51 protein-coding genes (2 of these 51 cut by a window edge) are annotated in these 57,671 nt (G+C 59.5%); 21 read left to right on the forward strand and 30 right to left on the reverse strand.

Translation table 11 applies throughout. The features are described from left to right. Positions 1–871, forward strand: the 3' portion of a protein-coding gene (locus AC1DIG_RS08435; RefSeq protein ID WP_477766918.1) for a LysR family transcriptional regulator. The gene continues 95 nt to the left of window position 1, outside the view; only the last 871 of its 966 coding nucleotides appear in the window; its start codon lies off the left edge, out of view; its stop codon occupies positions 869–871. 298 nt (positions 872–1,169) lie between these two features. On the opposite strand, the gene AC1DIG_RS08440 is transcribed toward AC1DIG_RS08435, so the two are convergent. The 17 genes from AC1DIG_RS08440 to AC1DIG_RS08520 form a co-directional block, all read right to left on the reverse strand. Continuing rightward, a complete protein-coding gene (locus AC1DIG_RS08440) occupies positions 1,170–2,777 on the reverse strand; it encodes an ArnT family glycosyltransferase (protein WP_477766919.1) in 1,608 nt (535 codons plus the stop codon). 14 nt (positions 2,778–2,791) lie between these two features. Then, entirely contained in the window at positions 2,792–4,165 is a 1,374-nt protein-coding gene (locus AC1DIG_RS08445; protein ID WP_477766920.1) for a UDP-glucose dehydrogenase family protein, read from the reverse strand. Continuing rightward, a complete protein-coding gene (arnF, locus tag AC1DIG_RS08450) occupies positions 4,162–4,575 on the reverse strand; it encodes a 4-amino-4-deoxy-L-arabinose-phosphoundecaprenol flippase subunit ArnF (RefSeq protein WP_477766921.1) in 414 nt (137 codons plus the stop codon). Before arnF ends, AC1DIG_RS08445 begins: the two co-directional genes overlap by 4 nt. Next, on the reverse strand, positions 4,572–4,916 hold the full coding sequence (gene arnE / locus AC1DIG_RS08455) for a 4-amino-4-deoxy-L-arabinose-phosphoundecaprenol flippase subunit ArnE (RefSeq protein ID WP_019690505.1): 345 nt from the start codon (positions 4,914–4,916) through the stop codon (positions 4,572–4,574). The genes arnF and arnE overlap by 4 nt, the downstream gene beginning before the upstream one ends. Beyond that, complete coding sequence (gene arnT / locus AC1DIG_RS08460) at positions 4,913–6,562, reverse strand: lipid IV(A) 4-amino-4-deoxy-L-arabinosyltransferase (RefSeq protein ID WP_477766922.1); 1,650 nt, start codon at positions 6,560–6,562, stop codon at positions 4,913–4,915. The genes arnE and arnT (AC1DIG_RS08460) overlap by 4 nt, the downstream gene beginning before the upstream one ends. Next, the gene (arnD, locus tag AC1DIG_RS08465) at positions 6,559–7,443 is read right to left on the reverse strand and encodes a 4-deoxy-4-formamido-L-arabinose-phosphoundecaprenol deformylase (protein WP_054597466.1); all 885 of its coding nucleotides are present in this window, start codon (positions 7,441–7,443) and stop codon (positions 6,559–6,561) included. The genes arnT (AC1DIG_RS08460) and arnD overlap by 4 nt, the downstream gene beginning before the upstream one ends. Continuing rightward, positions 7,443–9,434, reverse strand: a complete 1,992-nt coding sequence (gene arnA, locus AC1DIG_RS08470) for a bifunctional UDP-4-amino-4-deoxy-L-arabinose formyltransferase/UDP-glucuronic acid oxidase ArnA (protein ID WP_477766923.1) — start codon at positions 9,432–9,434, stop codon at positions 7,443–7,445. The genes arnD and arnA overlap by 1 nt, the downstream gene beginning before the upstream one ends. Further along, the gene (gene arnC, locus AC1DIG_RS08475; RefSeq protein WP_477766924.1) at positions 9,431–10,450 is read right to left on the reverse strand and encodes an undecaprenyl-phosphate 4-deoxy-4-formamido-L-arabinose transferase; all 1,020 of its coding nucleotides are present in this window, start codon (positions 10,448–10,450) and stop codon (positions 9,431–9,433) included. The genes arnA and arnC overlap by 4 nt, the downstream gene beginning before the upstream one ends. A 5-nt stretch (positions 10,451–10,455) precedes the next feature. Then, a complete protein-coding gene (gene arnB / locus AC1DIG_RS08480) occupies positions 10,456–11,595 on the reverse strand; it encodes a UDP-4-amino-4-deoxy-L-arabinose aminotransferase (RefSeq protein WP_477766925.1) in 1,140 nt (379 codons plus the stop codon). 463 nt (positions 11,596–12,058) lie between these two features. After that, positions 12,059–13,165: an ABC transporter ATP-binding protein gene (locus AC1DIG_RS08485; protein WP_477766926.1), complete on the reverse strand. Its 1,107-nt coding sequence runs from the start codon at positions 13,163–13,165 to the stop codon at positions 12,059–12,061. Continuing rightward, positions 13,162–14,775, reverse strand: coding sequence for an ABC transporter permease (locus AC1DIG_RS08490; RefSeq protein ID WP_477766927.1), 1,614 nt, complete (start codon positions 14,773–14,775; stop codon positions 13,162–13,164). Before AC1DIG_RS08490 ends, AC1DIG_RS08485 begins: the two co-directional genes overlap by 4 nt. Positions 14,776–14,779: 4 nt before the next feature. Further along, positions 14,780–15,796 (reverse strand): iron ABC transporter substrate-binding protein, encoded by a 1,017-nt coding sequence (locus AC1DIG_RS08495; protein ID WP_477766928.1) that lies wholly within the window; start codon positions 15,794–15,796, stop codon positions 14,780–14,782. 316 nt (positions 15,797–16,112) lie between these two features. After that, positions 16,113–17,648, reverse strand: coding sequence for an ArnT family glycosyltransferase (locus AC1DIG_RS08500; protein WP_477766929.1), 1,536 nt, complete (start codon positions 17,646–17,648; stop codon positions 16,113–16,115). 155 nt (positions 17,649–17,803) lie between these two features. Then, positions 17,804–19,453, reverse strand: coding sequence for a lipid IV(A) 4-amino-4-deoxy-L-arabinosyltransferase (arnT, locus tag AC1DIG_RS08505; protein ID WP_477766930.1), 1,650 nt, complete (start codon positions 19,451–19,453; stop codon positions 17,804–17,806). 529 nt (positions 19,454–19,982) lie between these two features. Next, positions 19,983–20,663 carry a lipopolysaccharide core heptose(II)-phosphate phosphatase PmrG gene (gene pmrG, locus AC1DIG_RS08510; protein WP_477766931.1) on the reverse strand — a complete coding sequence of 227 codons (681 nt, stop codon included), beginning with the start codon at positions 20,661–20,663 and terminating at the stop codon, positions 19,983–19,985. Positions 20,664–20,959: 296 nt separating this feature from the next. Continuing rightward, positions 20,960–22,333 (reverse strand): sensor histidine kinase, encoded by a 1,374-nt coding sequence (locus AC1DIG_RS08515; RefSeq protein WP_477766932.1) that lies wholly within the window; start codon positions 22,331–22,333, stop codon positions 20,960–20,962. Continuing rightward, positions 22,311–23,003, reverse strand: coding sequence for a response regulator transcription factor (locus tag AC1DIG_RS08520; protein WP_477766933.1), 693 nt, complete (start codon positions 23,001–23,003; stop codon positions 22,311–22,313). The genes AC1DIG_RS08515 and AC1DIG_RS08520 overlap by 23 nt, the downstream gene beginning before the upstream one ends. Before the next feature lie 119 nt (positions 23,004–23,122). On the opposite strand from AC1DIG_RS08520, the gene AC1DIG_RS08525 reads away from it, so the two are divergent. From AC1DIG_RS08525 to AC1DIG_RS08550, 6 genes are all read left to right on the forward strand, one after another. Next, on the forward strand, positions 23,123–23,812 hold the full coding sequence (locus AC1DIG_RS08525) for a response regulator transcription factor (RefSeq protein WP_477766934.1): 690 nt from the start codon (positions 23,123–23,125) through the stop codon (positions 23,810–23,812). Positions 23,813–23,916: 104 nt separating this feature from the next. Then, the gene (locus AC1DIG_RS08530) at positions 23,917–25,317 is read left to right on the forward strand and encodes an efflux transporter outer membrane subunit (RefSeq protein WP_477766935.1); all 1,401 of its coding nucleotides are present in this window, start codon (positions 23,917–23,919) and stop codon (positions 25,315–25,317) included. Then, positions 25,314–26,507: an efflux RND transporter periplasmic adaptor subunit gene (locus AC1DIG_RS08535; protein WP_477766936.1), complete on the forward strand. Its 1,194-nt coding sequence runs from the start codon at positions 25,314–25,316 to the stop codon at positions 26,505–26,507. Before AC1DIG_RS08530 ends, AC1DIG_RS08535 begins: the two co-directional genes overlap by 4 nt. Next, the gene (locus AC1DIG_RS08540; RefSeq protein WP_477766937.1) at positions 26,504–29,581 is read left to right on the forward strand and encodes an efflux RND transporter permease subunit; all 3,078 of its coding nucleotides are present in this window, start codon (positions 26,504–26,506) and stop codon (positions 29,579–29,581) included. Before AC1DIG_RS08535 ends, AC1DIG_RS08540 begins: the two co-directional genes overlap by 4 nt. 27 nt (positions 29,582–29,608) lie before the next feature. Beyond that, positions 29,609–30,901, forward strand: coding sequence for a sensor histidine kinase (locus AC1DIG_RS08545; RefSeq protein WP_477766938.1), 1,293 nt, complete (start codon positions 29,609–29,611; stop codon positions 30,899–30,901). A gap of 301 nt (positions 30,902–31,202) precedes the next feature. Beyond that, positions 31,203–31,556 (forward strand): DUF1428 domain-containing protein, encoded by a 354-nt coding sequence (locus AC1DIG_RS08550; protein WP_019690486.1) that lies wholly within the window; start codon positions 31,203–31,205, stop codon positions 31,554–31,556. 70 nt (positions 31,557–31,626) lie between these two features. On the opposite strand, the gene AC1DIG_RS08555 is transcribed toward AC1DIG_RS08550, so the two are convergent. The 6 genes from AC1DIG_RS08555 to AC1DIG_RS08580 form a co-directional block, all read right to left on the reverse strand. Then, positions 31,627–31,818 (reverse strand): hypothetical protein, encoded by a 192-nt coding sequence (locus tag AC1DIG_RS08555; protein ID WP_123581643.1) that lies wholly within the window; start codon positions 31,816–31,818, stop codon positions 31,627–31,629. Positions 31,819–31,976: 158 nt separating this feature from the next. Further along, on the reverse strand, positions 31,977–33,431 hold the full coding sequence (locus tag AC1DIG_RS08560) for an amidase (RefSeq protein ID WP_477766939.1): 1,455 nt from the start codon (positions 33,429–33,431) through the stop codon (positions 31,977–31,979). Between the two features lie 61 nt (positions 33,432–33,492). Next, positions 33,493–34,539 (reverse strand): ABC transporter substrate-binding protein, encoded by a 1,047-nt coding sequence (locus AC1DIG_RS08565; protein WP_477766940.1) that lies wholly within the window; start codon positions 34,537–34,539, stop codon positions 33,493–33,495. Between the two features lie 27 nt (positions 34,540–34,566). Continuing rightward, on the reverse strand, positions 34,567–35,376 hold the full coding sequence (locus tag AC1DIG_RS08570; protein ID WP_477767291.1) for an ABC transporter permease: 810 nt from the start codon (positions 35,374–35,376) through the stop codon (positions 34,567–34,569). Further along, positions 35,373–36,293: an ABC transporter permease gene (locus tag AC1DIG_RS08575; protein WP_477766941.1), complete on the reverse strand. Its 921-nt coding sequence runs from the start codon at positions 36,291–36,293 to the stop codon at positions 35,373–35,375. Before AC1DIG_RS08575 ends, AC1DIG_RS08570 begins: the two co-directional genes overlap by 4 nt. Before the next feature lie 15 nt (positions 36,294–36,308). Next, on the reverse strand, positions 36,309–37,427 hold the full coding sequence (locus AC1DIG_RS08580) for an ABC transporter ATP-binding protein (protein WP_477766942.1): 1,119 nt from the start codon (positions 37,425–37,427) through the stop codon (positions 36,309–36,311). A 249-nt stretch (positions 37,428–37,676) separates the two neighbouring features. Here AC1DIG_RS08580 and AC1DIG_RS08585 point away from each other — a divergent pair, with 249 nt between their 5' ends. Then, the gene (locus AC1DIG_RS08585; protein WP_477766943.1) at positions 37,677–38,564 is read left to right on the forward strand and encodes a LysR substrate-binding domain-containing protein; all 888 of its coding nucleotides are present in this window, start codon (positions 37,677–37,679) and stop codon (positions 38,562–38,564) included. Between the two features lie 57 nt (positions 38,565–38,621). On the opposite strand, the gene AC1DIG_RS08590 is transcribed toward AC1DIG_RS08585, so the two are convergent. After that, complete coding sequence (locus tag AC1DIG_RS08590; protein ID WP_477766944.1) at positions 38,622–39,512, reverse strand: LysR family transcriptional regulator; 891 nt, start codon at positions 39,510–39,512, stop codon at positions 38,622–38,624. Between the two features lie 304 nt (positions 39,513–39,816). Here AC1DIG_RS08590 and moaB point away from each other — a divergent pair, with 304 nt between their 5' ends. Then, the gene (gene moaB / locus AC1DIG_RS08595; protein ID WP_477766945.1) at positions 39,817–40,356 is read left to right on the forward strand and encodes a molybdenum cofactor biosynthesis protein B; all 540 of its coding nucleotides are present in this window, start codon (positions 39,817–39,819) and stop codon (positions 40,354–40,356) included. Then, entirely contained in the window at positions 40,353–41,558 is a 1,206-nt protein-coding gene (locus tag AC1DIG_RS08600; RefSeq protein ID WP_477766946.1) for a molybdopterin molybdotransferase MoeA, read from the forward strand. The genes moaB and AC1DIG_RS08600 overlap by 4 nt, the downstream gene beginning before the upstream one ends. Before the next feature lie 43 nt (positions 41,559–41,601). On the opposite strand, the gene moaE is transcribed toward AC1DIG_RS08600, so the two are convergent. The 5 genes from moaE to moaA are packed head-to-tail and all read right to left on the reverse strand — an operon-like array spanning position 41,602 to position 44,813. Beyond that, on the reverse strand, positions 41,602–42,066 hold the full coding sequence (gene moaE / locus AC1DIG_RS08605; protein ID WP_477766947.1) for a molybdopterin synthase catalytic subunit MoaE: 465 nt from the start codon (positions 42,064–42,066) through the stop codon (positions 41,602–41,604). Positions 42,067–42,069: 3 nt separating this feature from the next. Next, positions 42,070–42,321, reverse strand: coding sequence for a MoaD/ThiS family protein (locus tag AC1DIG_RS08610; RefSeq protein ID WP_477766948.1), 252 nt, complete (start codon positions 42,319–42,321; stop codon positions 42,070–42,072). Next, complete coding sequence (gene moaC, locus AC1DIG_RS08615; RefSeq protein ID WP_477766949.1) at positions 42,318–42,824, reverse strand: cyclic pyranopterin monophosphate synthase MoaC; 507 nt, start codon at positions 42,822–42,824, stop codon at positions 42,318–42,320. Before moaC ends, AC1DIG_RS08610 begins: the two co-directional genes overlap by 4 nt. Positions 42,825–42,870: 46 nt before the next feature. Next, a complete protein-coding gene (locus tag AC1DIG_RS08620; protein WP_477766950.1) occupies positions 42,871–43,770 on the reverse strand; it encodes a bestrophin family protein in 900 nt (299 codons plus the stop codon). Positions 43,771–43,814: 44 nt separating this feature from the next. Further along, positions 43,815–44,813: a GTP 3',8-cyclase MoaA gene (moaA, locus tag AC1DIG_RS08625; protein WP_477766951.1), complete on the reverse strand. Its 999-nt coding sequence runs from the start codon at positions 44,811–44,813 to the stop codon at positions 43,815–43,817. Positions 44,814–45,250: 437 nt separating this feature from the next. Between moaA and AC1DIG_RS08630 the strand changes: the two genes are divergently transcribed. The 4 genes from AC1DIG_RS08630 (at position 45,251) to AC1DIG_RS08645 (ending at position 50,332) form a co-directional block, all read left to right on the forward strand. Then, positions 45,251–47,575, forward strand: coding sequence for an FdhF/YdeP family oxidoreductase (locus tag AC1DIG_RS08630; RefSeq protein WP_477766952.1), 2,325 nt, complete (start codon positions 45,251–45,253; stop codon positions 47,573–47,575). A gap of 131 nt (positions 47,576–47,706) precedes the next feature. Continuing rightward, positions 47,707–49,128 carry a cytochrome ubiquinol oxidase subunit I gene (locus AC1DIG_RS08635; protein ID WP_477766953.1) on the forward strand — a complete coding sequence of 474 codons (1,422 nt, stop codon included), beginning with the start codon at positions 47,707–47,709 and terminating at the stop codon, positions 49,126–49,128. A gap of 15 nt (positions 49,129–49,143) precedes the next feature. Further along, positions 49,144–50,160, forward strand: coding sequence for a cytochrome d ubiquinol oxidase subunit II (cydB, locus tag AC1DIG_RS08640; RefSeq protein WP_477766954.1), 1,017 nt, complete (start codon positions 49,144–49,146; stop codon positions 50,158–50,160). Then, entirely contained in the window at positions 50,147–50,332 is a 186-nt protein-coding gene (locus AC1DIG_RS08645; protein WP_477766955.1) for a DUF2474 domain-containing protein, read from the forward strand. Before cydB ends, AC1DIG_RS08645 begins: the two co-directional genes overlap by 14 nt. A gap of 177 nt (positions 50,333–50,509) precedes the next feature. On the opposite strand, the gene AC1DIG_RS08650 is transcribed toward AC1DIG_RS08645, so the two are convergent. Further along, the gene (locus AC1DIG_RS08650) at positions 50,510–51,457 is read right to left on the reverse strand and encodes a Dyp-type peroxidase (protein WP_477767292.1); all 948 of its coding nucleotides are present in this window, start codon (positions 51,455–51,457) and stop codon (positions 50,510–50,512) included. A gap of 239 nt (positions 51,458–51,696) precedes the next feature. On the opposite strand from AC1DIG_RS08650, the gene mdcA reads away from it, so the two are divergent. The 7 genes in view from mdcA to mdcH are tightly spaced (each overlapping or abutting the next) and all read left to right on the forward strand, a layout consistent with a single transcriptional unit that may run on beyond the window. Further along, positions 51,697–53,367 carry a malonate decarboxylase subunit alpha gene (gene mdcA / locus AC1DIG_RS08655; RefSeq protein ID WP_477766956.1) on the forward strand — a complete coding sequence of 557 codons (1,671 nt, stop codon included), beginning with the start codon at positions 51,697–51,699 and terminating at the stop codon, positions 53,365–53,367. After that, positions 53,367–54,242, forward strand: a complete 876-nt coding sequence (locus AC1DIG_RS08660; protein ID WP_477766957.1) for a triphosphoribosyl-dephospho-CoA synthase — start codon at positions 53,367–53,369, stop codon at positions 54,240–54,242. The genes mdcA and AC1DIG_RS08660 overlap by 1 nt, the downstream gene beginning before the upstream one ends. Continuing rightward, a complete protein-coding gene (locus AC1DIG_RS08665) occupies positions 54,242–54,541 on the forward strand; it encodes a malonate decarboxylase subunit delta (RefSeq protein ID WP_477766958.1) in 300 nt (99 codons plus the stop codon). The genes AC1DIG_RS08660 and AC1DIG_RS08665 overlap by 1 nt, the downstream gene beginning before the upstream one ends. Then, positions 54,534–55,385, forward strand: a complete 852-nt coding sequence (locus tag AC1DIG_RS08670; protein ID WP_477766959.1) for a biotin-independent malonate decarboxylase subunit beta — start codon at positions 54,534–54,536, stop codon at positions 55,383–55,385. The genes AC1DIG_RS08665 and AC1DIG_RS08670 overlap by 8 nt, the downstream gene beginning before the upstream one ends. Then, a complete protein-coding gene (gene mdcE / locus AC1DIG_RS08675) occupies positions 55,382–56,185 on the forward strand; it encodes a biotin-independent malonate decarboxylase subunit gamma (protein WP_477766960.1) in 804 nt (267 codons plus the stop codon). The genes AC1DIG_RS08670 and mdcE overlap by 4 nt, the downstream gene beginning before the upstream one ends. Next, entirely contained in the window at positions 56,179–56,799 is a 621-nt protein-coding gene (locus AC1DIG_RS08680; protein WP_477766961.1) for a malonate decarboxylase holo-ACP synthase, read from the forward strand. The genes mdcE and AC1DIG_RS08680 overlap by 7 nt, the downstream gene beginning before the upstream one ends. After that, positions 56,796–57,671 carry the 5' portion of a malonate decarboxylase subunit epsilon gene (mdcH, locus tag AC1DIG_RS08685; protein WP_477766962.1) on the forward strand. It continues 45 nt past the right edge of the window, so the window shows 876 of its 921 coding nt (coding positions 1–876); the start codon lies at positions 56,796–56,798; the stop codon falls past the right edge of the window. The genes AC1DIG_RS08680 and mdcH overlap by 4 nt, the downstream gene beginning before the upstream one ends.

Below are 57,671 nucleotides of genomic sequence, written 5' to 3' on the forward strand. Positions count from 1 at the left end.
AGTGTTCAAGGCAGTGGTCGAGGCCGGTGGTTTCAGTGCCGCTCAAAACGAGCTGAATGTGGGGCTTGCAGCCATCAGCAAACAGATCTCCGACCTCGAGATTCGCATTGGCATGCGCTTGTGTACCCGGGGGAGAGAGGGTTTTTGCCTGACCGAAGAGGGGCGTCTTGTGTACCAGGCGTCGATCGATTTATTTGCCTCGGTTGATAACTTTCGTGACCGGCTTAGTTGTGCGCAGAATGAATTGATCGGTGACTTGGGAGTAGGGGTGATCGATAATACGATTACCGATGAAAACTCCCCGTTAGTTGCAGCGCTCAAACGAATAAATGAAGAATCACCGAAGGTGCGATTTCAACTTCAGGCCTCGCAACTGGATGAGGTGGAAAGAGGCGTTGTAGAAGGTCGGCTAGTGGCTGGGATAGTTCCGGTTTATCAGAAAAGAGAAGAGTTCGATTACTTCGCGCTGTATGAAGAAAGGTCAGAAGCTTACTGCGCGGTGGGGCATCCGTTGTTCAGTGTTCCAGACGAGGAGATGGGCGAAGATGTGCTCAAGCATCACGAGTTCATCAACCATCGTTACGCCATTCACCGCGACAAGCTGACGTTTGCCCGGTACGACAGTTTTTCCGCTTCCGCCTCGCAGGTCGAAGCGGTCGCCATGCTGATCAAAACCGGGCGCTTTCTGGGGTTTCTGCCACAGCACTATGCCGCGCAACTGGTTGCACAAGGCACGTTCAGAGCCTTGCGGCCTGACCTGATCAGCTTCAATACACCGTTCAACCTGATCTTGCGGCACAACACGGTGCGCAGTCCTTTGGTCAAGGCGTTCGCCCAGGCGTTGGGGGTGGATCTGAAGGCGAGCGTTTGAGATTGGCTGTAGAAGTCGCCTGCTCGGTAGTCGCTGAGCGCGCGGCACGGAAGTCGCAGAGTTTGGCGTTTATAGCGCCTGCCGGGAGTGTCGAACACTTCCTCAAGTGGTCGGCGGACAAGTAAAACAACCTATCTGTTTTGCCCAAAGTATTGACTGATATCAATCTGAGATCTTTCAACGAAATCTCGGGCAATGCCGTTAAAGTTGAGGGCTTGGGACAACTTCGGGCGAACGGCAAACAAGGATTGCCCGTAGCAGCTGTCGAGAGACAGCTGCTACGAGAGTTTGAATCAGTTCAGGGTTGCACGGGTACCAGATGCAGCAGGACGTAATCGTTCTTGTCGAAGCTCCCGTTCAGCACCGGCTGCAATGCCGCCAGCCGAGAGCCTTTCAGGGCTTCGTAGTCGCTCTTGTCCATCACCAGCCAGGCAGGGCCTGTCAGGTTCTCGAGCTCTTGCACTGAAGAAGTGAACACCGGGAACAGGTCTTGCTCGACGTTGACCATGAACTTGATGGCCTTGGCGTCTTTACCCATGGCGTGCAGCACCACGGGAGCCGGGTCTTTCTGAATCAGCTCAACGACTGCGCGGCTGAACGTGCGGGTGTCGTAGAGCGTACGCTCCACCGGTTCAAACACCAGAATGTAGGCCGACCACAGCGCCAGTACTGCAGTGAACGCCAGGCCCACTGCACGCACACGTGGCTTGAACAACAGCCCCAATGCGATCACCTGCAACACGCCGAGAGCTACCATCATCGTCGTCCCCGAGGCGAGAGCCTCCGGAAAACGTCGCTTGGCGACCAGTAATCCGACGATCAGCAGACCAGGAATCAGCAGCCACAGGCCCTGCATCAGGCCGCGCAACCACTGGAATACCCGCCCCTGCGCGCCCTGAAACGGGTACGCAGCAACGATCGCCGCCATTGGCAGCATCGGTAGCATGTAACGGGCCTTTTTCGCCATCGGAATCGACAGGCCAATCATCACGACCAGCCCGGCAGCGGTGCACAAGGTCAGCAGACGCAACGCCGGTCCGCGCTCCTTGCGACCGACCAGTAACACAGCGGCCAGCACCACTACCGCCAACGGGTACGCCAGCGCATAGTTGCCCAGCGAGCTGCTGAAGTAATACAGCACGCCGCTCGCACCTTCGCGGCCATCCATGCGCCCCATGAACTGCATGCGGATCACGTCTTGCACGAAGGTCGGACCGCCACTGACGTTCGCCAGCCACAACAGCAAACCAATACCGGCGGCCAGCAGCACCGCCGCCAGCAAGCCGACCGTGATCATCCGCCGCCATTGGCCATTGAGCAGGTAATAACTGCACAAGACGCCAGTAGGCACCACCAGGCCAATCGGCCCGCGAATGGCAAAGCCCAGCACCAGCAACGCGAGTATCAGCAGCAGCCGTCGTGGCGCTTGAAAGTGGTCGGCGGCATAACCCAGATAGAACACGGCGAAGGTCACGGCCGCGACCATCTGGTCAAGCGATACGGCGCGGGTTTCGGTGATGAAGGTATTGCTCAGCATCATCATGGCAATGCTGATCAGCGCCCAGGTTCTGGAGTAGGGCGCTACCAGGCGGTACATCAGCGTGACAATTGTCGCCGAGGCAATGGCACTGGGTAACCAGGCCGTCAACGCATTTACCTGGCCAAAGGGCAGCGAAAGCAGCCAGGTAAAAAACGTCGAGGTGGCCCAGTAATCAGCATAAGGCTGGCCATAGGTGGTCGGGAAGAACCCTGGCCCATGGCGCAGCATTTCCTGGGCGAACAGTACGAACCGCGAGTCGAATCCGATCGCCGATTGCTGGTAGACGCCGGCGCAGAACAGCAGCAGCGCCAGTAGTCCCAGACCTAACGATTGTTGACGGATCCCTGTCGATGGATATGCGTGCACGCGGCCTCCTGGGCTTAGACGGACGAAGCTGGCCACTGTTGCTGAGGAATTGGCAGATTGCGCGACTCGCCACGGCCCATCGGGAAGTACTTGAAGCCTTTGCGTGCCAGACGTTCGGCGTCGTACAGGTTGCGACCGTCGAAGACCACCGGAGCTTTGAGACGCTCTTCGATCAACTTGAAGTCCGGCGCCTTGAACTGCTGCCATTCGGTGCAAACGATCAACGCGTCTGCGCCAACCAGCGCGGATTCCGGTGTGCCCATCAGCGACAGGTTCGGTTGATCCGGGTACAGGCGTTGGGTTTCCTGCATGGCTTCAGGGTCGAACGCACGTACGTGTGCGCCGGCAGCCCACAAGGCTTCCATCAGCACACGGCTTGGTGCATCGCGCATGTCGTCGGTGTTGGGTTTGAACGCCAGGCCCCAGAGGGCGAAGGTCTTGCCTTTCAGCTCGCCTTTGTAGAACGCGTTGATGCGTTCGAACAGCTTGTGTTTCTGGCGCTGGTTGATGGCCTCGACCGCTTCCAGCAGGTCGCTGGAGCAATTGGCTTCCTGGGCGCTGTGGATCAATGCGCGCATGTCTTTCGGGAAACACGAACCGCCATAGCCGCAGCCAGGGTAGATGAAGTGGTAGCCGATGCGCTGGTCTGCACCGATGCCCATGCGCACGGCTTCGATATCCGCACCCAGGTGTTCGGCCAGTTCGGCGATCTGGTTGATAAAGCTGATTTTGGTCGCGAGCATGCAGTTGGCTGCGTACTTGGTCAGTTCGGCGCTGCGCAGGTCCATGAACATGATGCGGTCATGGTTGCGGTTGAAGGGGGCGTAGAGGTCGCGCATCACTTCACGGACTTCTTCACGCTCGCAACCGATGACGATGCGGTCAGGGCGGCGGCAGTCGCTGACGGCCGAGCCTTCCTTGAGGAATTCCGGGTTGGAGACGATATCGAATTCCAGGGTACGCCCGGCTTTCTTGAGCACACCTTCAATGTGCGCGCGCAGGGTGTCGCCGGTGCCGACTGGAACAGTGGACTTTTCCACGAGAATCAGCGGCTCGACCCGATGGCGTGCAACTGCATCACCCACGGACAAGACATATTTCAGGTCGGCCGAGCCGTCCTCGTCCGACGGTGTGCCGACAGCGATGAACAGTACCTGACCGTGCTCGATGGCCATCTTCTCGTCGCTGGTGAAGTGCAGGCGCCCGCTCTCCAGGTTCTCCTTGACCATGCTCTCCAGCCCTGGTTCAAAGATAGTGACGTGGCCTTTCTGCAGCATTTTGATCTTGTTCTGATCGACGTCCATGCAGACGACATCATGGCCGACTTCAGCCAGGACAGTCGCCTGCACCAGACCGACATAACCGCTACCAATTACACTGATTTTCATGAGGCATTCCTGACTTCTGTGGCGCGAGCAGTTCGAGAGTTGATAGTGATGACACCGAGGATGACCAAGGCCACCCCGAGTGTTTTGGAAAGACTGAAATTTTCGTTGAACAGCGGCAGGCTGGCGGCCAATAGATACACCAGTGCATAGCTGATACTCAACAGCGAGTAGGCCCGGCCCAGCGGCAGATCGCGCAGAGCGGCGAGCCAGCACAGCATGGACAGGGCGTAAGCGCAGATCGACGCCAGTACCACGCCGATCGCGAGCAGGTCGATCGTGCCGTTGCTCAGGGCCTGCAGCCACTGATCGGGCAGCGGCAAATGGCTCATGCTCCAGCGCATGCCCAACTGCGCAGCACTGACCAGTGCGACGCTGCCCATGGCAAAGCTGATACCGCGACGAAGGCTCATGCGTGCCTCCCGAGCAGAACGACGCCGGCGATGATCAGCGCAACGCCGATCCAGTGACGGCGATCAATGGTTTCGTGGAAGACGAAGTGGGCGGCCAGGGTGATCAGCACAAAGTTGAGGCTGAGCATCGGGTAGGCGATACCGACTTCCAGGCGCTGCAACACCAGCAGCCATACCAGCAGCCCAAAGCCCAGGCATGCCAGCGCCAGCCACAACCACGGCGAGAGCAGTTTTTCACTCCAGCCGGAGTCCTTGCCGCGCCAGCTTTCCACGGCGTATTTCTGGGCAATCTGGCCCATGCAGGTCAGCAGACAGGCGGACAACAGCAGAATCAGGGTCATGGCGCGCTCTGTGGAATGATCAGAATGACCATGTTGCCTTGCTCGTAACGCTTGCCATCCTTGGGCAGCAGGTCGAGTTCGTGGACTTCATCATCACCCTTGACGCGCATGACCACACCGACCGGGCCGGTCTTGCGGGCTTCGCTCATCCACTGTTGCACGTGTTCGGTGTCGACCCGACGTGCCGCGGCGTCCGGGTAGTCCAGGCCGTACTTCACTTCGCCGATGGTGTTGTACAACGCCACTTCGGGGCGTTGCAGACGCCAGGCGACTGCAGATGCGGCCCCCAGGTCATTGCTCAGCAGGCTTTTGGTCTGGCTGAGTTCGTCAATGTGCTGGAGGACAAACTGGTCGGGCATTTTGTTGTAGACCACCGAGTGCGGCAGTGCGGCCGGCAGGATGGCGATCAGCAACCAGCTGCCGATTGCCGGCGCAGCCCATGCGCTCAACGGTCGAACCACCAGCAACAGGTTGGACAGGATCCAGCCCATGATCACGATGAACACCAGCACCAGGCTGTGCATTTCATCGACATACACGGGTTTTTTCAGTTGCAGGTACACCATCGCCAGCAAGGTGGTCAGACCGATGACCAGGTTCAGCAGGCCGTTGATCTTGAACAGCCGGCTTTGCCCCAGGTTCAGTCGGTCAATCAGTGCATTACCCATCAACAGTGCCAGGGGCAACAGGCACGGCAGGATGTAGGTCGGTAACTTGCCTTTGCTCAGGCTGAAAAACGCCAACGGCAGGACCAGCCACAACAGCAGGAAGCCGGTGCTGGCCTGACGTCTGGTTTGCCATGCTTGATTGAGCGCCGAAGGCAGGAACGCCACCCATGGCAGGCTGAACGCGACCAGCATCGGCAGGTAGAACCACCACGGCGCTGCGTGCTGCGCATCGTCACCGGCAAAGCGACGAATGTGCTCGTGCCAGAAGAAGAAACGCCAGTAATCAGGTTCCTGCGCATGCACGGCCAGGACCCACGGCAGGCTGACGACAATCGCGACCACGATAGCCATCGGGCCGTATGCCAACAGTTCACGCCAGCGTTTTTGCCAGATCATGTAGGGCAGGGCGATCAATACCGGCAGCAACCAGGCCAGGAAACCCTTGGTCAGGAAGCCCATGCCGCAGGCCAGCCCCAAGGTCGCCCAACTGATCAGCCGCGCATTGCGACTGCTGCTGTCCAGCGCAAACCACAAGGCCACCAGGCTCAGGTCGACCCAGAACGTGAATTGCGGGTCGAGGTTGGAATAGCCGCCTTGACCGGCGACCACGGCGAAACTCATGTAGAGCAATGCGCTGGCGATGCTTTTACGCGGATCGTTCCAGAGCCTGCGTGCGATCAGGTAGGTCAGCACGATGCTCAAACCGGTCGCGAGTGCCGACGCAACACGCACCCCGAACAGGTTCTCGCCGAACACGGCCTGGCCGATGGCGATCATCCAGTAACCGGCAATCGGTTTCTCGAAATAACGCAGGCCCATGAAATGCGGCGACACCCAGTTGCCACTCAGGAGCATTTCCTGACTGACCTGGGCGTAGCGGGTTTCATCCGGAATCCACAGGCCATGCGTGCCCAGCGGCAACAGATAGACCAGACCGAAAGCGATAAGCAGTAACGGCAAAGCCCAGCGTTTGGTCATGCGCCTTGCACTCCCAACCATCCTTCTCGGCCTTCGAGGGCGCCACGTATTACGCGCCCCTGAGGCAGGGTTGTCGGTTGGGCGGGCAAGAGGTTACCCAGCGGCTGGAACTGGATGTCACGCTGACGCGCATCAACCAGCAGTTGACGGAAATCATTTGCCATCAGAATCCCTTCTACCTCCGCATGTATCGTATATACGTTCAGCTTCGAGGGGCTGAATCGGTCAAGAATGTATGAGTTGAACTCATTGGCTGCTACGACGGGACCCACCACTTCATCGAAGGTTGGCAAGTCGACCGGAATTTGTGGCGTGCCGAGGCTGCCGTCTGCCAGCCGAGGCTGGAACAGGCTTTGTCCGCGACAGTCGCTGTTGTAACGAAAGCCAAAATGCTGCTTGGCTTCGATGACCCGCTCATCGGCACGCCAACCGGCGGCCGCCGAACAGTCCACGCGCTGCCCGATAATATCGCTGAGGGTGTCTACGCCCCGGCGAATCTGTTCGATCAGCTCGGCGTCGCTCCAGCGCCCTGCGTTGGCTTGCCAGCCGTGGTGATCCCAGGCGTGCAAACCCACTTCATGGCCAGCCGCGAGGGTCTGGCGCATCAGGTGCCCCAGGTCACGGCCGATGGGCTTGCCTGGCCAGGCGGTGCCGGCCAGCAAGATGTCCCAGCCGTACAGACCTGCGGCATTGGAGCGGAGCATTTTCCAGAGGAACTGCGGACGGATGAGGCGCCATAAATGGCGCCCCATGTTGTCCGGACCAACGCTGAAAAAAAACGTCGCCTTGACTTGTGCTTCATCGAGCATCTCCAACAACCGGGGTACCCCCTCACGGGTACCTCGGTAGGTGTCGACATCGATCCGAAGACCTGCCTGCATCAGCGCTTGTCCGCGATTTCGAGCATGGCTTCGCGCAGGAAGAAGTCCAGCGTGTTACCGATGGTTTCGCTCATCTCAACGGTTGGCTCCCAGTTCAGCAGGCGCTTGGCGTTTTCGATGCTTGGCTTGCGGTGTTCCACGTCCTGGTAGCCAGCGCCGTAGAACGCCTTGCTCTCTACGTCGCGGAAACCGGCGAACGGAGGGAAGTTGGCGCGCAGTGGGTGAGCTTCGAACTGACGCAGCAGCTCTTCGCCCAACTGACGGATGCTGGCTTCGTTGTCCGGGTTACCGATGTTGATGACCTGACCGTTGCACGCGTCATTTTCGTTATCAACGATACGGGCCAGGGCTTCGATGCCGTCGGCGATGTCAGTGAAGCAGCGCTTCTGCTCGCCGCCGTCGAACAGACGGATCGGGGTGCCTTCCACCAGGTTCAGGATCAGCTGGGTGATGGCACGGGAGCTGCCGATACGGGCCGAGTCCAGACGGTCCAGACGTGGACCCATCCAGTTGAACGGACGGAACAGGGTGAAGTTCAGGCCTTTGGCGCCGTAGGCCCAGATCACGCGGTCCAGCAGTTGCTTGGAGACCGAGTAGATCCAGCGTTGCTTGTTGATCGGACCAACGATCAGGTTCGAGGTGTCTTCGTCGAAGTTCTTGTCCTGGCACATGCCGTAGACTTCGGAAGTCGACGGGAAGATCACGCGCTTGTTGTACTTCACGCAGTAGCGAACCAGTTTCAGGTTCTCTTCGAAGTCCAGTTCGAATACGCGCAGCGGGTTGCGGGTGTATTCGATCGGGGTGGCGATGGCCACCAGCGGCAGAACCACGTCGCACTTCTTGATGTGATATTCGATCCACTCGGAGTGGATGCTGATATCGCCTTCGACGAAGTGGAAGTTCGGATGGCTGCGCAGACGCTCGATAGCGTCGGAACCGATGTCCAGACCATAGACGTCGTACTTGTCGTCACGCAGCAGGCGCTCGGACAGGTGGTTACCGATGAAGCCGTTGACGCCGAGGATCAGTACGCGGGTGCGACGCGGGGCACGGCCCGACTCGGCGCCACGCAGTACGGAACCGTCGACCAGGCCCAGTTCGTTGGCCAGTTGCGGGCCGCTCAGGAACAGACCGCTTTCGTTACGCTGGCCGGAAGTGATAACCAGGGAGTCTTCGCCACAAGCGATACGCAGCGGATCGACGCTGATCACGCGGCCTGGTGCCAGACCTTCGTTGCCCTTGACGACTTCAGCGCTCCAGACAATCAGTTTGTGCTCGCCCACGGCGCAGAAAGCACCCGGGTAAGGTTGGGTCACGGCGCGAACCAGGTTGAACAGCTCTTCAGCCGGTTTTTTCCAGACCAGTTTGCCGTCTGCTGCGGTACGACGACCGTAAACAGTGGCCTTGGATTCGTCCTGGGCGGTTTCGGTGATTTTGCCCTGAGCCAGCAATGGCAGGGTGTCACGCAGCAGGTTGGAAGCGGCTTCACGCAGCTTGCCGTGCAGGGTCAGTGCGGTGTCGGCACGCTCGATCGCAACGCGTTGCTGGGCAATGATTGCGCCAGCGTCGGCACGCTTGACCATGCGGTGCAGGGTCACGCCGGTTTCGGTTTCACCGTTGACCAGTACCCAGTTCGCTGGGGCGCGGCCGCGGTAGGTTGGCAGCAACGAGCCGTGCAGGTTGAACGCGCCTTTGCGGGCGGTAGCCAGCAGTTGCTCGCCCAACAGGTTGCGGTAGTAGAACGAGAACAGGTAGTCCGGGTTCAGTTTGGCAATGCGCTCGATCCACAGTGGGTGGTTGACGTCTTCCGGTGCATGCACAGGAATGCCTTTACGGGCGCACAGCTGAGCGACCGAGCCGTAGAAGGTGTTTTCCTTCGGATCGTCGGCGTGGGTAAACACGGCAGCAATCTCGAAACCTGCGTTTAGCAGTGCTTCGATACCTGCACAGCCAATATCGTGATAGGCGAAAACAACAGCTTTTGAACTCATGGCGAAACCTGATCAGTAGTGGTGGAAGGCAGACCGTCGACAGTGGCAACGGGAGCAGGACTAGCGGGTTTGTTACGTAGGATTTTTTCGATAAAGAACCGCGGGCGGGCGCGGACATCGCTGTACATGCGGCCCAGGTATTCACCCAGAAGGCCCATGCCGATGAATTGGCCACCGGTGAACACAAAGAGCACGGCGAACAGTACGAAGGTACCGCCACCCGCCCAGCTGGCGCCGAAGATCAGGCGCAGGAAAATCAGCAGGAAGGCAAACAACATGCCCAGCGCCGCCAGACTGAAACCGATGATGCTCAGCAGTCGCAGCGGGGTAGTGGTCATGCAGGTCAGCAGGTCGAACATCAGGCTGATCAGGCGCATCGGGCTGTACTTCGACTCGCCATGCTCGCGCTCGGCGTGCTGCACCAGAATCTCGGTGGTGTGGCGGGCGAAGCTGTTGGCCAGGATCGGGATGAAGGTGCTGCGTTCACGGCAGGCCAGCATGGCGTCGACGATGGTGCGGCGGTAGGCGCGCAGCATGCAGCCGTAATCGCTCATGGCGACACCGGTGGAACGCTGCACGGCCAGGTTGATCAGTTTCGACGGCCAGCGGCGCAGGGCCGAGTCCTGGCGATTGTTGCGCACGGTGGCAACTACGTCGTAGCCCAGTTCGGCCTGTTCCACCAGACGGGGGATTTCTTCCGGCGGGTTCTGCAGGTCGGCGTCGAGGGTAATGACCACATCGCCTTTGCAATGCTCGAAACCGGCCATGATCGCCGCGTGCTGCCCGTAGTTGCGATTGAGAATGATCGCGACAACCTGGCTGCCTTCACGTTCGGCGGCTTCTTCGAGAATTTGCGCCGAATTGTCGCGGCTGCCGTCATCGACCAGGACGATTTCGTACTCGTGTTTGAGCAGTTGACAGGCCGCTTCGGTCCGGCGCAGCAATTCAGGCAGGCTTTCTTCTTCGTTGTAGACCGGGATAACGATCGACACGCAGTTAATTGGATATGGCTTCAAAGGCTTCAGTCCAGAATGTTTTCAATGGCGCCAACGACGCGTTCGACATCGTCGGTAGTCATGTCGGGGAACAGCGGGATCGAGCACAGTCGTGCCGAGTTCCATTCGGTGTTGGGCAAATGAATGCCCGGGAATCGCTGGCGGTAGTAAGTGTGCAGGTGGGTGGCCACAAAGTGAATACCCGTACCGATATTCTGTTCTTGCAGGGCCTTCATGAATGCCTCGCGATCCATCCCGCAACGCTCGGCGTCGATGCGCAGGATAAACAGGTGCCAGGCGTGTTGTTGCGGGTAGGTTGGCACACTCAACGGTTGCACCGCCAGGCCTTCCAGGCGTTGCAGGTAGGTCTGCGCCAATGCTGTGCGCTTGGCGTTGATCTCGTCGAGGCGCTGCAACTGCACCAGTGCAATGGCGGCGTTGATGTCGGCCAGGTTGTACTTGAAGCCAGGCTCGATGACCATGGCCTGAGGTTTACGACCGTGAGTCAAACGGTCATAAGCGTCTACGCCGAGGCCGTGAAACTTGAGCATGCGCACGCGATCGGCCAGCGCCTGATTGTCGCTGACGAACATTGCGCCCTCGGCGCAGGTCATGTTCTTGATCGCGTGGAACGAGAAGATCGCGGTGCCCTGAGCGCCAATGGCGCGGCCACGGTAACGGGTACCGGCAGCATGGGCGGCGTCTTCGATGACGGCGATGCCGTGTTTGTCTGCCAGCTCATAGAGCGGGTCGAGATCGAACGCGGCACCGGCGTAGTGCACCGGAATGATCGCTTTGGTGCGTGGGGTAATGGCGGCTTCGATGGCCTGGACATCGGTCATCAGGGTGTCGCGGTCGACGTCGACGAATACCGGGGTAGCGCCCAACAGGCAGATCATGTTGGCGGTCGAGACCCAGGTCTGCGACGGCGTGATCACTTCATCGCCAGGGCCAATGCCCAGCGCCAGCAGCGTGATATGCATGCCGCCGGTAGCCGAAGACAGGGCTACGGCGTGCTTGCAGCCTGTGTACTGTGCAAATTGCTCTTCCAGCTCCTGGTTCTTCGGCCCGGTGGTGATCCAGCCGGAGCGCAACACCTGCTCGACGGCGGCGATTTCTTCATCACCGATGCTTGGGCGAGAAAAGGGGAGAAAAGCCTGATTCATGTGGACCTCGGGTTTGGATATGTCAACAGCCCTGGAAGGCGGCAAGTCGGTGGTCACAACCTGCGAATCAGCTCAAAGCAGTGCTTCAGAGCGTCATCCGTGACACAGCGTAGACGAAAAAACAAAAAGTATATCAATCAGTTAACCAATCTTTTGGAAAAAGTGCACTAATTGACTTCAATTTTGTCCCTCGGCGGTTTGAACGACACAAAAGCATCGCTCCGGACGCGCAGAGGGTAATCTCGAAAATGTGAAAGGGACATGAAAAACCGGTGTCGAGAATGTTTAACTGTAACCTTTACAGCAAATGTTCAGGGTTTTTCAATGCTTAAAGCCCTTTCTGGCAGCCATTGCCATTTTTCAGGCGCTGCGAAGAAACCATCACTTAGCCCGTACATCACCAAAAATGATAGTAAAGAGGTCGTCAAGACTACTTCAACCCGAGCCTGCGTCAAGCTGCAAACTATGGTGCCGTAACCGCCTGCTGGCGAACGGGCTCAGTCAACACGTGCGCGTGACCCAGAGTCGAAATGTGTACCAGGCTGCCAGCGGCCGGTGCATGCACCCCGGAACTGCGAACCAGCAGCGAGCGGCTCGCTGACTGTGCATCGGTAGCGGGTGAGGGAAGCTTCAGTTCCACCGTCAAGGTGCAGGTGTTGCCGCCAAAGTCGCGATCGGTCACCACCCCGATGCAGCCGTCCACCTGTTCCAGATCGGCGGGCTGACTGGAAATCTGCAACTGCTCGGGGCGCAACATGATCTGCGCCGCGCCGTTTAGCGAGGTATTGCTGACATGAATCCGTCCCAGGTCGCAGGTCGCGTAGCCATTTTCGACCCGCGCCGGCATGACCACGGCATCCCCCAGGAACAGCGCCGTTTCTTCATCGCAAGGATGCAGATACAGGTCCATCGGTTGCCCGGTCTGCACCAATCGGCCCTGACGCATCACGGCCAGTTGATCGGCAAATGACAACGCTTCGGACTGATCGTGAGTCACCAGGATGGTGGTCACGCCGGTGTCTGACAGAAGTTTGGCAACCATCTTGCGCATGGACGCCCGCAGTCCGGTGTCCAGTGCTGAAAAGGGTTCATCCAGCAGCATCAGCCGAGGCCGTTGCGCCAAGGCCCGGGCCAGGGCGACCCGTTGCTGCTGACCGCCGGAAAGCTCGTGCGGCCAGCGCTGGGTCATGCGTGAATCCAGCGCCACCATGTCCATCAACTCGGCGACGCGTTCCTGTTTCAAGGCGGCATCACCGGACAGTCCAAAGGCAATGTTGCCGGCCACCGTCATGTGTGGGAACAGCGCACCGTCCTGGGGCACATAACCGATCATGCGCTGATGCGCGGGGACTTCGGTCGAGCCGTCGACCAGCGTCTGGCCGTTGAGCGAGATACTGCCCGAATCGGGGAACTCGAACCCGGCAATCATCCGCAGCAAGGTGGTCTTGCCTGAGCCGGAAGGGCCGACGATGGCCGTGCGGCTGCCCGCAGGCACCGACAGGCTGACGTTGTCCAGGGCAGGCAGGGCGCCGAAGGTTTTGTAGATGGAGTTCAGTTCGAGAGCGTTCATCGGCCTGCCGTGCGTTTGGATTGATGATAGAGAAGCGCGGTCAACGGAAGCGAAAGCAAAATCATGATCAGCGCGTAAGGTGCCGCTGCGGCATAGTCGATTTCACTGGTCATGGCCCAAAAACCGGTGGCCAGGGTGCGGGTGCCACTCGGCGAGAGCAACAGGGTCGCGGTCAGTTCGTTGGTAATCGCCAGAAACACCAGTGCTGCGCCGGCGGCGGCGCCTGGTGCGGCCAGGCGCATGGTAATCAGCCAGAGCGCCTGACTCGGCGAACGGCCCAGGCTGCGGGCGATATTTTCCAGCTCGACCGGTGCCTGGGCAATACCGGCGCGCAAACTGACCAGCGCGCGTGGCAAGAACATCAGCAGGTACGCCAGCAGCACGGTGATGGTGGTCTGGTAAATCGGCCGGGCAAAGCTGATGGTGACGGTCACCAGGGCCAGCGCCACGACGATTCCCGGCAATGAGCTGGTGATGTAGTTGCAGCTTTCCAGGATGCGATGCAGGCGCCCCGGTGAACGTATCGACAACCAGGCCACCGGAACTGCCGCGCAGGTGGTGATCGCCGCGCCGACACTGGCCAGCACGAGGGTCTGCTTCAATGCCGGGAGAATTTCCGCCATGCGCCAGACGTCCGCGCCACCGGCAATCAACCATTGGGCCAGGGTAATCAGCGGTACGCCGAGCGCCAGCACGCTGGTGATGATTGGCAACAACAATGCTGCGGCTTTGGTGTTGCGTGTCAGCCGCTGGGTGCGTTGCAGGCGCGCACTGCCGGAGCCGACCCGAGCGTAACGGGCATGGCCTCGGGACGCGGACTCGGCAGTCAGCATCAGCAGGCAGCACAGCGCCAGAACCCCGGCCAGCATGTTCGCCGCCGGGCCGTTGAAGCTCGACTGGAACTGGTCGAAGATCGCTGTGGTGAAAGTGTCGAAGCGAATCATCGCGTACAGGCCGTATTCGGCCAGCAAGTGCAGCCCGACCAGCAAGGAACCGCCACAGATGGCCAGGCGCAGTTGCGGCAGCACCACCCGGAAAAACACCGCCCAGGGCTTCAGGCCCAGCGATTCGGAGACATCTTCGATGGCCGGATCAAGACGCCGCAGGGTGGCGGCGATGGGCAGATAGAGGAACGGGAAGTAGGCGATGACCGAAACCAGTACCCCGGCAAACAACCCGTGAATCGGTGGTACCAGGCTGACCCAGGCATAACTGTGGACAAAGGCCGGCACCGCAATCGGTGCCGTTGCCAGCACCGACCAGAGGCGACGGCCCGGTAAGTCGGTGCGCTCGGTTAGCCAGGCGAGTGCCACGCCAAACGCGATACATAAAGGAATCGTGATCACCACCAGTAGAACGGTGTTGATCAAAAGTTCGGCCACTCGAGGCCTGAAGACCAGCTCGGCAATCGTCGCCCAGCCGGTCTTGATGGAAATGCCGATGACAAACGCCAACGGCAGCAGGGCCAGCAACGACACCAGAATGGATATAGCCACCACCCACTTGCCGCCGCGACTCCCGGAGGCGCGACGAGGGTGTTGACGAGGGAGAGCCAGAGTCGTCAGCTGGACGACTTCACTAGCTTCTGGCAGCGCGACTGGCTTGGACATCGGATTACAACAACCCCGCCTGAGTCATCAGCTCGACGACTTTTTTGCTGTTGAGTTTGGAAGCGTCGACCGCAGGTGCGTCAAGTTGCGCGAGCGGCACCAGTTTCGGGTTCGACTCGGCATTCTGGCCTACGGCGTATTCAAACGAGTTGCCGTTTTTCAGAATGGCCTGGCCTTCTTTGCCGGTGATCCACTTCAGGAACGCCTGAGCTTCTTCCTGGTGTTTGCTGGACGCCAGAACAGCACCACCGGAGAGGCTGACAAACGCGCCCGGATCTTTATGCTTGAAGTAGTGCAGCGAGGTGTTCTTGCTGTTTTCGCCGGTTTTGCTCTGGTCGACGAAGCTGTAGTAGTGATAGATCACGCCGCCTTCAATCTGACCGGCATTCACTGCTTTAAGCACGGCGCTGTTGCCACGATAGGCGGTGGCGTTGGCTTTCATGCCCTTCAACCATTCCAGGGTGGCGGCTTCGCCTTTGAGTTCCAGTACGGCAGCGACGATGGCCTGGAAATCGGCGCCGGCAGGCGAACCGGCCCAACGACCTTTCCAGCTTGGGGAAGCCAGGTCCATCAGAGACTTCGGCAGATCGGCTTCGGCCAGTTTGCTTTTGTTGTAGACAAACACGGTCGAACGAGCAGCGATGCCCACCCATTTGCCATGGGCCGGACGATAGGCCGAACCGGTTTGCTCCAGGGTCGACGGTGCGACAGGGGTAAACAGCCCGGCGTTATCCACCAGCACCATGGCCGGGGAGTTCTCGGTCAGGAACACGTCAGCCGGGGAGGCCGCACCTTCTTGCACGAGCTGATTGCCCATCTCGCTGTCATCGCCGTTGCGCAGCGTGACCTTGATCCCTGTTTCATGGGTAAAACCTTCGACCCAGGCCTTGGTCAGGGTCTCATGCTGCGCGTTGTAGACGACGATGCCGTCGCTGCTTGGTGCAGCATAGACATGGCCAGCACCCATAAGAGCGGCGGCGAGCAGCGCGGTTTTCAGAAACGAAGGGCGACGGTGATTCATTTTGTTAGCAGCTCCTGCAGTTTATTGAGAATCAGGTGGGCGAGCCTATCGTTCGCTTCCCGCAATCCCTGCAGCTCGCCCGAACAATGCGAATCATTCGCATAAATTTTGGTGGCGGCAATGTAGTGCGGGATATGTGAAAAAAACGTCAAATAAGTCGTTAATCAATGTCGTTTGTATTTAGATTGAGGCGCTGAGGAGGGAGTTTGAAGGACAGAGCGGTTTGATTTCAAACACTATCGTCGATGAGGCCCACTGATTTCATGTGAGCGGTGTTGGAAAGGATCGAGAGGCCCACCGGGCCTCTCGATATTTTTTATTGGGCGGGGGCGTTGGGGATGAAGGCGACGCTGGCGTCCGAGCGCGGATGCAGCAGCCGTTCACCATTGTCTGGCTGCGTGACGACGGCCTGGTGGTCGACGCTCAGATAGTTCAGCGGTAGCTGATCGCCACGTTTGTAGTGCGCCACAATGATGGTGCGCTGCGGGTCCCACTGCTGGCCGCTGGTCTTTTCCAGCCATGCCATGAACTGCGCGGTGGTGCCTTCACGGGGGAAGTCCTGGGTGTCAGGCACATAGTAGAAAGGCGCACCGTCGTTTTGCAGGTACATCGGGACTTTGTTGTCGACCTCGACCATCACCATCCGCCATTGATTCCATGGCGCGATCAGGCTGGCCTGAGCCTTGACGTCCTTGCCGAACTGCACAACGCCACCACCCGTGTTGCTCCAGGGCACGATAATCCCGAGGATCAGCAATAGCAGGGCTGTCGTGACGCCAAAGCCGATCTTCAGGCCGCGTCCTTCGGCTTTGCCGGCTGCGCGCCGTTCTTCCATGCGGCGGGTGACCCACCAGGCTGCCAGCAACTGCGCAAACGGCACCAGCGGCAAGACGTAGTAACTGCGTCGGCTACCACTGGCCGTGAAGAACAGGAACAGCAAGCCCAGACCCCAGATCAACCAGCGGGCATTGGGTTCGAGCGTGCGCCAGTTACGAGCCGCGACCCACAGCCCAAGCACCCAGTACGGGGCCCACGGCAGGGTATAAACCGGCAAGTAGATCAGGTAGGTGTAAATGGGCCCGATGTGGTCGAACGGCTGGAAAAAACGCACCACGTTTTCCCGGAAGACCAGTCCCAGGCCATTCTCGGCGGAGGTGGGGGCGCCGTAGATATTCGACAACACGAACGGCACTGCGTAGACCAGACCGCCAACCAGCAGGGCGACGCACAGGCGCAGGTTGAGGTGACGTTTCCAGCGGCTGTCCTGCAGCAGATGGGGCAGCAGCACCAGTCCCGGCAGGATGAAACCGATCAGGCCTTTGAACAGCGAGGTCACCGACAGCAGCAGGAAGAACACGCAGTAGCGACCGAGTCGCGTGTCGTCCGGCCCGCGCCAATACCACCAGATCGCTGCCAGCACACCGCATACGGTCAGAATGTCAGCCGTTGCGACCCGGGCCCAAAAGACGAAATAGAAGGTGGTTGCCAGCATCCAGCCGGCGATCAGGCCGGTGCCTTTGCGAAACAGCTGCTCGCCGATCAGGTAGACCAGCCAGACACTGAGCCAGGCTGAAATCACCGAAGTCAGGCGCAAGGACCAGTGGCCAAGGCCGCCGGTGAACCAGGTGGTGGCGGTAATCAACCAGTAGGAGGGCAACGGCTTGTCGTAATAGGAGCCGCCCATGAGGTATGGGTCGAAGTAGTTACCGCTTTGCAGCATCTGCAACGTGATATTGGCCCAACGGGTTTCCGGGCCCCAAAGTTCCCGTGTGCCCAGTCCCAATAACAGGAGTAACGCTGAAACCCCAAGCAGGATCAGCAGCGCGCGTGTTTCCGTTTCCCGCGACTTCATGTGGTATTTCCCTTCGGTCTCGACCGCCAGCGACAGGATTGCGCCGTGCCTTTGAACGCCGCGACCTGCGCGCCGGGGTCAGAAAATGCAGATCATCTACTTGCCGGGTGACGATCTGTAGATCGTCACCCGGTAAACCGGTGCATCAGGAGTCTTCAGGGCAGTTTCGGGAAAATCAGGATCTCCAGTTCGCCCCGTTTGTAGTGCTTGCCATCAGTCGGCAGCAGCAAGACTTCCTGCTCTTCCAGCGCATTTTTCACCCGCATGACCACACCCACCGAACCCTTTTTACGGGCTTCGGTCATCCACTGCTGGACACTGTTCATGTCGACTTTGCGGTGTTCCGCCTCAGGGTAGGCGGCGCCGTATTGCAGCTCGCCGACGGTGTTGTACAGGTCAACCTGTGGGCGTTTCAGGCGCCAGGACAATGCCGAAGCCGCGCCCAGATCGTTACTCAGCAGCGAAGTGGTCTCGCTCAACTCCTGAACATGTTCGGCGATGAACTGGTCTGGCATCTTGCTGTTGACGATGCCTGCGGGCATGGCGGCAGGCAACAGGGCGACCAGCAGCCAGATTCCCAGCGCCGGAGTGGCCCAATAAACCAGCGGCCGAAGCGCTTGCAGGGCATTGGCGATGATCCATCCGGCCAGCACGATGAAGCCCAGCGACAGGGTGAACATCTCGGTGTTTTCGAAGATCGGCCTGGTGACCTGCAAATAGATCAGGACAATCAGGGCAATTGTCGCGATGGCTACGTTGATCAAGCCGTTGATGCGAATCGCGCGGCCACGAGCCTCGCTCACCAGATCGATCAATGTGCTGGCCATCAGCAAGGCCAGCGGCAGCAGGCACGGCATGATGTAGGTCGGCAGCTTGCCTTTGCTCAGGCTGAAAAACACCAATGGCAAGAGCATCCACAGCAGCAGGAAGCCCGTGGTGTTCTGAGTCTTGTTTTTCCAGGCTTGAACCAGTGTCGAGGGCAGCAGGGCTGCCCACGGCAGGCTCGAAACCACCATGATCGGCAGGAAGAACCACCACGGCCGGGTGTGCTGGGCATCTTCGGCGGCGAACCGGCGAATGTGTTCGTGCCAGAAGAAGAACCGCCAGAAATCCGGTTCGTGACTATTGATCGCCAGCACCCACGGCAGGCTGACGATGATGGCAACGACCATCGCAACCAGGCCATAGCGCAGCAGCTCACCAAAGCGCTTTTGCCAGATCATGTAAGGCAGTGCGATCAACACCGGCAACAGCCAGGCAAGGAAGCCCTTGGTCAGGAAGCCCATGCCACAGGCGAAGCCGAGCAGGGCCCAGGCACCGAGTTTGCTGCGTGGGGCTTTGTTATCCAGGGCAAACCACAGGGCAACCAGGCTCAGGTTGACCCAGAAGGTGAACTGCGGATCGAGGTTGGAGTAGCCAGCCTGGCCGGCGATCAGGCCGAAGCTCATGTAGAGCAGGGCGGCAGCGAAACTTTTGCGCGGATCGTTCCACAGGCGACGGGCGATCAGATACGCCAGCCACACACTCAGCCCGGTGGCGACTGCCGAGGCAATACGCACGCCAAACAGGTTCTCGCCGAAGATCGCCTGACCGATGGCAATCATCCAGTAACCGGCAATGGGCTTCTCGAAGTAGCGAAAGCCCATGAAGTGCGGAGACACCCAGTCACCGCTCAGCAACATCTCCTGGCTGATCTGTGCGTAGCGCGGCTCGTCAGGAATCCATAACCCGTGGCCGACCATCGGCAACAGGTAGAACAGGCCGAAGGCCAACAACAGGCAGGGTAGAGCCCAGCGCTTGATCATTTGACTCGTGCTCCCTGCGACTTCATGCGACGGTTCGGATTGCTGTGTGGGCAATCAGTAAAGTGATGCGTGACGAGTATTGTTTTTCGCTTCATGGGACGGCCTTGATACCGGAAGACGTTGCTCGGTTTTGGGTGTTTCGGTTATGACGTTCGAGGCTGCGCCGGTCTTCTTCAACAAAGAGGCGTGCAGGGGCGCAGACATCGCTGTGGCGAGCCGGCCGTATTATTCGGCAAAAGGATAAAGTCGACGCATGACATTCCTGGGCCTCCTGGCAGCGGACTGGACGGGTGTAGGTGGGTGAGCCGCTGTGAGCGGGCACCGCATGCTACAAGTGGAGCGTCGAGTCTTCCATTGAGGATTTCCCCAAGGCAGGCATTCAAGCGTGAAATCCCCGGATTTCCAGTAACTCGCTGAAAAAAATAAAGTTATTCAATTTGTTTCAAATGCACGCTAGCGCTGGCGAACTGTCGTAATGGTGTTCTTTTTTGAGTTCGTTAACAGCGCTGGCGTGTCCTGACCAACCGTACTACTTGCTGGCGAATCGCTTATCCAGCACGGCTGGCCAGTCCCCGGAATTCACAATGCCGAGTACTTTCAATTGCCCGTCGGCCGTCACCGAAACGAACAAGGCGCTGGTGTACTGACTGGTGGGTGCATGCTTGAAGCCGGTTTGTTTCTCGAAGTCACTGATGCAGCCACTGTGGGTGACCAGGACCAGATTACGATGCGCCGTTTTGTGTGCGACCACTTCATCACGCATGGTCTTGCCGCATTGGGCCAGCCATTCCTGATTCGACGCCTCTTTGCCAAACATGTACTGCGCGGTTTGCATCGTGCGGGTCGCCGGGCTGCTGAACACATCAGCATGGTCCATGCCCAGGGCGTTGAACCCCTTGCCGACGTCCGTCGATGCCGCGCTACCTACCTGGGTAATGCCATCGGCTGGGCCCAGGCACGGGTTTTTCGACTGATCGCAGCGTTCGGCATGTCGAACCAGTACCACCACATCACCCGCCTGCCAGTGTTGGAATACGCCAGCCGTTGCCATGTGATCACTTTCCGCGAGCAGCGCCGGAGACCGGGGCCACAGGGTGAAACCCGTGACCAGGGCGGCCACTATCACCGCCGACGCCGCTAGCGTGACTTTCAGAAACCGTTTTTTGACCGCTCGTTTAGGCGAGTCCTTGGGTAATGCAGTATTAACCACGCCTTTCACCTGTAAGTCGTATTGGGATGAAGAATTTCGATTCCGTTCAAGCAGGCAGCTTAGACAGTTCACGAGAAACGCGAGCATGAAGGTCGATTTGTGACGATCAATGTAGAGGCGCGCAAGTGGGGGTTAAGTGAAACGAATGTGAAAATTTCGCTGGTGCTCTTAACCATCCCTTAACGAAGGCTAATTATTTGATTCTAATTACATTGCCGTCGCGCCGGGGGTACCTGCGCCAAGACCATGCGCGGAATTTTCGCGAAGGCGGCAAGAGTCGCCCAAACCGGATTGTTTCAAGCTGTTTCGTGAGGCTGTTTTCCCAGCAGATCGATTCGGCAACCCGGGGCCGCGTCGTAGACCGCAAGCTTCATGTCATGTAACCGCGCCACCGCCGACACCATGCTCAAGCCCAACCCGTTACCGGGGGTGTGACGGCTCAGTTCTGAACGGTAGAGTCGACGAAATACCGCTTCGCGCTCGGCTTCCGGAATGCCCGGACCGTTATCGACGACCCGAATACCGACGCCCGTTGCATCGCTGATGACGCTAAGACTGACGCTGCTATGGTCGGGAGAGAATTTGATCGCGTTATCCAGCAGGTTGCAGCAGGCATCGAACAGCAGTTGTGCATCGCCAGCGATCAGCGTTGGCTGCGTGCCGGCATGGAATGCCAGACTGATGCCGCGCTCCTCGGCCAGCGGTTCATAGAGCTCGGTGGCATCGGCGCCGATCAGGTTCAGATCGACCGGCGCAAAGTGGCTGCGTCGTGCACTGTCTTCAATCTCGGAAATGCGCAGCAAGGCGCGGAATGTCATCAGCAGGCCCTTGGCCTCGCTCAGCGCCGAATCAATACTGGCCGCGTATTCGTCCTCGCGCAGGCCCCGGCGTTGCGCGCGCTCAAGGCCTGCAATCAGTCGGGTCAGGGGCGTGCGCAGGTCGTGGGCGATGTCGTCGCAGACGCCCTTGACCTCGCTCATCAAGCGTTCCAGCTCATCGAGCATGCCGTTGACGACGTTGGCGAGGCGGTCGATGTCATCGTTGTTGCCCAGGGTGGGCAAGCGGCTGCTCAAGTCGCCCTCGATGATGCCTTTGATCGAGTCGCTCAACTTGTCGAGCCGGCGCCGCGCTGAGTAGCCGAGGCCGATCGCACCTAACAGGCCGACCACCAACAGCAGGACCCCACCGGAAACCAGCGCATGGACCAACAGTTCGTCGAATTCGCCAATATCATGCATGTCCTGGGCGACCAGCAGGATTTTGCCGTCTTCCAGTTTATGGGCAATGAACCGCACCGGACGGGAGCGATCATTGGATTTTTGCCAGTCGAACTCGGCGGGGCGATCAAATTTTTTGAACGCTGGCAGTTGATGAATGGCGCCGACAATGTACTGGTTGTTTTCATCGAACAAACTATGGGGCAGGCGGCCCTCTGTGTCCGAAATGGTGTGTTTGCGGATTTCCTCTTCACGCAGTTGCGGGGTTTGCTGACTGCGGTTCTCCACCTGACGATAGAGCGCAGTGTCGGCCTCGGTTTTCAGGTAAAACGCGGTTTGCCAGTAAATGTAGCCAAACAGCGCCAGAAACGAGCAACCGAACAGCCCGAGGAACATCAGGCCCGTGCGAAAACTGATGGTGCGCGGAATCTCACTCAGGTGAACGGAGAACATAGCCGGCCCCCCGAATGGTGTGGATCATCTGCGGTTCACCTTCGGCGTCGATCTTGCGACGCAGGCGGCCGATATGCACCTCGATGACATTGGTGCGCTCGTCGTAGCTGTAATTCCACACGGCTTCAAACAACATGGTGCGCGTGACCACCTGTTCGGCGTTACGCATCAGGTGTTCCAGCAACGCGTATTCACGCGGAACCAGGTCGATGGGTCGATCGCCACGGCGCACACTGCGGCGTAACAGGTCGACGTGCAGGTTGCCGACGCGCAGTTGATTGTCCGGCTCGCGGGTGGCGGGTTCGGCACGACGACGGCTCAAGGCGTCCAGCCGTGCGGTCAGTTCGATGAATTCGAAGGGCTTGGTCAGGTAGTCATCACCACCGGCGCGCAAGCCTCGAACACGCTCATCCAGCGCGCTCAGGGCACTGAGGATCAACACCGGCGTGCTCACGCTCGCCGCTCGCAAGGCGGTCAATACGCCCAACCCGTCGATGCCGCCCGGCAGCATCCGGTCCAGAACGATCAGGTCGAAAGGCTCACTGAGGGCTTTGAGCAAACCGTCGCGGCCATTGTTCACACACGTGACGGTAAACCCGTGGTCCTGCAGGGCTGCTTCAATTTCACGAGCGGTGGAGTTGTCGTCTTCGACGACCAGAACGTGGGTCATGGGAGTTGAACCGGCCACTTGAACGGGTTAGAGATGGCATAGTGTGTCAAATCCAGGCAAGCGCCAACGTCGCCGCCGGATAAATAAAAGTTTAGGTTTCAGTTGAGAGAGAAAGCTCCTTGCGCATTCTAGTCGTTGAAGACGATGCCCAGACCGCCACCTACCTGTTGCGTGGGTTGACGGAAAGCGGGCACGTGGTGGATGTCGCCGAAGACGGCAACGATGGCCTGGCCATGGCCCTGGAAGGTATTCATGACGCGTTGATTGTCGACCGGCGCCTGCCGGGGCTCGACGGTATCGCCCTGGTGCGGGCGATACGCAGTCGCGGTTCGCGTATTCCGGTGTTGATGCTCAGCGCTCAGTCGACCACTGCGCAAAAGGTCGAAGGCTTGCAAGCCGGTTGTGACGATTACCTGGCCAAACCCTATGCGTTCGCCGAGGTGCTGGCACGTCTCGACGCTTTATTGCGCGGTGCCGATCAACCGAGTGCAGCAGGGCGCAAGCTGCAAGTCGGCGAACTCGAACTCGACTGCGCGACCCGTACGGCGGTGCGTCAGGGCCGTAGCATTGTCTTGCAACAGCGAGAGGCGCTGCTGCTGGAAAAACTCATGCGCCACAGCGGTCAGGTGGTCACCCGTGACATGCTGCTCGACAGCGCCTGGGATTACGCCTTTGACCCCAACGACAATGTCATCGACAAACATATCCATCGCCTGCGGCGCAAACTCGATGAAGGTTTCGAGTACTCGCTGATCAAGACCATTCCGGGCGCGGGTTACAGCTTTCAGGGCCGTCGCGAGCCCGATTAAATAAAAGTTTACCTGCAGACGAACGCTCTGCAAGGCGCTGTTGGCTATCTTCGGCTGATTCGTGGACAGGCTCCACAAACGTTTCAGCTGGAGATCGCGTGCCAATGTCAGTTGCAACCTCACCGAGGCGTAACTTTTTATCCTTATCGGTGCTGCTGGGCGTATTGATGCTCGGGGGCTGCTCGATGGTGCCCGCTTACCATCAACCGGAGGTGCCGCTGGCGGCAAACTGGAATGGCGCCGGGCAAACGTCCGCCGCACGGGGAGGGCAGTGGTGGAGTGAGTTCCACAGCGCTGAACTGAATGACCTGATCACCCGTGGCCTCTCGGCCAATTACACCCTTAAAGCCGCGGCCAGCCGCATCGAAGAGGCGCGCGCTTCGGCTCAGGTGGTCGGCGCCGGGCAATATCCGACACTGGCACTGGGCGGCAATGTCCAGCGTCAGAACAATTACGGCACCACCAAGAAAAGCAGCGTGTTCGCCCAAGCGACTTACGAGCTGGACTTCTGGGGCAAGCAGCGCGCTGCCGCGGATTCTGCCGAAGCACTGGCCAATGCCAGCGTGTTTGACGCACAAACCCTGCGCATGAGCCTGGGGGCGAGCATCGCCGACAGCTACTTCCAGGTCTTGTCGCTGGAAGAACGGCTGCGCCTGGCGCAGTCGATAGCTGACGACGCCAAGCAGGTACTCGATCTGGTCGAAGTCCAGGCCAGCCAGGGCGCGGTGTCCAATCTTGAAGTGGCACAGCAACGCAATGCCCTGCAAACCTTCCAGGCGGCGATGCCACCTTTGCGTCAGCAACGCGATCTGGCGCTCTACCAATTGGCGGTACTGGTGGGCGAGACGCCGCAAGGTTTTCAGCTGAAAAGCTCGGGTCTTGAGGGTTTGCAGATGCCGCGTCCGTCCGCTGGACTGCCGATCGGCCTGCTGCGTCAGCGGCCCGATGTGCAAGCAGCCGAAGCGCGACTGGTGTCGGCCAACTTCGATGTCGGGGTCGCCCGTGCGGCGTTCTTGCCGAATCTGTCGCTGGACCTGATTGGCGGTATCGACACCATTGCCGGCGGCAACATCTGGAGCGTCGTCGGCACATTGGCCCAACCGGTGTTCACCGGCGGCCAACTCACTGGTCAATTGCACGTTGATCAGGCCCACGTGCAGGAACTGACCGCCAGTTACCGTGAATCGGTGATCGAGGCGCTGCAAGACGTCGAAACCCAACTGAGCGCCACCCGCGAACTGGATAAAAGCTTTGCCTTGAATCAGGCCGCGGTGGACTCCGCCCGCGAGGCTGCGAGGTTAGCGCAGGTGCGTTATCGGCTGGGTTCCACCGACTTCCAGACTTTGCTGATTGTCGAGCGCACCCAGTATCAGGCCGAAGACACGCTGTTGCAGGTGCGCCTGCAACACCTGCAGGCCGCCGTCGGTTTGTTCCGGGCGCTGGGCGGTGATTTCACCCCCGACACCCTTGCTTCCCTTTCTCCTTCTCAGGCGTCACACCCATGAATGCTAAGCCACGCATTGCGAACCCTCGCCATCGAGCACTGTCCTGGGCGCTGCTGATCCTCCTGTTGGGCGCCGGCGTCGGTGGATTTCAGTGGGTCAAGCGGGCTCAGGCGGCACCGGCCAAAACCGAGGCAAGCGCCGTGCCGGTGCAACTGACGCAAGTCAGCCAGCAGGACCTGCCGATCTGGCTCAGTGCGATTGGCAATGTCCAGCCGCTCAACAGCGTCAATGTGCGGGTTCGGGTGGATGGCGAGTTGCAGAAAGTCCTGTTCAAGGAAGGCCAGACCGTGAACACCGGCAGTCTGCTGGCGGTGATCGATCCACGGGTTTACCAGGCTCAGGTGGCTCAGGCGCAAGCTCTGGTGGCCAAGGATCAGGCGCAACTGGCCAACCTGCGGGTGAGTCTGGACCGGGCCAGCAAACTGGCGGCCGCCAAGGCCGGGCCGAGTCAGGATGTCGACACCTATCGCGCCGAATTGGCGGCACAGCAGGCCACGGTGCAGGCTGACCAGGCGGCACTGGATAACGCGCGCCTGCAACTGGAGTTCACTCAGGTCAAGGCGCCGCTGACCGGGCGTACCGGCCAGCGCTTGCTGGATGTCGGTGCCATCGCCCACGGTGCGGAAGCCACGGGGCTGGTGACCATTACCCAGATGAACCCGATCTCGGTGGCCTTCGCTGTCTCCCAGGACGAACTCCCGCAGATCCTTGAAGAAAACGCCAAGGGCGCCTTGCAAGTGGTTGCCATGACCCGCGACGGCCATCAGGAAATCGCTCGCGGCCGTCTGAGCTTCATTGACAGCCAGGTCGCTGCCGCCAGCGGTCAGATCCAGTTGAAGGCCGAGTTCGACAACAGTGCCAACCAGTTGTGGCCTGGCGAATTGGTCAGCGCACGCTTGCTGGTAAGCACTCGCCAGGACGTCACGGTGGTGCCGGCCAATGCCGTGCAGTTCGGTCGTCAGGGCAATTTTGTCTATGTGGTGGGTGCTGACCAACGGGTGCAACCGCGTCAGGTCGATGCCGCTGCCGTGGTCGATGGCAAGCAGTGGATTCGCCAGGGGCTGGCCGCCGGAGAAACGGTCGTCGTGCAAGGCCAGTCACGCATTGCACCGGGCGTCAAAGTCGCACCGATCAAGGCTGAGGAAGCCGCTGCGCTGGCTGCTGCCACGCCAGTGGAGAGCGCACGATGAAAGGGCTCGCCGGACTGATTCAACGACGCGTGGGCCTGAGCTTGTTGGCGCTTGGGATTATGTTGCTGGGTGCTTTCGCGTACTTCCAGTTGCCGGTGGCGCCTTTGCCTACGGTGGATTTTCCGACCATTCAGGTCACGGCCAAACTCTCCGGAGCCAGCGCCGAGACCATGGCTTCGTCGGTTGCGACACCACTGGAAAGAGCCTTTGCTGCTGTTCCGCAAGTGACCTCGATGACCTCTTCGAGCGCGGCCGGTAAGACCCAGGTTGTGTTGCAGTTCGACCTGTCGCGGAACATCGACGGCGCTGCCCAGGATGTGCAGACCGCGATCAACACCGCGACCCCGAACCTGCCGAAGACCATGACCAGTACGCCGACGTTCAACAAGGTCAACCCGGCGGAAGGTACGGTGCTGTCGCTGGCCGTGACCTCGCCGACGCGCACGCTGCCGGAACTCGACCGCTACGCAGACAACTACATTGCCCAGCGTTTGTCGCAGATGCCCGGCGTCGGCCTGGTGGATTTCCACGGTGAGCAAAAACCGGCGGTGCGGATTCAGATCGACCCGGATGCGCTGGCCGCACGCGGCCTGAGCCTGGAAGACGTGCGCAGCGTGATCGGCGTGAGTACCGTCGATCAGCCCAAGGGCACCCTTGACGGGCAGACCCGTTCCGTCACGCTCGGCGCCACCGACCAGATGCTTGACCCGCAGCATTATCGGGATCAGGTGATTGCCTATAAAAACGGTATGCCGATCAAGCTCGGTGATCTCGGCCGGGTAATTGCCGGAGCCGAAGATACCCAGCAAGCCGCACAGTTGGGCGGCGAGCCGACGGTGATCGTCGACATTCACAAACAACCGGGTTTCAACCTGCTGTCGACCATCGCCACGATCAAGGCCAAGTTGCCCGAACTGACGGCATCATTGCCTCGCGACGTGCAGGTCCAGGTGGTGGGCGACCGTACCCAGACCATCGAAGCTTCGGTCAACGACATGCAGTTCACGCTGCTGTTGTCGATTGCCCTGGTGGTCGTGGTGATCTTCGTGTTCCTGCGCAAGGCCACCGCCACGCTGATTCCCAGCCTGACTATTCCGCTGTCGCTGGTGTCGACCTTCGGCGTGATGTATTTGCTCGGCTACAGCCTCGACAACCTGTCGATCATGGGCCTGGCCATTGCGGTCGGCTTTGTCGTGGATGACGCCATCGTGGTGATGGAAAACATCGTGCGCCATCTGGAGATGGGCAAGTCGCGCCTGCAATCAGCGGTCGATGGCTTGCGCGAAGTGGCGTTCACCATTGTCTCGATGACGGTGTCGTTGATCGCGGTGTTCTTGCCGATCCTGTTGATGTCGGGGATCGTCGGGCGCTTGATGCGCGAGTTCGCGGTCACCGTCAGCGTGGCGATCATCATGTCCTGCATCGTCTCGCTGACGATCACCCCGATGCTTTGTGCCTGGCTGCTCAAACCGCATGCCGAGAGCGAGGAGGGGCGTTTCGCCCAGGCTTGCGAGCGGGCGTTCACTGGCTTGCACAATGGCTATCGCCGCAGCCTCGACTGGGTACTCGACCATCAACGTCTGACCCTCGGCGTGGCACTGGCGACATTGCTGGCGACAGCAGTGTTGTACGTGAGCATTCCCAAGGGCTTCTTCCCGCAACAGGACAACGGCCTGATCCAGGGTGTCGCCGAAGCGTCTGCCGATATTTCACCGATGGCCATGCGGGAGCAGGTCAACCGTGTCGCCGAAGTCGTCGGGCATGACCCAGCGGTGGCCAAGGTGTATTTCTGGATCGGCCCGAACCCGACGGTCAGCCAGGGCAAGGTGATGATCAACCTCAAGCCGTTCAGCGAGCGCACCGACAGTGCCCAAAAGGTGATCAGCCGTTTGCAGCCAGCGCTCGATCAGTTGTCCGGGGTCAAGGTCTACTTGCAAGCTAACCAGGACATCCAGATCGGTGGCCGCGCCAGTAAAACCCAGTACCAGTACACCCTTCAGGACCCGGACAGCGCAGAGCTGGATCACTGGAGCGGGGTGCTGCTGGAAAAACTCAAGACCTTGCCACAACTGCAACATGTCACCTCTGACCAGCAACAGGCCATTGCGCAGGCAACCCTGGTGATCGACCGCGCCACGGCGGCGCGTCTGGGCGTGACGGTGCAGGCCATCGACGATGTGCTGTATGACGCCTTCGGGCAGCGTCAGGTCGCGACGATGTTCACCCAGCTCGACCAGAACCACGTGGTTCTCGAACTGGACCCGCACTGGCAGACGTCCACCACCACGCTGGAACACTTATACGTACGCGCAAGTTCCGGAACCCTGGTGCCATTGAATCTGTTGGCGAGCATCAAGACCGAGCAGGTGCCGATTATCATCAACCACCAAGGGGTATTCCCGGCCATTACCCTGTCGTTCGACCTGGCGCCCGGCCAGGCCCTGAGCGATGCGGTCAGCGCGATCAATCAGGCGTCTTTGGCGGTGGCGATGCCCGACTCTGTCGTCGGCAGTTTCCAGGGCACCGCCCAGGCGTTCCAGGACTCGCTGAAATCACAACCCTGGCTGATTCTGGCGGCGATCCTGACCGTCTACATTGTGCTGGGCGTGCTGTACGAGAACGCGATTCACCCGTTGACGATCATTTCAACCTTGCCGTCCGCCGGGTTCGGTGCGCTGCTGGCATTGATGCTCTGTGGACAGGACCTGTCGGTCCTTGGGATGATCGGCATTATTTTGCTGATCGGTATCGTCAAGAAGAACGCGATCATGATCGTTGACTTCACGCTGTCGGCCCAGCAACGTGGCCTGTCTGCCCGAGACGCCGTGCGCGAAGGGTGCCTGTTGCGGTTGCGGCCGATCCTGATGACCTCGCTGGCGGCATTGCTCGGTGCGGTGCCATTGGCGTTCGGCCACGGTGCCGGCTCGGAGCTTCGCCAGCCATTGGGCATTGCTATTGTCGGTGGCCTGGCGGTCTCGCAGATCCTGACGTTGTACACCACCCCGGTTGTCTACCTTTGGTTTGAGCGTCGGCGTCGCAGCCAAAAACTCGTCGCGCAGGACATCAAGGTGTGACCTCGGCATTCAAAACACTGGAAAGACATGGATTCCAAGCAAAGCCTGGCAAAAAGGATTGTGATTGTTTTCGCACTGATGACTGCGTTTGTCGCAGGGGTCTTTGCGGTTGGCATTGTCGCGACCGTGCATATCGTTGAAAGAAAGCTCACCACCACCAGCCTGGGTGGTGGGCTGCAACGCCTGCTGCTGATGGACAACACCGATGACTGGACCCATCGACCGGAGAAAGACGAGCTGTTTTTCTTTGAGGGCGGGCTGGGTGAAATGGCCCCGGACGCGCAGCTCAAGGCGTTGCAGCCGGGGTTTCAGGAAATCGTCTTTGACGGTGAGGACTACTACGCAATAGTAAAGGTGGTCGAAGGTCGCCAATACGTCCTGCTGAAAGATCAGCGAAGCCATGAACAACGCGAACGCGTGCTGTATGCGGTGGTAATTGTCGGGTTCGTGTTGAGCATCCTGCTGGCAATTTTGTTGGGCTGGCTGTTGGCCCGGCGCGTCATGGCCCCGGTGATCCGTTTGGCGCGCCAGGTGCGTCACCGCGATCAGCTACTGGAACTCGCGCCACCGCTGGCGCCCGAGTATGCCGTCGACGAGGTTGGCGAACTGGCGGTGTCCTTTGATCAAACCCTGGGCCGACTGCGCGAGGCACTGGGCCGGGAAAAACTATTCACCAGCGATGTCAGCCACGAATTGCGAACGCCGTTGATGGTGCTCGCCAGTTCCTGCGAGCTGTTGTTGAGCAATCGTGCCCTGGATCAGCGTTCGATGGCCCAGGTCAGCCGTATTGCCAGGGCCAGCGATGAAATGCGCCAGCTGGTCGACACGTTCCTGATGCTCGCGCGTGACCGGGACAACGACTCCGGTAACGGTGGCAACGCCTCCTTGAAAGAGGTTGCCGATGCGCTGGCGGAGATCTGGGGCCGGCTGATCCGGGAAAAAGGCCTGGAATTCATCTACCTCGACGAGCAGACCTCAAACAGCTACTACAACCTGACATTCCTGCAATCGGTGATGGGCAACCTGCTGCGCAACGCCTGGCACTATACTGATCATGGCTTCATTCGCCTGACATTGCGTGACCATGGCTTCAGCGTGGAAGACAGCGGTATCGGTATTCCGGAAGAAAAACGCCATGCGATGTTCCAGCCCTTTGTCAGGGGCGACGAACACCGAGGCGAAGGGCTGGGATTGGGGCTGTCGCTGGTTCAGCGGATCTGCACCAACCAGAACTGGCGAGTGGAGCTCACCACCCGCGAACCCCACGGCTGCCATTTCGCCGTGGACCTGGCAGAGCGTCAGAAGCAACTCCTGCTCTGACGGGATACGGTGCAGGACAATCCCGTAGCAGCTGCCGAGCCTGCGAGGCTGCGTTCGGCTGCGAAGCAGCCGTGAAATCAGGCAGCGCGTTCTTCCAGGTAAACCGCGTATGTCGGATTTACGAGGACTTCGTCCTCGAACGCAGCCTCGCAGGCTCGGCAGCTGCTACAGGCGTTGGAGCAAAAAAGATATGGGGATACTTTTGCCCGTTGGTCGGTTTGCCTGAAAGGCCGGTCGATTTGCGCTCTTGCAGATCGACTAACCGGTAAATCGATGACGCATTTCAAAGAGGAGAGTGATCATGTCTTATGTCGATGGCTTTGTTGCAGCCGTACCCACCGCCAACCGCGATAAATTCAAGCAGCACGCCGAGTTCATGGCAGGTATTTTCAAGGAAAACGGCGCTCTGAGCGTGACCGAATGCTGGGGCGACGATGTGCCTCAAGGCAAACTGACCTCATTCCCGATGGCGGTAAAACTCAAGGAAGACGAGACCGTGGTGTTTTCGTGGATCATCTGGCCGGACCGCCAAACGCGCGACACCGGTATGCAGAAGTTCATGGAAGATCCCAGGCTTCAATCCCTGGACAACTCAATGCCTTTCGATGGGCAACGGTTGATCTTCGGCGGTTTCGAGATGATCGTAAACGTGTGAAGCAGGTCGCATCATCCGGATGTCAGACGGGCCTGAAAAGGATGCAGGCCCGCCCCGGATAGCGCGCCGGTTATTCCGGAAGGGTGATTCGGCAGCTCTTGCGGTTGCGGATTTCGTTATCCGTCGGCCGCTCTTTCACAAACTCGAAACGCGGCTCGCCCTCGTTGTACGTGACCAGCCACCCCCACTCCAGCTCGGACTCATCTTGCCCGGGCTTCGGCGGCGCAGCCCACCATGGTTCCTTGCTGACAATCTGGCGCATACCCCCTCCACGTGGTTTGGGTCCCTTCAACTATAACGTGGATGGCTGGAGGCGCCAGAAATGCGTTTCGCGTGGGCCGGCAGACTCGTGCCGGCCCACGCTCATCAGCATAAAACGGTGTGTAAGGCAGGAATTTCCCGTCCAGGGTGATTACCCCTTCAGAATCGTAATAGCGGCGAAGGGCAGCGCTCGAACCAGCGGCTCGCCTGTTCGTAGGCATGGGCAATCTGCAGCACCGCAAAGTCAGCCTGGTGTTTACCGATGATTTGCAACCCCATGGGCAGACCGTTCCGGTTAAAACCCACTGGCACGTTTGCCACCGGGCAACCAGAGAGGGTGCCGGGAATCACCACCTCCATCCAGCGGTGATAGGTGTCCATGCTCACGCCTTCGATGGAGGTTGGCCAAGGCAGGTTTTTGTCGAACGGGAAGACCTGGGCGGTTGGCAACAGCAGGTAGTCGAAGCGTTCGAACAGCTTACTGATGGCGCGATACCAGTGACTGCGGGCCACCGAGGCGGCGAACACGTCGCTGGCAGAGAGCCTGAGCCCGTTTTCCACTTCCCAGCACGCTTCCTCTTTCAGCCGTGCGCGTTGACTCGGGTTGGCGTAGGCGCCGCCGAGGGAGCCGGCGACCATCCAGTGTCGCAACTTACGCCAACTGTTCCAGAGCTGTTCCGGGGCGAAGTCGATAGAGGCCGCCTCGATGCTGCAGCCCAGGCTTTCGAAGTCGGCGAAGGCCTTTTGACACAGCTCGAGAATGCCTTTTTCCATCGGCAGATAACCGTTGAAATCACCGAGCCAGCCCAGGCGCGTACCGTTGAAATCGCACTCCAGCGGAGCCGCGAAAGCGGCACCGGACTCAGCGATCGATAGCGGTGCGCGGGCGTCGGCGCCGGCCTGGACCGACAACAGCAACGCCGCATCGCGTACGCAGCGGCCCATGGGGCCTTCGTAGCCGAGCTGGTCGATAAACAGGTCGGCGCTGTCGTCGAAGGGCACCCGGCCCTGGGACGGGCGGAAACCGAAGACATTGTTGAACGCCGCCGGATTGCGCAGCGAACCCATCATGTCGCTGCCGTCGGCCACCGGCACCAGGTGCATGGCCAGCGCCGAGGCGGCACCGCCACTGCTGCCGCCGGCGGTTTTGCTCGGGTCGTAGGCACAGCCGGTGGCACCGAACAGCGGGTTGTAGGTTTGCGAACCGAGGCCGAATTCCGGGGTGTTGGTCTTGCCGATAATGATTGCCCCGGCCGCCTTGATCCGCTCGCACATGATGCCGTCGCGCTCGGGCACGAAATCCTCGAACAGCGGTGAACCGAAGGTGGTGCGAATGCCCCGCGTCAGCGACAGGTCCTTGATCGCGTGAGGCAGGCCGTGCATCCAGCCACGGTACAGGCCGCTTGCCAGTTCGGCATCGCGCTGGTCGGCCTGGGCCAGAAGGTCCTCCGGCGCTTGCAGGCTGATCAGCGCATTGACCCGCGGGTTGAAGCGTTCGATGTGGCTCAGGTAAGCCTGCATCACGTCCCGGCAGGAAACCTGGCGCAGGCGAATGCAGTCGGCGAGTTCATGGGCCTTTAGCAGGACCAGTTCGCTGATAGGAGTAGAAGTCATTGCGACACTGCCTTGTAGACGACGGGAGAAACGCCCCGCTGCACCAGCGGGGCGGTAAAGATCAACGCATCAGGTTGGTCCACAGGCGGTCGGCCAGGCGGATCGCGCCTTCACCGCAGGTCTTGCTGAAGACCACCTGGGTGCCCGCCGGGATGTGCAGTTCCGGCGCGTCCTTGAGACCGGCGTCGAGGAACGGTTCCACGCCCTTGATCGGACTCTGGTGCTTGAGGAAGTTCTGGGTCATCGCGGCGTTTTCAGGCTGGCTGAGGAAGGCGATGAAGGCCTTGGCGTTCGCCGGATTCTTGCTGCCGTTGGGGATGACCATGTTGTCGACCCAGGCCAGCACGCCTTCTTTCGGGTAGAGGTATTTCAGGCTCGGTTTCATCTCCCGCGCCCGCATCGACGAACCGCCCCAGAAGGTCGACATGTCGATTTCACCCGAAGCCAGGTTCTCGCGGATCGAGCCGGCCTTGGAGCTGTAGGTTTTGACGAACGGCTTCTGCGCCTTGAGCAGGGTCATCACTTGCTGCATCTGTTTCGGATCTTCGCTGCACAGTGGGACGTTCAGGTACAGGCTGGCCATGTCCACGACGTCGCTGACCGAGTCGAACATGTTGATCCGCCCTTGCAGCTCGGCTGGCGGCTCATAAAGCACCTTGTAGCTGTCGGTCGGGCCTTTGTAGCGCTCGGTGTTCAACACCACGCTGGTGGTGCCCCAGATGAAGGGCACCGAATACGCGCCTTCCGGGTCCCAGGTAGGTTTTTTCAGGTTGTCGACGACATTGGCGTAATAGGGCTCTTTGACCGGGTCGAAGCGCTCCAGCAGTTGTTCCTTGATCAGGATCGGCACGAACTGGTGCGAAGGAATCGCCACGTCATAGCCGGCGCCGCCCTGTTTGAGCTTGGCCAGCAGGGTTTCGTTGGAATCGTAGGAGTCGACCGTGACTTCAATGCCGGTCTGCTTCTGGAACTTGGCGAGAATCTCTGGCGAGAAGTAGCCACTCCAGCTCACCACATTGAGTTTTTCCGCGGCCTGAACGCTGCCGGCCATCGTTAGTGGCAATGTCAGTAACAACGAGGTGCCGATGCTTGCAATCAACTTGCTCATACTTATTCCCCACGGTGTTTGGAAGGTTCAGGTTTTCTTTTTGCCCAGCAGATAAGAGAGGCTGACGAACAACACCGAGACGCCGAGGATCAGCGTCGAGACGGCGTTGACGTCGGGTGTCACGCCCATGCGCAACAGGCCGAAGATGAAGATTGGCAAAGTGGTGGTGCCGGCCTGGGCGACCATCATCGAAATCACGAAGTTATCCAGCGAGACGATGAAGGCCAGCATCAACCCGGAGACGATTCCCGGCATCAACAGCGGCAGCGTGACCTTGCGAAAGGTCCGCCAAGGGCCGGCGTACAGGTCGGCCGAGGCTTGCTCCAGCGACAGGTCCATGTCATTGAGCCGCGCGCGGATCGGCAGGTAGGCGAAGGGAATGCAGAACACCGTATGGGCGATGATCAGGTTGCCGTATCCCAGCGACAGGCCGACCGTGGAAAACAGCGCCAGGGTAGCGACGCCGACCACGATCTCCGGTAACACCAGCGGCAGCATGATTGCGCCCATCGACAGTTGCATGCCTTTGAACTTCGCGCCGCGCGAGGTGCCGAGTGCTGCGAGGGTGGCAATCGCGGTGGCGATCATGCTCGCGCAGACGGCAATCAGCAGGCTGTTACTGGCCGCCTGGCGCAAGGCCTGATTGGCAAATGCGGCGCGGTACCAGTCCAGGCTCAGGCCGGTCCAGACCGTAGCCGACTGGTTGGCGTTGAAGGAGAACACCACCAGCACCACGATCGGCGCATAGAGGTACAGGTAGAACAGAAAACTGAAACCGCCGAAGCCCGGAAAGTCCTGAACGCTGAGGCCGGTTCGCTTGAATAGACGCTGCATTATTCACCTCCCTTGGCGATGCGCTGGCGCTCGGCGCGCAGGGCATACACGGTCAACACCAGCATCACCGCCGCCATCAGCACCAGCGACAGGGCGGCCCCGAACGGCCAGTTCCGCGCATCGCTGAACTGCCGGAAGATCAGGTTGCCGAGCATCATTTTGGTCCCGCCACCGAGCAGTTCCGGGGCGATCATTGCCCCCAGGCACGGTACGAAAGTGAGGATGGCGCCAGCGAAAATCCCCGGTTTGGCGATCGGTAGCACGACTTTGACCAGCGTTCGCCAACGTCCGGCGTAGAGGTCTTGCGCCGCTTCCAGCAGGCGGATGTCCATCTTTTCCAGGGTTGCGTAGATCGGTAGCACCACGAACGGTGCGTAGGTGTAAACCAGCCCCAGCAGCACCGCGCCGTCGGTGTAGAGCAGTTGCAGCGGCTGATCGATAACACCGAGCCCCATCAGGCTGTTATTGATGACCCCGGTATTGCGCAGCAGCAGAATCCAGGCGTAGGTGCGAATCAGCAGGTTGGCCCAGAACGGCACGGTGATCAGGAAAATCAGCAGCCCGCGCCGGTGTGCCGGTTGCATCGCCAGCCAGACCGCGACCGGGAAGCCGATCAACAAAGTGATCACGGTCGTCAGCCCGGCGATGCCAATCGAGCGCAGGGCAATGATCAGATAGGAATCGGCAAAGGCCAGACTGTCATCCAGTTGCCGCTCGAACAGCAAGGAGGTGTAGGCGTCGCTGCTGAAGACCTTGTTCACCCCGCCATAGGGGTTGGCTTCCATCAGCGAATAGCCGATGACGATCAGGATCGGCACAATCAGAAACAGGCCGATGGCGAGCAGTGCCGGAGTGACACCGAGAAAACTGCCGAAGGCTTTTCGCCGCGCCAGGGTGTTGGATATCGGTAAAGCGTGCATGACAAACCCTCGTGCTCAATCCAGCAGGACACTGGCGCTACCGCGGTCGAACAGCAGGCCGGCCTGGCTGCCGACAGCGAAGCGCAGACTCTGGTCGACGCTGTTGGGCGTACGCACCGTAAGACGCGAACCGTCGTTAAGGCTGACCTGATATTGCAGGTCGGTGCCGAGGTAGATCTGCGCATCGATCCGGCATGGCAAGGCGCCGGTGGTGTCGGCCGGCAACAGATGCAGGCGCTCGGGACGCACCGAGAGCGCCACCGTTGCGCCCACGTTTACGTCGCTGCAGGGTTGAGCGGGGAGCGGGTGACCCGCCGGCCCGGCGAACCAGGCCAGGCCTGCTTCCACGTGGGTGACCGTACCTTCGATGAAGTTGGTCTCGCCGATGAAGTCTGCGACAAAGCGATTGCGCGGACGCTCGTAGATATCCTCCGGGCGGCCGACCTGCTGCACTTCGCCTTCGGACAGCACGGCAATGCGGTCGGACATGGTCAGGGCTTCTTCCTGATCGTGGGTGACGAAGATAAAGGTGATGCCGGTCTTCGCCTGAATCGCCTTCAGCTCTTCACGCATGGCCTGGCGCAGTTTGAGGTCGAGCGCCGAGAGCGGCTCGTCGAGCAGCAGCACTTTAGGATGCGGCGCCAGGGCTCGGGCCAGGGCGACTCGTTGTTGCTGGCCGCCGGACAATTGCGTCGGGCGACGCGTGGCGAAGCGTTCCATTTGCACCAGCGCCAGCATCTCGCGCACTCGCTCGGCGATTTGCACCTTGCTCAAGACCTTGCCCATCGGATGGGACTCAAGGCCGAACGCGAGGTTCTCGGCAATGGTCATGTGCGGAAACAGTGCGTAGTGCTGGAACACCGTATTGACCGGGCGCTGGTAGGGCGGACGGTCGGCGATGTTTTCGCCATAGAGCAGGATCTCGCCCTGGGTCGGAAATTCGAACCCGGCGATCATCCGCAGGAGCGTGGTTTTACCGCAGCCCGAAGGGCCGAGGAGGGTGAAGAACTCGTTGTCGCGGATATCCAGATCGATGCTTTTCAGCGCCACCGGACCGCTCTGCGGATCACCGTAGACTTTGCGTACAGCTCGAATTGACACAGCCAGCGTTTGCAGCGAATGCAGGGCATTCATGCGTTACCTCCGATTCCCCCATCGCCTGTGCCGGTATGCTGCAAACAGCCGTGCCGTCAGGCCATGGATATTATTTTTTTGGGCAGGATCGAGATCTGTTCAGGTGTGCAGCGAGCCGCTTCGTCGGGCTCTTTGGCTATTTTTGTAGTTCTGTTGTGAGTCGATTATCAGTGAGGGGTTGCGGGGGCGAAACTTCAATTTTAACATAGCAGCTGTTAAATAATTTAATAGCGAAAGGCGTCCCAAGCCATGCCTGACCACCGTTTGCCACCGCTGAACGCGGTGCGTGCCTTTGATGCTGCCGCCCGCTTGGGCAGCTACGTCGAAGCCTCGAAGTCGCTGCACGTGACTCAGCCAGCCATTGGCCGACATGTGAAGCTGTTGGAGGAGTGGCTGGGAACCCAGCTGTTTGAGCGCACCTCGCGTGGTGTCACGCTGACCAGTGCCGGCGAGAAGTACCACCGCAAGATCGCTTCAGCGCTGCAACTGATCATCGAGGCGGGGAGGGAGTTGCAACCCAAAGACTCCGAACGATGGCTGCGAATCATGGTAGTACCGGGTTTCGCCAAACGCTGGTTGACCCCAAGGCTGGAAGCGGCACGGCGTCTTCGCCCTGGGTTGAAGTTCGCCATCGAACCCAACTCGACGTTCACCGATGTCGATGGCAAGACCGCTGACCTGGGGATCGTCTATGGCCTTGATGGGGAATACGCCCATTCCCGGGCCACACTGATCTGCCCGCGGGTGTTTCCGATCTGTACGCCGGGCTACCTCGCCAGCATCGAGCCGATCACCCGGCTCGCCGATTTGTTGAAACACAACCTGATTCACTTCGACGGCGAGTGGTGGAACATGTGGTTCGCCGCCAATGGCCTGGATGTCCACCTCACCTCGGACGTGTTGTACGTCAACAACGACCACGCATTGTCGGTGGCTGAAAGCGGGCAAGGCATCGCGTTGGCGAATGAGGTGCTGGTGCGCGAGGAGCTCAAGGCCGGCACCCTGGTGCGGGTGCTTGAGGAGCAGGTAAAACTGGAAAGCTACCGGGTGCTGACACCGTCGGCTGAACTGTCGGCGGATGCGCAGTGGTTCATCCAGTGGCTGACGACCGAGTTGGGACGCGAATTCAGCGATTGAAGGTGCTTGAGAACCCACTGCACGGTCAATGCAGTGGGCGTGTGCCAAACCCTCGAATCAGCTCTTTGCAGCAAACAGCTTCTGGGCTTCAGCAAAGCATTTCTCGGCAATGGCCGAGCGAGGTTCGGTTTTGCGCATCACCAGCCCCAGGGGCGCGAGCACACTTGCATCCGGAAGGTTGATAAAGGCCAGATTCTCGATTGGGTTTTCCAGGCCACTGCCCAGCGGCATGATCGAGCAGCAAAAGCCGTCGTGAATGGCCTGGAACAACTGATAAGTCGAATCGGTTTCGAGTATTGGCTGTGGGTCCAGCCCGCGGCTGCGAAAACTCAGGTCAATGGATTTTCGATAGTGCATGCCGTTGCTGATCATCCCCAATGGCAGCTCGGCGGCATCTTCCCAGCTCATTTCCGTTCCTTCGAAATGGAAGTGGCGCGTGTCGTACAGCAAGCCGACACGGGTTTCTCCAATTTCGAAAAAATCCAGATAGTTGGGATTCACGTGATCGAGATAGCAGATGCCCAGGTCCAGTTGGTTGTTACCGATCCCTTCGATGATCTGGTCCGAGCTCATCGATGACAGACTGAACTTGAGCTCCGGGAACGTATGGGAAAGCCCCTGAACGTAGCTGATCGGATTAAAGCCGCTGAGAGGCACCAGGCCCAGACGCAAGTTGCCGACTAACTGACCGCGACACGCAGCGGCTTCGGCAAACAGCCCGTCATGCGCGGCGAGCAGTGTTCTCGCCCATGCCAGCACGCGTTCACCGGCCTGGGTGAAACCTTCAAAGCGCTGGCCCCGGGTGACCAGCTCCAGACCCAGTTCATCCTCAAGATTGCGCAAGCGCATGGACAGCGTCGGCTGAGTAATGTGGCAGCGCGCAGCGGCCTGCCCGAAGTGTCGGGTCTGTTCCAGGGCGATCAGGAATTTGAGTTGCTTGATGTCCACAATGGCACCTGCTGAGGGATGAAAGTGATGTCAGTAAAGCAGGTAAGTCTCATGATTAAAAACACGGAAAGTGGGGTGAGCAAACGATCTCACTGTCCGTCTTGTCAGTCCAATCGCAAGTATTGACCGGCCGATTGGTTAGCTCTATCACGACCGAATTCAATCTGAATAAGTCATCGTGGCGGGTGAGAAAACTTTCGATAGAGGCGCTCGATAAACCGGTAGGCCAGAACGATTAGACACTAACTGTTTTAGCGAATTAGCCTCTGGCAATTATTTTCAATATGGCCTGCCGGAGAATGACATGAGTGTTAAGTCGGATGCGTTATTTGTACCGTTGAATATGGCTGTGCTGACCGTCAGTGATACCCGTGAATATGCCAACGATACCTCCGGGCAATTGCTGGTCAGTCGATTACTGGAAGCGGGACACACCCTGAGTGAACGAAACTTGCTCAAGGATGACCTGTATAAAATCCGCGCACAGGTAGCCACCTGGATTGCTGATGAAAATATTCAGGTCGTGCTGATTACCGGGGGGACAGGGTTCACCGGGCGCGATAGCACACCTGAAGCGGTGGCCTGCTTGCTGGATAAACAGATTGATGGCTTTGGTGAGCTGTTTCGGGCGATTTCCATCCTCGATATCGGCACCTCCACGGTCCAGAGCCGGGCCTTGGCCGGACTCGCCAACGGTACGCTGGTGTGCTGCCTGCCAGGTTCGACAGGCGCCTGTCGAACCGCATGGGAAGGCATTCTTGCCGAGCAGTTGGATGCGCGCCACAGACCGTGCAATTTCGTGCCGCACCTCAAGCCTGTGCAGGCCTGCGGGACACGGGGATGAGTCAGTCACAGCTGATGCCTGTGGAGGAAGCCATCGCCAGCCTACTGGCCATGGCTGAGACGCAACGTCTCCATGATAGCGAGCCAGTACTGCTGAGTGATGCACGGCAACGGGTGCTGGCCAGCGACCTGGTGGCAACCCTCGATCTTCCGCCGTGGCCGAACAGTGCCATGGATGGTTATGCCTTGAATGTGGACGACTGGAGTGGACAGCCGTTAGCCGTATCCCAACGCATTTTTGCCGGTCAGGCTCCCGAAGCCTTGCTACCGGGAACCTGTGCCCGAATCTTTACCGGGGCGCCGGTACCCGAGGGTGCCAACAGTGTCGAGATGCAGGAGAACGTCGAGCTTCTGGATGATGGCCGCGTCAGTTTCAAACAGTCGCTGACGGTGGGTCAGAATATTCGACCGCAGGGCCAGGAGAACCGTATCGGGCAGGTTTTGCTCCGTGCGGGCAAACGGCTGGGGCCTTTCGAGTTGGCCATCGCCGCGGCACAGGGATGTACGCATGTGCATGTCGTACGACGCCCACGGGTTGCGCTGCTCTCCACAGGCGATGAACTGGCCGAACCGGGCATGCCTTTGAAGCCTGGCTGTATCTACAACAGTAATCGCACCTTGTTGAGCCACTGGTTAAGTGCACTGGGTTGTGAGGTCATCGATGCCGGCATTCTCCCCGACCAGCCGCAACAGACGCGGCTTAAACTCGAACAGTTGCAACACGCTGCGGACGTGATTCTCACCACCGGTGGCGTCTCCGCGGGTGACGCCGATTGTCTCGGGCAGGTGCTGCGTGAGTGCGGTAAACCGTTGTTCTGGAAGTTGTCGATCAAGCCGGGGAAACCACTGACAGTAGGACACTTTGGCACGGTGCCGGTCATTGGCCTGCCAGGAAACCCGACCTCGGCGCTGGTGACGTTTGGACTGTTGGCCCGCGCCTATTTGTTGCGTATCCAGGGTGTTGAAGACGTGACGCCCTTAAGCTTCCCGATGAGCGTCGGTTTTGATTGGCCCAAAGCCGGAAGCCGCAGGGAGTACCTGAGAGCCAGGCTGGAGGCGGGTAGAGCCGTACTTTATCCGAACCAGAGTTCCGGCGTGTTGCTCGGCGCATCCTGGGCGGATGGACTGGTCGAGATTCCAGAGGGTTGTACGCTGCAGGCCGGTGACACGGCGCGGTTTATTCCGTTCTGCGACTTGTTCTAAGCGATCTATCCACCCCCTCAATTATTTGAGGGGGTTCCTAGCGCTAGCGCCCATCGTTACCTTCCCAGCGACGTGCTGCCAACTGATCACTTTCTCTGCCGCATACCCAACGGTCACCGGAGCCGGTTTCTTCACGCTTCCAGAAGGGCGCTCGTGTTTTCAGGTAGTCCATTAAAAAAGCGCAGGCATCAAAGGCCGCCTGTCGATGCTCGCTGGCAACGCCGACAAACACGATGGGGTCACCGACGTTCAAAAGACCCACGCGGTGAACGATGTCCACTCGTTGAAGAGGCCACCGTTCATTGGCCTGGTCGACGATGCGTTGCAAAGATCGCTCGGTCATTCCTGGATAATGCTCGAGAAACAGGCCGCTGACCTTTTCCCCCTGATTGATATCCCGGACATAGCCGACGAAGGTGGCCACGGCCCCGACTCCAAGGTCTTCGGCGTGCAAGCGGCTGTTCAGTTCATTCAGGTTGAATAGCTCGGTCTGGACCTGAACCGTCATCGCTCAACCTCCCGTTACTTGAGGGAAGAAGGCGATCTCATCGAAGTCTTCGATGGCGGCGTCGAGCGTACATAACTCCTGGTTCAGCGCGCACATGAGGCTGGTTTCACCGAGGACTTGCTCCCAAACCGCGCCTCTGGCGATCAGCAGTTTTCTGACATCGTCAATGCATTGCAATGACGATGTCAGCGCTATTTTTTCTCCGCCAATGCCGAGTTGTTCTCGATAACGCGCAAAGTAGTTGATAAGAATCATGGAGCGTCACTCGCTTCAAAGTTACCGGATTTACCGCCGTGTTTTCTGAGCAGCTGGATGCTGTCGATGATCATCCCTCGGTCGACGGCTTTGCACATGTCGTAGATCGTCAGTGCCGCCACACTCGCCGCCGTGAGGGCTTCCAGCTCGACGCCTGTTCTGCCGTTAAGTCGGCAGGTGCTCACAATCCTTACGCGATCGGGCTCGATGGCCTGCAGTTCGATGTGAATGGCGCTGAGCATCAGTGGGTGACACAGCGGGATGAGCTCATGGGTTTTCTTCGCCGCCATGATCCCGGCGATTCGAGCGACCGCAAACACGTCGCCTTTGGGGTGACCGTTTTGCTGGATAAGTTTCAACGTAGCAGGTTGCATCCGTATCCAGGCCTGCGCTTGAGCTTCACGGTTTGTCGGATCTTTTTCGCTGACATCGACCATATTGGCCCGGCCTTCAGCATCTAAATGAGTCAACATCGCGGAATCGGGCTGGTTCAATGCGTTCATGCTTATCCTTCACCCCGGCGGGTGCTTAATGGAAAGTGGGGTCGAATCAGTCCAGCACGAAGTCCACGGGCTGAAGCAGCGGAGGGAGTTCTGTCGCACCCAGGGCGTCAAGCACCTCACGCTCGATGGTGCGCACGATGGCATTGGTAGGAAGGTCATTTTCATCTCGACCAAAGGGGTCTTCCAATTCGTCACCAATGGCATCCAGCCCAAAAAACGTATAACTCACAATCGCGGTGAACACGGGCGTCAGCCAGCCCAGTGGCTCGGCCATCGCGAAGGGCAGCAAGATGCAAAATATGTAGATGGTCCTGTGCAGCAGGAGTGTGTAAGGGAACGGGAGAGGCGTGCTCTTGATTCGCTCGCAGGTCGTTTGTGTGGTGGTCAGATTGGTCAGGTGATTGGCCATCAACGTGTAACGCCATTCGTTGATTTCACCGGATTCGGCGAGCGTTGAGCACTGTTGGCCGACTTGGCGCAGGATCCTTTCAGGGATGTTCGGGGTGTTGGCAGAGGGCAACTTGCTGAGCCAGGTACTCGCTGCACTGAGTTCGTCTTCTTTGCGCAGCTTGGCGTTAAGCGCATGGGCAAACCCGCAGAGGTCGAGCAATACCTTGCTGCGTTGCTGTTTGTCCTTGATGACCTGGGTTTCCCGGATCATCGAGCGTACATCCATCACCATCGCACCGAGCGCTTTGCGCGCTTCATACCAACGGTCGTAGCAGGCGTTGTTGCGAAAATTCATGAAGATTGAAAGTGATAACCCCAGCAGCGTGAAGGGGGTGGCATTGACCTTTGAGAAGTACGCGGGATGGAGTGTTTCGACCAGGACAATAGCAGAGGCCAGGAGTGTCACCAGCAGGCTGCGCAGTGCGATACGCTTGGCAATCGAGCCTTTGAGTGAAATCAGGACATTGATCAGATTAGGTTTGGCTCTAACGATCATGGGAAACAGCCTTCTTGAGAGTAATGATCTGAAAACGGGGCAGGCTATCCGCCGGTCATGTTCATGAAACGGACAACTTGCACCTCATCATTGAGTTCAAAGTTGTGTCGGTACGGCTTGATTTTCATCGCCTCGATGATTGCCTTTTCCAGGCGCTCCGGCTCTGCTGGATAGCGGCGAAGCACTTCCTTCAGGTCGACGGAGTGTTCATTGCCCAGACACAGCAGGAGTCGGCCTTCGACGGTCAGCCGAACACGATTGCAGGTAGCGCAAAAGTTGTGGCTGTGGGGCGAGATGAACCCCAGGCGAATATGCGGCGCCTCTGCGAGGCGCCAATAGCGCGAAGGGCCCTGGGTCGATTCCGCGGATTCGATCAGGGTGTAGCGTTCGGCAATCCGTTCGCGCACCTGCGCGCTTGAAAAGAACGCGCCGGCGCGGCTGTGCTCGCTGATCACACCCAGTGGCATCTCTTCAATGAAGGAAATGTCCAGTCCACGATCGATCGCAAAGCCTACGAGATCATTTATCTCGTGATCGTTGCGGCCTTTCATGACGACGCAGTTGAGTTTGGTATGTTGAAAACCTGCCGCATTCGCTGCGTCAATTCCGCCGATGACGGTAGCCAGATCACCCGTGCGAGTCAGTTCGCGGAAACGATCGGCGTCCAGGCTGTCGAGGCTGATATTCAGGCGCTTGAGCCCCGCATCGAATAACGGTGCCGCGAGCTTGCCCAGCTGTGAACCGTTGGTGGTCATGCACAGTTCACGCAGCCCCGGCAGTGCTGAAATGCGCTCACACAGCGCTACCACGCCTGGGCGAATCAACGGTTCACCACCGGTCAGGCGGATTTTTCGGGTGCCCAGCGCTACAAAGCTTTCAGCTAATTGATAGATCTCTTCCAGCGTCAATACGCGCTGTCGCGGCAAGAACTCCATATCCTCGGCCATGCAATAGACACAGCGGAAATCGCAACGGTCGGTCACAGACATTCTGAGATAGTCGACCCGCCGGGAAAAACCATCCATCAACATTCGATCTGACATCTCAACCTCCATCAGCGGTCCAGGTCTATTAGCCATGGCGCTGGTTTTGCAAAGCCACTGCTATATAGGGCCTTGTTGAGCCGAGACTAAGGCCATTTAAAGTCGTCGTCTAATCACTATTAACAACCGATTGATCGATGGGATCTATTGAGCTGAAAGTAGCTCGGATTAGTGTCGTATTGAATTTGTAATTGATTGATTTTTAGTGATTATTTTCTTGATAGATCATTTCGATGATCCGGTCATTATTTGCAATTAGACAGGCATGTAATGCGCGGAATAGTCTGGGTTCGTATCCCTGAATTGGGCCCGTGAAGTGATTAACTGCGAATAATCTGCCGCTAAATAAAGTCGCCTTTTTATAGGCGCACAAAAACAGCCATTAACAATGACCTGACATTGGGTTGACGCCTACGTGCACGTCTTGGAGAAGTATCATGAGCGAAGTTGAACGTTATAAACCGTATAAGGGGGCGGCCGCTGGCTGGGGCGCGCTGATTGCTGTGACCAAAAACTGGTTGGGCAGCGAAAACGCGTTCAAGAACATTCGAGCCATGCTCAAGACCAACCAGAACGGCGGCTTCGACTGCCCGGGTTGTGCCTGGGGCGAGTCGCCGGAAAATGGCATGGTCAAGTTCTGCGAGAACGGCGCCAAAGCGGTCAACTGGGAGGCCACCGGCCGTCTGGTCAACCCTGCGTTTTTCAACAAATACACGGTGTCGTCGCTGGCGGCGCAGAGTGATTATTGGCTTGAATACCAAGGGCGCCTGACTCACCCCATGCGCTACGACGCCTCTGCTGATCGTTACGTCGAAACCAGCTGGGACGATGCTTTTGCCTTGATCGCCAAACACCTGAAAGGGCTGACGTCGCCTGATCAGGCCGAGTTCTACACGTCCGGTCGGGCCAGCAACGAAGCGGCTTACCTCTATCAGCTATTCGTTCGCGCTTACGGCACCAATAACTTTCCCGACTGTTCGAACATGTGCCATGAAGCGAGCGGCCTGGGCATGGATGACAGCGTTGGCGTGGGCAAAGGCACGGTGACGTTTGATGATCTGGAGGAAGCCGACGCGATTTTCGTCATCGGCCAGAACCCGGGTACCAATCACCCGCGAATGCTTGAGCCACTGCGCGAAGCGGTGAAGCGGGGTGCGCAGGTGGTCTGCTTCAACCCACTGAAAGAGCGGGGACTGGAACGCTTCCAGCACCCGCAGCATCCACTGGAAATGCTCACCAACGGCTCCGAACCGACCTCGTCTGCGTACTTTCGTCCGGCACTGGGCGGCGACATGGCGGCGATGCGCGGCATCGCCAAGTTTCTGTTGCAGTGGGAGCGTGAAGCACTGGCGAACAACAGCGAAGCAGTGTTCGATCGCGCGTTCATCGCCGAGCACACCTCGGGCCTGGAAACCTACCTGGCCGAAGTCGACGCCACGACCTGGGAGCACATAGTCGAGCAGTCCGGCCTGTCGCTGGCAGACATCGAACTGGCGGCCCGCATGTACCGCAAAGCCAAGCGGGTCATCATGTGTTGGGCGATGGGGGTGACCCAGCACACTCACTCGGTGGTGACCGTGCAGGAGATCATCAACGTGCAGTTGTTGCGTGGCAACATCGGTCGCCCAGGTGCAGGGCTGTCGCCGGTGCGCGGGCACAGTAACGTGCAGGGCGACCGCACCATGGGCATCAACGAACTGGCGCCGCCGGAGTTTATCGACGCGCTGGAAGCGCGTTTTGCCTTCAAGGCGCCGCGCCGCCACGGTCATAACACGGTGATGGCGATTGCGGCGATGGAAGAGGGGCGCTCGAAAGTCTTCATCGGCCTGGGCGGCAACTTCGCTCAGGCGACTCCCGACAGCCCGCGCACTCATGACGCACTGCGCAACTGCGACCTCACGGTGCACATCGCCACAAAGCTCAACCGCAGCCATCTGGTCACCGGCCGTGAGGCCTTGATTTTGCCGTGCCTGGGGCGCACCGATATCGACATGCAGGAGGAGGGGCCGCAAGGCGTGACGGTGGAAGACACCTTCAGCATGGTGCACATTTCCCACGGCCAGCTGAAACCCAAATCACCGCTGATGCGTTCAGAGCCGGCGATCATTGCCGGGATTGCCAACGCAACCTTGGGCAAACACCCGATTGACTGGCTCTGGGCGGTCGCCGATTACAGTCGTATCCGTGACCTGATTGCCGACACCATTCCCGGCTTCGAGGATTTCAATAAAAAACTGCTGCACCCCGGTGGTTTTCACCTGGGCAACGATGCCGCCAAACGCATCTGGAATACCTCAACTGGCAAAGCGCAGTTTGCCCCCAGCGAATTGCCGGAGCATCTGGTCAGCGAAGGCGTGCGCAACCTGGACGTGAAGCCGGACCTGATCCTGCAAACCATGCGCTCCCACGATCAGTACAACACCACCTTGTACGGACTGGATGATCGTTATCGCGGCGTCTACGGCATGCGCGATGTGGTGTTCGTCAACGAGCAGGACATTCGCAAGCTGGGTTACGAGCCCGGGCAAAAGGTCGACATGATCTCGCTGTGGGGCGATGGTCGCGAGCGTCGAGTGAGCGGTTTTACCTTGATCGCCTACGACATTCCGCCCGGTCAGGCCGCCGCCTATTACCCGGAAACCAACCCGCTGGTGCCGCTGGAAAGCTACGGCGACCGGACGTTCACGCCGACCTCGAAGTTCATCGCGATTCGCCTTGAACAGGCACAGGCCAGCAACCTGATCCAGTCCTTCGGCGCTTGAGCCTGGCCGGGGCGGCGTGAGTGCCGCCCCAGCCTCACCAGATCATTGGAAATCTGTTCGCTGCGAGCCGTGAGGCTCATTGCGGCCGGGCTTTGTATGCACGCGCATCGAGCCACTATGAGGGTATCGTCATGTTAAATCTGGAGGCGCTCGACCTGGCGCGAATTCAATTCGCGTTTACGGTCTCGTTTCACATCATATTTCCGGCCATCACCATCGGGCTTGCCAGCTTCCTGGCGGTCCTCGAAGGACTCTGGCTGAAAAGCAACAACCCGGTTTACAAGGACCTGTATCACTTCTGGTCGAAAATCTTTGCCGTCAACTTCGGTATGGGGGTGGTCTCCGGGCTGGTCATGGCTTACGAGTTCGGCACCAACTGGAGCCGGTTCTCTGACTTCGCCGGGAGTATTACCGGGCCATTGCTCACGTATGAGGTGCTGACGGCGTTTTTCCTCGAGGCCGGCTTCCTTGGGGTGATGTTGTTCGGCTGGAACCGGGTAGGGCGAGGGCTGCACTTCTTTGCCACGGTGATGGTCGCCATCGGTACGTTGATCTCGACCTTCTGGATTCTGGCTTCCAACAGCTGGATGCAGACGCCACAGGGATTCTCGATCGTGGATGGGCGGATCATGCCGATGGACTGGCTGGCCATCGTCTTCAATCCGTCGTTCCCTTTCCGTCTGGCGCATATGGCCATTGCTGCGTTTGTGGCCACGGCGTTCTTTGTCGGCTCTTCCGCAGCCTGGCATTTGCTGCGTAAAAATGACACGCCGCACGTGCGCAAGATGCTTTCGATGGCGTTGTGGATGGCGTTGATCGTGGCACCGATCCAGGCCGTGGTCGGTGATGCCCATGGTCTGAACACCCTGGAACATCAACCGGCGAAAATTGCCGCCATGGAAGGACATTGGGAAAACGTCGGTAACGAGCCGACGCCGCTGGTGCTGTTCGGTATCCCGGACATGGCGGCCGAGAAGACCCGTTATGCGCTGGAAATTCCTTACCTGGGCAGTCTGATCCTGACCCACAGCCTGGATAAACAGATCCCCGCGCTCAAGAGTTTCCCCAAAGAGGACCGTCCTAACGCGACCATCATCTTCTTCAGCTTTCGGATCATGGCCGGGCTTGGCATGTTGATGATCCTCACCGGTTTGCTGGGTCTTGTATTGCGTCGTAACGAGGCGCTGTACCGCAATCGCCTGTTCCTGCGCCTGGTGTTGTTCATGGGGCCGACCGGTCTTATCGCGATGTTGGCGGGCTGGATCACCACAGAAGTCGGTCGTCAGCCGTGGGTCGTCTATGGGCTTTTGCGAACCGCCAATGCGGCTTCCAACCACACGGTCACGCAGCTCAGCGTTTCGCTGGCATTGTTTGTGTTGATCTACTTCTCGGTTTTCGCAGTGGGCATCGGCTACATGATGAAGCTGGTACGCAAAGGCCCGCAGCCACATCACGAGCATCCGCCTCAAGGCGGTCCTGGCCAGGAGCGCACGCCACGCCGCCCCCTGTCCGCCATCTCCGAGACGTTCGCGTCCGGCGATCACGTCAACTGAGCAAGGGGATAGATCATGGGTATTCAAGGTATAGATCTGTCGTTGATCTGGGGCGTCATCATTGCCTTCGGGGTGATGATGTACGTGATCATGGACGGCTTCGATCTGGGGGTGGGCATCCTGTTTCCGCTGATCCCGGACAGGCAGGAACGCGATGTGATGATGAACACCGTCGCGCCGGTCTGGGACGGTAATGAAACCTGGCTGATACTCGGCGGGGCGGCACTTTACGGTGCGTTCCCCTTGGCTTACTCGGTGATTCTCGAGGCGTTGTATCTGCCGCTGGTTTTCATGCTGGCCGGGTTGATATTTCGCGGCGTGGCGTTTGAGTTCCGGTTCAAGGCCAGTCCTGAAAAACGTCACATCTGGGACATGGCCTTTATCGGTGGCTCACTCCTGGCAACGTTTTGCCAAGGCATCGTGATTGGCGCCTATATCGCTGGGATTCCGGTGGTCAATCGGCAGTTTGCCGGCGGCACCCTGGACTGGCTGTCACCGTTTCCACTGTTCTGCGGTTTCGGGTTGATCGTTGCCTACGCGTTGCTCGGCAGTACCTGGTTGCTGGTCAAGACCGAAGGCATGCTTGAGTCACGCATGCGTCACTACACTCGGCCGCTGGCGTTCACCCTCACGGCGGTCGTGGCGGTGCTCTGTGTCTGGACACCGTTGCTGCATCCGGAGATTGCGACTCGCTGGTTCACGCACGCGCATATCGTGGTCTTTGGCGGGTTGTTGATCCTCGGTGTGCTGGCGCTATTCGGGCTGCTTGGGACGTTACGCCAGTATCACTCGCACTGGCCATTCGTGTTCACGTTGGCGCTGGTATTTCTGGGATATATGGGTCTCGCCTTCAGTATCTGGCCGAATATCGTACCGCCCTCCATCAGCCTGTGGGAGGCCGCATCGCCGCCTTCAAGCCAGCTGTTCATCCTGATCGGCACGTTGTTCATTCTGCCCATCATTCTGATGTACACCTGCTGGAGCTACTACGTGTTCCGCGGAAAAGTGAGGATCGGCGATGGCTACCATTGACAGCGAAAACACTCGGACCCGTAAAGTGCCTGTTACGCAAAACCCATCCTCCCCCTGGTATCGACGGGTGCTTTGGTTGATCGCTATCTGGTTCGGCAGTGTGATTGCGCTGGGGGTAGTGGCGAGTTTGTTCCGGCTGATGATGCATATGGCCGGAATGACCACTCATTGATGACTGGTTTCATACGATAAAGGCCCGCAGATCCCTTGTGGGAGCGGGCTTGCTCGCGAAAGCGGTGTGTCAGTCGACATCAATAGCGGATGTCAGTCCGTCTTCGCGAGCAAGCCCGCTCCCACACTCGATTTCATCGTATTCAGGATTTTCACATCGCCATTTTGTACCCGTTCCTCAAGGCTCGCGATCAGCAAGCTCTTCGAGCAGATCTGTTGACGGAACGAAGAACAAGCCGCCGGTGACCGCCGTGCTGAAATCGAGCAACCGGTCATAGTTGCCCGCGGGTCTGCCGACAAACATATTCTCGAGCATCTGCTCGATCGGTTCTGGCGAGCGCGCATAGCCGATGAAGTACGTACCGAACTCGCCTGCGCCTGGCCGGCCGAACGGCATGTTATCGCGCAGGATTTTCACTTCCTGTCCGTCCTTGGTGATGGTCGTCAAGGAGCTGTGCGAACAGCTCGGTTTGACCGAATCATCGAGTTCGATATCGGACAGTTTTGTTCTTCCAATGATGCGCTCCTGAGCCTCGACGGATAACTCGTTCCACGCGCCCATCTTGTGCAGGTATTTCTGTACCAACACATAGCTGCCACCGCTGAACGACGGGTCTTCATCACCAATGATCGTGAAGTCGACAGCATGGCGGCCGACCGGGTTTTCGGTGCCGTCGACAAAACCGACCATGCTGCGCATGTCGAAATAGCGGAACCCCTGAACTTCATCAACGACCGAGATCGCATCGCCAAGCGCTGAGAGCAATTGCGTCGCCAATTCGAAACACAGGTCCATCTGATCCGCACGAATGTGCAGCAAAATGTCGCCAGGCGTTGCGACGGCTCGACGTCCCTCTGGACCGAACTCGCGAAATGGATGCAAAGAGGCTGGGCGCGGGCTGCCGAACAAGGTATCCCAGGCACTGGAACCAATGCCGCAGACACACGACAAATTACCCGAGGGAACACGTTTGCCGACCGATCGCGTGAGGGCTGCGATGTCTGCGCACCAGGCCCGCACTTTAGCGGCCGACTCACTACCGGGCGCTAGTGTGGCAACGATGAAAATCGCGCTGCTGGTAATGGGACTACAGACGGATTGAGGATCAGGCGTTTGATTATCCATTGGCATCAGTTTTGTCATTGAGAATTCCACAAGCGGCGCAGCGGGAGTGAAAGACAGTAGCAGGTAATGGTTTCAAAGCAGCAATCGAGACGGATGAGCAATTTATGCTGCGTACCTCGCTCATCGTGGCTTCCATGGAAAACGTTACGCTGAGCGTAACAGTTCACCGCTCATCTTGATTGATGACTCTACTATTAGCTCCTAAGGTAACTCCACGAAAGCGAACCCGTGGAGTGAGCATGACAACAACAATATCCCCCGACTCGCGCTGGACGCGGCGGCGTAGTGAAAAACAGCGCCGCCTGGAGCAGGTGCGGGGTCTCGCCGATGGCGTGGTGTTGCCCACCGACAAGATCGTTGCGGCGCTGGAGGCATTGATTCTGCCTGGCGACCGTGTGGTGCTGGAGGGCAATAACCAGAAGCAGGCGGACTTTCTTTCCCGTTCCCTGGCCAAGGTCGATCCGGCCAAGCTGCATGATTTGCACATGATCATGCCCAGCGTCGGCCGCTCGGAGCACCTGGACCTGTTCGAGCGCGGCATCGCGCGCAAGCTCGATTTCTCCTTCGCCGGTACCCAAAGTTTGCGTATCAGCCAGTTGCTTGAAGATGGTCTGCTGGAAATCGGCGCGATCCACACCTACATCGAACTCTACGCCCGACTGGTGGTAGACCTGATTCCCAACGTGGTGCTTTCGGCCGGTTTCATGGCCGACCGTGCCGGCAATATCTACACCGGGCCGAGCACCGAGGACACTCCGGCGCTGATCGAGCCGGCGGCCTTCAGCGACGGCATTGTGATCGTCCAGGTCAACCAACTGGTGGACGACGTCAGCGAGTTGCCCCGCGTGGACATTCCCGCGTCCTGGGTGGATTTCGTGGTGGTGGCCGACAAACCGTTCTACATCGAACCGTTGTTCACCCGCGACCCCCGGCACATCAAGCCGGTGCATGTGCTGATGGCGATGATGGCGATCCGCGGGATCTACGAAAAGCACAATGTTCAGTCGCTCAACCACGGCATCGGTTTCAACACTGCCGCCATCGAACTGATCCTGCCGACCTATGGCGAATCACTTGGGCTCAAAGGCAAGATCTGCCGCAACTGGACCCTCAATCCCCACCCGACGCTGATTCCGGCCATCGAAAGTGGCTGGGTCGAAAGCGTGCATTGCTTCGGCACCGAACTGGGGATGGAGAACTACATCGCCGCGCGCCCGGACGTGTTTTTCACCGGCCGCGACGGCTCCCTGCGTTCCAACCGAATGTTCTGCCAACTGGCCGGGCAGTACGCGGTGGACCTGTTTATCGGCGCAACCTTGCAGGTGGACGGCGACGGCCATTCTTCCACCGTGACCCGTGGACGCCTGGCCGGTTTCGGCGGCGCACCGAACATGGGCCACGACCCGCGTGGTCGCCGCCACGGCACCCCGGCCTGGCTCGACATGCGCCACGACGATGCCCCCGAAGCGCTGCTCGAACGTGGCAAGAAGCTGGTGGTGCAAATGGTCGAGACCTTCCAGGAGGGTGGCAAACCGACTTTCGTTGAAACCCTCGATGCGGTTGAAGTGGCGAAGAAAAGCGGCATGCCGCTGGCGCCGATCATGATCTACGGCGACGACGTCACTCACTTGCTCACCGAAGAAGGCATCGCCTATTTGTACAAAGCGCGCTCCCTGGAAGAACGCCAGGCGATGATCGCGGCCGTGGCCGGGGTCACTGCCATCGGCCTGCGCCATAACCCCAAAGACACTGCGCGCATGCGTCGCGAAGGGCTGATTGCGTTGCCCGAAGACCTCGGCATCCGCCGCACCGACGCCACCCGCGAACTGTTGGCAGCCAAAAGCGTCGCCGATCTGGTGGAGTGGTCGGGTGGCCTGTACAACCCGCCCGCCAAATTCAGGAGCTGGTAATGCACGCACTCAATCTGCAACCCAAGCGCCTGACCCTGGCCGAACGGCTGGCGGACCTGGCGGTAGAGGCCCTGATCGACGAAGCCGACCTGTCGCCCAAACCGGCGCTGGTCGATCGTCGCGGCAACGGTGCCCACAGCGATTTGCACCTGGGGCTGATGCACGCTTCGGCGCTGTCGCTGTGGCCGGCCTTCAAGGACATGGCTGAAGCGGCCATCGCGTTTGGCGAAGTCGGTCTGCCTCTGCGCGAGGCCCTCGGACGGATCGGCCGCGAGGGCGAGCAAGCGATGCTCGCGACCACCAACGGCGTGAATACCCATCGCGGGGCGATCTGGGCCTTGGGCCTGTTGGTCGCCGCCGCCGCGCTGGAGCCTGAATCGACTGCCGCCAGTTCGGTCACTGTGCGCGCCGCACGTCTGGCGTTGCTCGAGGATCGCCATGCGCCGCGGCCGTTCAGCCACGGCGCTCAAGTGGCACAACGTTACGGGGCGCGGGGCGCTCGGGAAGAGGCACAACTGGGTTTTCCGGCAGTGATGCAATTCGGCCTGCCGCAACTCCAACGCAGCCGCGCTGCGGGCAGCGGTGAACAGAATGCCCGGCTCGATGCCTTGCTGGCGATCATGAGCACGCTCGCCGATACCTGCGTGCTTTACCGCGCAGGCGAGCAGGGGCTGGAAACGATGCAGCTCGGTGCCCGCTCGGTGCTGGAGGCAGGCGGCAGCGCCAGCCTGGCCGGTCGGCGCCGGTTGCATGAGCTGGACCAACAATTAATTGCGTTGAATGCCTCGCCCGGCGGCGCTGCGGATTTGCTCGCAGCCTGCCTGTTTATCGACCGCATCTCATCCTGCGACGGCATCATCCAGGGAGCTTTCTGATGGAAACCTTATCCTTTGAATTCCCTGCCGGGCAGCCGGCACGGGGCAGGGCGCTGGTCGGCTGCGTCGGCTCGGGCGATCTCGAAGTGCTGCTCGAACCGGGACAGGCCGGCACGCTGACGATCCAGGTCCAGACCTCGGTCAATGGCAGCGAACAGCGCTGGCAGCATTTGTTCGCACGGATGTTTGATGGCCAGACGCCGCCGGCGATGACCATCGATATTCATGATTTCGGGGCCACGCCAGGCGTGGTGCGCTTGCGTCTGGAACAAGGCTTCGAGGAGATTGGCCATGAGTGACAGCGCAGCGCTGCTCAACAAACACAGCTTCGTCGAACTCGGTGCCCGACAACGTGCCAAGGCCTTGCTTGACGCCGGGACCTACCGTGAATTGCTCGACCCGTTCCAGCGCATCATGTCGCCATGGCTGTCGCGTCAGGGCGTGGTGCCGCAAGCCGATGACGGAGTGGTCATCGCCAAGGGCAGCATCGGCGGTTTGCCGGTGGTGATCGCCGCCATCGAAGGTGCATTCCAGGGCGGCAGTTTGGGTGAGGTCGGCGGGGCGAAGATTGCCGGTGCGCTGGAACTGGCTGCTGAAGACAACCGCAAGGGTATCGCTACCCGCGCCGTGCTGTTGCTGGAAACCGGTGGCGTGCGTTTGCAGGAAGCCAACCTCGGGCTGGCGGCGATTGCCGATATCCATGCGGCGATTGTCGATTTGCGCCAGTACCAGCCGGTGATCGGTGTGGTGGCCGGCAGCGTCGGTTGCTTTGGCGGCATGTCGATTGCCGCCGGGTTGTGCAGCTATCTGCTGGTCACTCAGGAAGCACGACTTGGCCTCAATGGTCCGCAAGTGATCGAGCAGGAAGCCGGAATCGAGGAATACGACTCGCGCGACCGTCCTTTCATCTGGAGCCTGACCGGCGGCGAGCAACGGTTCGCCAGTGGGTTGGTGGATCGGTATGTGGCCGATGACGTGGCGCAGATTCAGCAACAGGTCAGCGAATTGTTGCAGCAGGGACTACCCGCTGAACAGCGCAGTCGCCAGGCGGATCGGTTCCTGCAACACCTCGCCCGTCTGGATGCGGTGCCACAAATCGAACCGGCGACGGTTCGCGATCTGTACCAAGGAGAGCACTCATGAGCGGTTATTCCCTGAGAGGTTTGCACTGGTTTCAAGCCTTGAGTGCCGGCTCCACCGTCGTTGACGGATTGCCCGCTTCGTTGAAAGTCGCCGACGGCGTGTTGGGCGAGCAGCCCGTGCGGTTTATCGCGGTGGTGGCCGATCCACAGAACCGCTTTGTTCGTGCCCGTCACGGCGAGGTCGGTTTGTTGGAGGGCTGGGGTCTGGCCAAAGCGGTGGATGAGGTCATCGAAGCCGATCGCGCCAAACCGCAGAAGCGCGCGCTGATCGCCATCGTTGATGTGCCGAGCCAGGCTTATGGTCGTCGCGAAGAAGCCTTGGGTATCCATCAGGCGCTGGCCGCAGCTGCGGACAGTTATGCCCGCGCACGACTGGCGGGGCATGCGGTGATTGGTTTGCTGGTGGGCAAGGCGATGTCCGGGGCGTTTCTGGCCCACGGCTATCAGGCCAACCGGCTGATTGCCCTGCGTGATCCTGGGGTGATGGTTCACGCGATGGGCAAGGTGTCGGCCGCGCGGGTCACCCTGCGCAGCGTTGAAGAACTTGAAGTGCTGGCCGCCAGCGTGCCGCCGATGGCTTATGACATCGACAGCTATGCCAGCCTCGGCCTGCTCTGGGAAACCCTGACAGTGGAGCAGATCGAGCAGCCGACCGCGAGCGATCTGGCGCGGGTCAGCGACTGCTTGTGTCAGGCCATTGGCGACGTTGAAAGCACCGGGGCTGATTTGAGCTCGCGTCTGGGCGCGACCAATCGTGCGGCGTCGAGCAAGGTTCGCCAACTGCTGCGTGAGCAATGGTGAACGGCTTTCTGGCCCATGACCTGCTCTGGGGACTGACCCTGGAGCAGTTGCCGACGGACGCGCCGACGTGGGTGACCGAGGCGATCAGCCAAGGTCAGCCGGTGGTGGTTCGACGCGCCTTGAGTGCCGCAGATCAGATTGCAGTGGGCGTGCGTGGAGCGTTGCGCGAGCAGCGTTATGCAACGTGGATGGCGGTCGAGGCGATCCAGCGCCGGGTACGGCCGGAAGACCTTTGCCATGTCGACGGTGATCGCGATTTACCGGCCTTGCAAGCCCTGGCGCAACTGCGACCGATGCTCGATGCCTGCGGTTGGGTCTGGGGCGTCAGTGGCAGTGCCGGGTTTGAGTTGGCCAGTGGTGTGAGCGCATTGCATGAGCGCAGCGATCTCGACTTGATCCTGCGTACGCCGCAACCGTTGGACCGGGTTCAGGCGCGGGAACTGCTGACGTGGCTGGACGCCGCTGCGTGCCCGGTAGACATGCAATTGCAAACGCCATTGGGCGCAGTTGCCTTGCGCGAATGGGCTGGTCCGGCACAGCGGGTGTTGCTCAAAAACGCTCGCGAAGCACGGCTGGTGATCGACCCTTGGCATCCACTGGAGCAAACAGCGTGAGCAGCCTGTTGGTGTTCCCAGGTCAAGGCGCGCAGCAGCCGGGCATGCTGCATCGTTTGCCCGAGACGACTGTGATCGAGGCAAGCGAAGTGCTGGGGGAGGATGTTCTGTTACTTGATTCCGCCCAGGCGCTGAAGTCGACCCGTGCGGTTCAGCTGTGTCTGCTGATCGCGGGAACAGCGGCGGCGCGCAGCTTGTTGCAGCAGGGATGTACAGCGGATTACGTGGCCGGGCTGTCCATCGGCGCGTACCCGGCGGCGGTGGTGGCGGGTGCGTTGCGTTTCAGCGATGCGCTGCATCTGGTCAGCCTGCGGGGTGAGTTGATGCAACAGGCCTGGCCGCAGGGATACGGCATGACCGCGATCATCGGTCTGGACCTCGCGACGGTGGAAGGTTTGCTGGCGCAGGTTCACAGCAGCGAGACACCGGTTTACCTGGCCAATATCAATGCCGATAACCAGGTGGTTATCGCCGGCAGTGATGCGGCAATGAACGCCGTTGCCGAGTTGGCTCGAGGGTGTGGCGCAGGGTTGGCCAAACGGCTGGCGGTCAGCGTACCGTCACATTGCCCGCTGCTCGATGAGCCCGCGCAGGTACTGGCCGAGGCGTTTGCCAAGGTGCCGTTGCAAGTACCGACAGTGGGCTACCTGAGTGGCAGCCGCGCCCGGCCGATCCGTTCGGTCGAGGCGTTGCGCGAGGACCTGGCTTTCAACATGTGCCGGGTCGTGGACTGGCGCGGCACCGTACAAAGCGCCTACGAACGTGGCGTGCGGTTGCACATCGAACTGCCGCCCGGCGCGGTGCTGACCGCACTGGCGCGACGGGTGTTTGAACACGGCACGGTGATCGCCTTCGATGGCGCGCGCCTGGAC

Source organism: Pseudomonas sp. 05N431, assembly GCF_056397005.1.

Bases quoted from the DNA above. Each gene is read 5' to 3' on its own strand.
- AC1DIG_RS08445 (WP_477766920.1), bottom strand. From the start codon at position 4,165: ATGAAAATCAGTGTAATTGGTAGCGGTTATGTCGGTCTGGTGCAGGCG.
- arnF (WP_477766921.1), bottom strand. From the start codon at position 4,575: ATGAGCCTTCGTCGCGGTATCAGCTTTGCCATGGGCAGCGTCGCACTG.
- arnE (WP_019690505.1), bottom strand. From the start codon at position 4,916: ATGACCCTGATTCTGCTGTTGTCCGCCTGTCTGCTGACCTGCATGGGC.
- arnT (WP_477766922.1), bottom strand. From the start codon at position 6,562: ATGACCAAACGCTGGGCTTTGCCGTTACTGCTTATCGCTTTCGGTCTG.
- arnD (WP_054597466.1), bottom strand. From the start codon at position 7,443: ATGCAGGCAGGTCTTCGGATCGATGTCGACACCTACCGAGGTACCCGT.
- arnA (WP_477766923.1), bottom strand. From the start codon at position 9,434: ATGAGTTCAAAAGCTGTTGTTTTCGCCTATCACGATATTGGCTGTGCA.
- arnB (WP_477766925.1), bottom strand. From the start codon at position 11,595: ATGAATCAGGCTTTTCTCCCCTTTTCTCGCCCAAGCATCGGTGATGAA.
- AC1DIG_RS08485 (WP_477766926.1), bottom strand. From the start codon at position 13,165: ATGAACGCTCTCGAACTGAACTCCATCTACAAAACCTTCGGCGCCCTG.
- AC1DIG_RS08490 (WP_477766927.1), bottom strand. From the start codon at position 14,775: ATGTCCAAGCCAGTCGCGCTGCCAGAAGCTAGTGAAGTCGTCCAGCTG.
- AC1DIG_RS08495 (WP_477766928.1), bottom strand. From the start codon at position 15,796: ATGAATCACCGTCGCCCTTCGTTTCTGAAAACCGCGCTGCTCGCCGCC.
- AC1DIG_RS08500 (WP_477766929.1), bottom strand. From the start codon at position 17,648: ATGAAGTCGCGGGAAACGGAAACACGCGCGCTGCTGATCCTGCTTGGG.
- arnT (WP_477766930.1), bottom strand. From the start codon at position 19,453: ATGATCAAGCGCTGGGCTCTACCCTGCCTGTTGTTGGCCTTCGGCCTG.
- AC1DIG_RS08515 (WP_477766932.1), bottom strand. From the start codon at position 22,333: ATGTTCTCCGTTCACCTGAGTGAGATTCCGCGCACCATCAGTTTTCGC.
- AC1DIG_RS08520 (WP_477766933.1), bottom strand. From the start codon at position 23,003: ATGACCCACGTTCTGGTCGTCGAAGACGACAACTCCACCGCTCGTGAA.
- AC1DIG_RS08530 (WP_477766935.1), top strand. From the start codon at position 23,917: ATGTCAGTTGCAACCTCACCGAGGCGTAACTTTTTATCCTTATCGGTG.
- AC1DIG_RS08535 (WP_477766936.1), top strand. From the start codon at position 25,314: ATGAATGCTAAGCCACGCATTGCGAACCCTCGCCATCGAGCACTGTCC.
- AC1DIG_RS08540 (WP_477766937.1), top strand. From the start codon at position 26,504: ATGAAAGGGCTCGCCGGACTGATTCAACGACGCGTGGGCCTGAGCTTG.
- AC1DIG_RS08545 (WP_477766938.1), top strand. From the start codon at position 29,609: ATGGATTCCAAGCAAAGCCTGGCAAAAAGGATTGTGATTGTTTTCGCA.
- AC1DIG_RS08550 (WP_019690486.1), top strand. From the start codon at position 31,203: ATGTCTTATGTCGATGGCTTTGTTGCAGCCGTACCCACCGCCAACCGC.
- AC1DIG_RS08555 (WP_123581643.1), bottom strand. From the start codon at position 31,818: ATGCGCCAGATTGTCAGCAAGGAACCATGGTGGGCTGCGCCGCCGAAG.
- AC1DIG_RS08560 (WP_477766939.1), bottom strand. From the start codon at position 33,431: ATGACTTCTACTCCTATCAGCGAACTGGTCCTGCTAAAGGCCCATGAA.
- AC1DIG_RS08565 (WP_477766940.1), bottom strand. From the start codon at position 34,539: ATGAGCAAGTTGATTGCAAGCATCGGCACCTCGTTGTTACTGACATTG.
- AC1DIG_RS08575 (WP_477766941.1), bottom strand. From the start codon at position 36,293: ATGCACGCTTTACCGATATCCAACACCCTGGCGCGGCGAAAAGCCTTC.
- AC1DIG_RS08580 (WP_477766942.1), bottom strand. From the start codon at position 37,427: ATGAATGCCCTGCATTCGCTGCAAACGCTGGCTGTGTCAATTCGAGCT.
- AC1DIG_RS08585 (WP_477766943.1), top strand. From the start codon at position 37,677: ATGCCTGACCACCGTTTGCCACCGCTGAACGCGGTGCGTGCCTTTGAT.
- moaB (WP_477766945.1), top strand. From the start codon at position 39,817: ATGAGTGTTAAGTCGGATGCGTTATTTGTACCGTTGAATATGGCTGTG.
- AC1DIG_RS08600 (WP_477766946.1), top strand. From the start codon at position 40,353: ATGAGTCAGTCACAGCTGATGCCTGTGGAGGAAGCCATCGCCAGCCTA.
- moaE (WP_477766947.1), bottom strand. From the start codon at position 42,066: ATGACGGTTCAGGTCCAGACCGAGCTATTCAACCTGAATGAACTGAAC.
- AC1DIG_RS08610 (WP_477766948.1), bottom strand. From the start codon at position 42,321: ATGATTCTTATCAACTACTTTGCGCGTTATCGAGAACAACTCGGCATT.
- moaC (WP_477766949.1), bottom strand. From the start codon at position 42,824: ATGAACGCATTGAACCAGCCCGATTCCGCGATGTTGACTCATTTAGAT.
- AC1DIG_RS08620 (WP_477766950.1), bottom strand. From the start codon at position 43,770: ATGATCGTTAGAGCCAAACCTAATCTGATCAATGTCCTGATTTCACTC.
- moaA (WP_477766951.1), bottom strand. From the start codon at position 44,813: ATGTCAGATCGAATGTTGATGGATGGTTTTTCCCGGCGGGTCGACTAT.
- AC1DIG_RS08630 (WP_477766952.1), top strand. From the start codon at position 45,251: ATGAGCGAAGTTGAACGTTATAAACCGTATAAGGGGGCGGCCGCTGGC.
- AC1DIG_RS08635 (WP_477766953.1), top strand. From the start codon at position 47,707: ATGTTAAATCTGGAGGCGCTCGACCTGGCGCGAATTCAATTCGCGTTT.
- cydB (WP_477766954.1), top strand. From the start codon at position 49,144: ATGGGTATTCAAGGTATAGATCTGTCGTTGATCTGGGGCGTCATCATT.
- AC1DIG_RS08645 (WP_477766955.1), top strand. From the start codon at position 50,147: ATGGCTACCATTGACAGCGAAAACACTCGGACCCGTAAAGTGCCTGTT.
- AC1DIG_RS08650 (WP_477767292.1), bottom strand. From the start codon at position 51,457: ATGGATAATCAAACGCCTGATCCTCAATCCGTCTGTAGTCCCATTACC.
- mdcA (WP_477766956.1), top strand. From the start codon at position 51,697: ATGACAACAACAATATCCCCCGACTCGCGCTGGACGCGGCGGCGTAGT.
- AC1DIG_RS08660 (WP_477766957.1), top strand. From the start codon at position 53,367: ATGCACGCACTCAATCTGCAACCCAAGCGCCTGACCCTGGCCGAACGG.
- AC1DIG_RS08665 (WP_477766958.1), top strand. From the start codon at position 54,242: ATGGAAACCTTATCCTTTGAATTCCCTGCCGGGCAGCCGGCACGGGGC.
- AC1DIG_RS08670 (WP_477766959.1), top strand. From the start codon at position 54,534: ATGAGTGACAGCGCAGCGCTGCTCAACAAACACAGCTTCGTCGAACTC.
- mdcE (WP_477766960.1), top strand. From the start codon at position 55,382: ATGAGCGGTTATTCCCTGAGAGGTTTGCACTGGTTTCAAGCCTTGAGT.
- AC1DIG_RS08680 (WP_477766961.1), top strand. From the start codon at position 56,179: ATGGTGAACGGCTTTCTGGCCCATGACCTGCTCTGGGGACTGACCCTG.